Here is a 57,671-nt window from a genome sequence, read left to right on the forward strand (position 1 = left end):
GTAAAGAGCCGGTACTGCTGGTCGCACCGCAGCTACGTCCTCTGCTCGCGCGCTATGCGCGCCTGTTTGCACCAGGCTTACAGGTGTTGTCATATAACGAAGTTCCGGATGAGCTGGAATTAAAGATTATGGGGGCGTTGAGTTAACCCCTGACGAGGCGGTGCCATTCGCACCGCCTTTTTGATTACAGAATGGTATTTTCCGTCAGAATACGACGAGCGCCGAGATAATGATCCTGCCAGAAGTCATCGGATAAATTGCTCACCCGAATCGTTTCTCCCGTACGCGGCGATTCAATAAATTGTCCCTGCCCCAAATAGACGCCCATATGATCGGCAATATCCCGACTGTGAATATGAAAGAACAATAAATCACCACGACGAAGGTCGCGATTCGCGACGATGGTCGCCCGCCGATAGTGATACATTTCATTCGCCGTACGTGGCAATTTTGCTGCCAGAATTTTGTTGTAGGCATAAAAGATCAGCCCGCTACAGTCAAAGCCTTGTTCCGGGCTGGTCCCGCCCCACAAATAGGGTTTACCTAACTGCTGCTCAAGACGGTGGATTGCCACTTCGGTTATGTTGTGCAGATGATCGCTACTGAGAAAATGGTCATTCTCAGCCAGCTCCTGCCAGCGTTGATCGCTCGCTTTTAGTGGCCCCGGGAACCACTCCGGGTGCTGTTTAATCAGCGTCCTGTTTTGCTGGCGCAGCGCGCTTTTACTTTGCGCATTACCTTCTACCACATAACTTGCCTGCTTTTTTACCTGCGCGTGGTACTGCTTCAGCAGCCGGGCGCGGTTACGCATGCGTAATTGCGCCGCATAGCTTAAATGGGCGTCAGATAAGAGGGGCTGAACTTTGGCGACAGACGGCGAGGACAACACAACACACAAAGACAGCAGACCCGGCAAAAAGCGTCGGGGCGCAGAGACAAAAGACATGAAAACAACACTACCTAATCAAACACGTTCGCCGCAGTCTACCGCTATTGCCGGGCATTCCATTTTAATATTCGATTATTAAATTATTAATTTTTTAAATTCAATATATTAGGAATTCTGCACTCAGAAGACTTAATGACGTGCGCTAACCCACAAAATACGTCAGTGTCTGACTGCCTTTAAGCACAATTTTCCGTATAAAGAAAATCTAAAGTGTAAACGCCGCACGAGAGACTTGCGAAAAACTCTCTGGGTGATAATGTGAGCGCTCCAGATCCAGATTTATCCGATTTGGGAACTCTTTTTGCCGTCCTGGCGTGTGTAATCGTTTTATCAAGGAATAAGCAGTATGCGTAAAATCGCATTTTTTCTTGCGATGCTTTTATTGCCGTGCGTTTCATTTGCCGGTTTGCTGAGCAGCAGCAGCCCGACTACGCCTGTCAGCAAAGAATATAAGCAGCAATTAATGGGCTCCCCCGTCTATATCCAGATCTTCAAAGAAGAGCGAACGCTGGATCTGTACGTCAAGATGGGCGAACAGTATCAATTGCTCGACAGCTATAAGATCTGCAATTATTCCGGCGGCTTAGGTCCGAAACAGCGTCAGGGCGATTTCAAAAGCCCGGAAGGGTTTTACAGCGTACAGCGCGGACAGCTGAAACCGGATAGCCGCTTTTATAAAGCGATTAACATTGGTTTCCCTAACGCCTACGACCGCGCACACGGTTATGAAGGTAAATACCTGATGATCCACGGCGCCTGCGTTTCCGTCGGCTGCTACGCAATGACCGACAACGGCATTGATGAGATTTTCCAGTTTGTCACCGGCGCACTGGTATTTGGGCAGTCCAGCGTGCAGGTTAGCATTTATCCATTCCGCATGACCGATGCCAACATGCAGCGCCATAAGTTCTCGTATTACAAAGAATTCTGGGCGCAGCTAAAGCCTGGCTACGATTACTTTGAACAAACGCGTAAGCCACCGACAGTTTCCGTCGTCGATGGCCGTTACGTTATCAGCAAGCCGTTGAGTCACGAAGTGGTTCAGCCGCAACTGGCATCAAACTATACGCTCCCCGAGACAAAATAACGCCCACTCGCCTGGCATAATCTTTTGCCAGGTTTCATTGCCGGTTAGCGGCTGAGTGGCAATCACGGTGACCACATCATTGGGTGTGGTCTCTGAGCTAAAATCGATTTCCACATCCTGATCCAGCAGTGTCGCCACGCCAAACGGCGCACGACGGGTGATCCAAAACAGGTTGGTCGAGCAGAAAGCCATCACATAACGCCCGTCAGACAACAGCATGTTGAAGACACCCTTCTCACGCAATTCTCCTGCCAGCATCGCGATATATTTAAACACTGCCGTCATATTGCCAGGCGTACGGGGATACCGTTCAGTCAGCTTGTGGAGCAGCCAGCAGAAAGCTTTTTCGCTGTCGGTTTCCCCGACCGGGCGGAAATTACCGGTTTCCTGCGATTTATAGCCGCTGAGCTGTCCGTTATGAGCGTACGTCCAGTTACGTCCCCACAGTTCACGCGTAAATGGATGGGTATTTTCCAATGCCACTTCGCCACGATTCGCCTGACGAATATGGGCAATCACGGAACAGGATTTGATGGGATAGTCTTGAACCAGTTTGGCGATAGGCGAATTAAAGCTGGGTTGCGGATCTTTAAACGTACGGCAGCCCTTACCTTCATAAAACGTAATACCCCAGCCGTCTTTGTGCGGCCCGGTACCTCCGCCGCGCTGAACCAGCCCGGTGAAGCTAAAGCAGATATCGGTTGGCACATTGGCGCTCATCCCGAGCAGTTCGCACATACATCACCTCCACAAACGCCTTTAAGCGGGAAGGCGTAATTGTTGCAGCCAGTTTAGATTCGGACAGCGCGCAGAAACCGGAGCGTACACGTAGTACGTGAGGATTTCGGGCACTGCCCGGATTCAAAATGGCAAATAAAATAGCCTTCTTACTTCACCATCTCTTTTTCGATCAACTGGATCAGGATATGGATCACTTTGATATGAATTTCCTGAATGCGGTCAGCATAGCCAAAGTGCGGCACGCGAATTTCGATATCCGCACTACCCGCCATTTTGCCGCCATCTTTACCAGTCAGGGTGATGACTTTCATCCCTTTCTCACGCGCTGCGGCAATCGCTTTAATCACGTTACCGGAGTTACCCGAAGTAGAGATGCCTAACAGGACATCGCCTTCGCGACCCACGGCTTCAACGTAGCGGGAGAAGACATAATCGTAACCGAAATCGTTGCTGACGCAGGAGATATGGCTGACATCAGAGATAGCGATCGCCGGGTAGCCTGGGCGGTTTTCGCGATAACGTCCGGTCAGCTCTTCGGCGAAGTGCATCGCGTCGCAATGGGAACCGCCGTTACCGCAAGAAAGTACCTTACCGCCAGCTTTAAAGCTGTCTGCCAACAGGACCGCCGCGCGCTGAATGGCGTGAATATTGGCGTCATCTTTAAGAAAATTAGCCAGCGTTTCCGCCGCTTCGCTCAGTTCGTTACGAATAAGATCCTGGTACATGAGGATATCCTTCAGCATGAATGTAAATGACAAGATGCAGTGTACCGGATAGCGCTACCAGCGAGAAGTACAAGCCACAGGAATGGCTGCGGCTTTTGATTTTTTGTGCCGGTTAAAACAGCAACAATGTGAGCTTTGTTGTAATTATTTTGTAAACACATTGCTAAAAGAATTTACATCCACTACAACCATATCATCACAAGTGGTCAGACCTCCTACAAGCAAGGGAGCTTTTCGTTATGATGATTTTGAGTATTATCGCTACGGTTGTTCTGCTCAGCGTTCTGTTTTATCACCGCGTGAGCTTATTCCTCAGCAGCTTAATTTTGCTCGCCTGGACAGCTGCGCTTGGCGTGGTTGGCCTGTGGTCAATCTGGCTGCTGGTTCCTCTGGCCATTCTCCTCGTACCGTTTAACTTTACGCCAATGCGCAAATCCATGATCTCTGCGCCAGTGTTCCGCGGTTTCCGTAAAGTCATGCCGCCGATGTCGCGCACTGAGAAAGAGGCGATTGATGCCGGTACAACCTGGTGGGAAGGCGACCTGTTCCAGGGCAAGCCAGACTGGAAAAAACTGCATAACTATCCTCAGCCGCATCTGACAGCTGAAGAACAAGCGTTTATTGACGGCCCGGTGGAAGAAGCCTGCCGCATGGCGAACGACTTCCAGATCACCCATGAACTCGCGGATCTGCCGCCGGAACTGTGGGCGTATCTGAAAGAACACCGCTTCTTCGCGATGATCATTAAGAAAGAGTACGGCGGGCTGGAATTCTCCGCGTATGCTCAAGCTCGCGTTCTGCAGAAACTCTCCGGCGTTTCCGGGATCCTGGCGATCACCGTTGGCGTACCTAACTCCTTAGGCCCTGGTGAACTGCTGCAGCATTACGGCACCGAAGAGCAGAAGAATCATTACCTGCCGCGTCTGGCACGTGGTCAGGAGATCCCCTGCTTTGCTCTGACCAGCCCGGAAGCGGGTTCCGATGCAGGCGCGATCCCTGATACCGGCGTGGTTTGTATGGGCGACTGGCAGGGCCAGCAGGTGCTGGGTATGCGCCTGACCTGGAATAAGCGTTATATCACGCTGGCGCCTATCGCTACCGTACTGGGTCTGGCATTTAAACTCTCCGACCCGGAAAAACTGCTGGGTGGTGAAGAAGATCTCGGCATTACCTGTGCGCTGATCCCAACGTCAACGCCAGGCGTACAAATTGGGCGTCGACACTTCCCGCTGAACGTGCCGTTCCAGAACGGTCCGACGCTGGGCAAAGATGTCTTCGTGCCGATTGATTACATCATCGGTGGCCCAAAAATGGCCGGTCAGGGCTGGCGCATGCTGGTGGAATGTCTGTCCGTGGGACGCGGTATTACCCTGCCGTCTAACTCGACGGGCGGCGTGAAATCGGTCGCAATGGCAACCGGCGCGTATGCGCATATTCGTCGCCAGTTCAAAATCTCTATCGGTAAGATGGAAGGTATTGAAGAGCCGTTGGCACGTATTGCGGGTAACGCGTACGTGATGGATGCAGCGGCGTCGCTGATTACCTACGGTATTATGCTGGGTGAAAAACCGGCGGTGCTGTCGGCCATCGTGAAGTATCACTGTACCCACCGTGGACAGCAGTCAATCATCGATGCAATGGATATTACTGGCGGTAAAGGCATTATGCTTGGCGAAAGCAACTTCCTCGCCCGAGCTTATCAGGGCGCGCCTATCGCCATTACCGTTGAAGGTGCCAACATTCTGACCCGGAGCATGATGATCTTCGGTCAGGGGGCGATTCGCTGCCATCCGTACGTTCTGGAAGAGATGGCTGCGGCACAGAGTAACGATGTGAATGCGTTCGACAAGCTGCTGTTCAAACACATCGGCCACGTCGGCAGTAACAAAGTGCGCAGCTTCTGGTTGGGCCTGACGCGCGGCTTAACCAGCAGCACGCCAACCGGCGATGCGACCAAACGTTACTACCAACATCTGAACCGTCTGAGCGCTAACCTGGCACTGCTTTCGGATGTCTCCATGGCCGTACTGGGCGGTAGCCTGAAGCGCCGTGAACGTATCTCCGCGCGTCTGGGCGATGTGTTAAGTCAGCTGTATCTGGCCTCCGCGGTACTGAAGCGTTATGACGATGAAGGCCGTAATGAAGCAGACCTGCCGTTGGTTCACTGGGGCGTTCAGGATGCGTTGTACAAAGCGGAACAGGCGATGGACGACCTGCTGAAAAACTTCCCGAACCGACTGGTCGCGGGCCTGCTGAGTGTGGTTATCTTCCCTACCGGTCGCCACTACCATGCACCGTCTGACAAGCTGGATCATAAAGTCGCGAAGATTCTGCAGGTTCCGAGCGCCACCCGTTCTCGCCTTGGTCGTGGTCAATACCTGACGCCGAGCGAGCATAACCCGGTAGGTTTGCTGGAAGAGGCTTTGCTGGATGTGATTGCAGCCGACCCTATCCACCAGCGGATCTGCAAAGAGCTGGGTAAAAACCTGCCGTTTACCCGCCTGGATGAACTGGCGCACAATGCGCTGGCTAAAGGGCTGATTGATAAAGACGAAGCCGCAATTCTGGTGAAAGCCGAAGCGAGTCGTCTGCGTAGCATCAACGTGGATGACTTTGAACCCGAGGCGCTGGCGACTCAGCCGGTAAAGCTGCCAGAGAAGGTGCGTAAAGTCGAAGCCGCGTAACGACACACGCACAACGTTTAGCCCCGCTTAATGCGGGGCTTTTTATTGCCACATTTCCGTTAGAGCTCATGCTACAGTGTCAAAATGTTGTTCAATGAGGAGCCTCGATCGTGCCCGGTTTGAAAATTACTCTGCTGCAACAACCGCTGATCTGGATGGATGGCCCGGCTAACCTGCGCCATTTCGACCGCCAACTGGAAACCGTCACCGGACGTGATGTCATTGTGTTACCTGAAATGTTTACCAGCGGATTTGCCATGGAAGCGGCAAGCAAATCGCTGCCGCAGGAAGAGGTTGTCAGTTGGATGCGCACTAAGGCGCAACAGACGAACGCCCTTATAGCAGGCAGCGCCGCTCTCTTGTCTGAACGTGGCCCGGTAAACCGCTTTTTGCTGGTCGAACCCGAAGGTAATGTCCATTTCTATGACAAGCGCCACCTGTTCCGCATGGCGGATGAACATCAACATTATCAGGCGGGTGACGCGCGGGTTATTTTTGAATGGCGCGGCTGGCGCATTCTGCCGTTGGTCTGTTATGACCTGCGTTTTCCGGTATGGTCGCGCAACCGCAACGATTACGACCTGGCATTGTATGTCGCCAACTGGCCGGCGCCGCGTTCGCTACACTGGCAGGTTCTGCTCACCGCGCGGGCAATTGAGAACCAGGCTTATGTAGCAGGATGTAACCGCGTGGGTACTGACGGTAACGGCCATCATTATCGCGGTGACAGCCGGGTGATTAATCCACAGGGTGAGATTATTGCCACCGCCGAGCCACATCAGGCTACGCGCATGGACGCTGAACTGTCACTCTCGGCGCTGCGCGAGTACCGCGAGAAATTCCCCGCCTGGCAGGACGCTGACCCGTTCACGCTGTAGATATCGCCTTCTTCCCGCTGCACAACGTTTTGCGTAGCGGGATTGTTTCACTCCGTAACCAACCGCAAAACAAATTCGCGTGGCGACGTGCTTCGGGCATCGTATTCTGCAAAGGATAATCACTCGTCACCAGCGAGTGACAGACAATGTTAATAATTCCCTTATCAGGATCCCGAAATGAAGAACTTCGTACGCATGACTTTGCTGGCGGCAACCGTGGCTGGCGCTTCTTTTAGCACGCTTGCAGCAAACGTATCCACTGTACCCGCACCAGCTCAGGACCCGGTAGTTCAGCACCTTAAACTGAGCACTGACCAGGTTGCGCAGATTAAAAAACTGCACCAGCAGCTTGAAACCAACGTTAGCCAGATATCGGTGAAGGATGTTAAAGACGGCGCGTTGATTGACGTCATCAAGTCCGGGAAATGGGATGACGCCGCCGTCAAAAAACAGCTTTCCGCGTTCAGCAATATCGAACAGCAGGCGCGTTATTACCGCGTGAAATACTATTTCGACCTGAACAAAGTACTGACCCCAGAACAGCGCCAGCAGGTGCAAAAAGATATCGCACAGACGCTGAGCGAATAATGACCATGGCCTGAATCAGCAATGATTCAGGCTTTTCGGTAATACTTCCTGCTCGAACAAAAATCCCTGCACAGCATCTGCGCCGCTCATACGGCAAATGGCATAATCCTGCGGCGTTTCCACCCCCTCGATCACAACCCGTTCTCCCAACCCGCGAAATTGATTGACCAGTACCCTTAACTGCCACTCCGACGTCCTGAACTGATGAAACATTCCGCTTTCAATTTTGATGGCATCGAAACGGATGCCAGACAGTCGCCAGACAAAAAATAGCTCAGGCGAAACATCATCCAGCCACACGCGAAACCCGTGACGCACCAGGGTTTTAACGGCAATGCATACGGCCTGCTGTTCTGCCTTTTCCAGTCGCATCATGGTGCCAGGATCCTGTATTTCGATAACAATCCGCCCCTGATGCGCCTGCCGGGCGAGCTGCGCAATCCACGACAGACAGGTCAGCATCCTGACGGATAAATTCAGCGAATAACTTCCTGAGAGTGCCAGTACCTGCCGCATTTGCCACAGAAATAGCTGCTGTTTTGCGGTGATGGAAAGGTGCTTGAAAAAAAGATCGAGCGGTAGCGGCGTGCGTACCTGACTTAACACCTCACAGACATCCAGCGATGCATCATCAAAAAAATGGATGCGCTGCAAACGGATCCCGGTGATCCGCAGCAGCTCGGCGTTGCGGGGAAGCTCTGGCACATGGCGGGTCTGTTCGCTGAATCTGTTCATATCATTCCATTTTTTGATTGAAAGGACGTCGTGCATCCTGCAGCCACGGGATACGGCGATCGTTCGGGTATGTCAGGTAAAAGCGCGTCGCCAGACGATGCGCCTCAGGTAGGTCGCGCTGCTGTAACGCCAGCAAGATTTGCGTGAAGGAGACATTCGGGTCTGGGTGAACACGCACATAGTCAGGCGCCCAGCGGCGAACCGCTTCCAGCCAGCGAGCGTCCCGGGTACGCTGATACCGTTGCAGATACCCCATCTGAACATCAAACCGGTAGCGAGGGGCAAGGAGCCAGCCTCCTACCGGGAGCGACTCGGCCAGACGCCACTGCGCTGACTGTCGCTCCGCCAGCGTCAACTGCTGTTGCGTGTGCAGTGAGAGAAGCAACAATGGCGTGAAGGTTAAAAACGAGATCAATGCCAGCGCACGAATCAGCGACGTCGACGTAAGCGTCAGACGACCCCCTTTTAGCGGGCTATCTGCACAACGAAGCAACAGGACCAGCAGTAACCAGTGTGGTGTTGACTGCCTGACGGGGTATTCCGTCAACATATGAATAACCACCGGCAGCGCCGCCACCAGACAAGCGCGACGCCAGCGATTTCCGTGCATCCACAGCCAGAAGCCTCCCGTAATAAAGCACAGCGCCCCCGCCAACCCCACCAGGCCGCCCTCCACCAGCCACAGCACCAGTTCATTGTGCGGATGCGAGATGCTGCTCAGCCCTAACGGCCCCGCGCGTTCGAGAAACACGGCGGCAAAACTGCCCACGCCCCACCCCGTCCACGGGCGTTCGGCAAATAATGCCAGTGACGTTTTAAGCACCGTCCAGCGCACCTGGGAAGTGGTCAGGTGATCGACTGTAGCAACGGACAAAAAATGGCGAGCGAGCGTGCCCGCCACCATGCCTAACGCCAGCGGCAGCAGAAGTAGCAACAACATACGGCGTTGCGCCGGGAAAACCACCAGCAGCAAGACTTCACCTACCACCACAGACACATAGCCGGTTTGCGACTGGGATTCATGCAGCACAAAGCCCATCATCACCAGGGCAATCCCGATGACAATTCGATATCTGTCGCGTAGCCGTACAAAGAGCGGAGCTGACAGCAGCACACCAGATGCAGTGAAGCTGGCCATCAGATTGACCTGCTGAAAAATACCGTAGGGCCGCGTACCGCGTCGCCAGGCAAACTCCCAGTAATCAACACCCGGCAAATGCCAGTACTGATACAAAAACGCCAGACATTCGATGACGCACGCGCCCCATAGCAGGGTCAGCAGTACCGTCAGGGTGTTTGCCGCAAGCGGAATCTGTAATGTCACCAGATAGACGAGCACGCCTCCCAGCAGCGCCCCTGCGACCAGTTGCGCCTCGAACTGCCAGACGCCAGGCGTCAGCAGACAAAGCAGCGTCAGGATGAGCGCCCCCATCGAAAAAACCGTGGCAGGGACAGTGATGCGCCAGTCTTGACGAGGAACCAGCACTGATGCGCTTGCAGCTAGCACAACGGCATAAATCCAGCTCGTAATATTAAGCGGCAACGACAGACCGCTGCCGCCGTTATTCGGCCAGTAGAGATGCATTACCCCACACCAGAAAAACAGACTAATAACGAGCAATAATTTCTGCGCTGGCAGCGGGGCAATACGATTCAGTGCGTTCATCATGCTACTGGTAGTTCAGTGTCCAGGTTCCGCTGGCGCTGAACGGACCGTATTCGAGAGACTGATTTTTTATCGCCGACGGCTCTGCTGCGACCCACGCCCAAAAATTTAGCGTCATCGAGCCTGCAGTTATCTCTTTGACTGACGTGCTCTCATCAAGGCGAATTGCCGTGCCGTCCTCTTCGCTCATCCCAATACCGATCCCAGTCGCGCCGCCCTGTTCACTGCTATCCAGCGCCAGATGATCGTCCAGTTCAGCATCCTCACTACCACTGAAAGTGACCGAGATCCCGCGAAAAACCTCGGGGTTGCAGTCGCGTAGCTGAATGCTGAATTTTTCCGGCTTACTGCGCCCCGAAAGATAGAGATCCTGCGTTGCGATTTGCCCGAAATCGACCTCGATTTTGTCGCCTCCTGGTGCCAGGCTGCAGGCCAGCGCTCTGATAGTGCCGTGAAAATACATATCACCGCCGACCAGTTTGGTGTCGGCCTGCGCCATGCCGCCAAGCAGTAACACGCCGATCGCGAATAACGCCGAAAATCTCATGGCATCCCCCTACTGAAACTGCGCAACAACGGTGGCAGAGGCTTCAAACTCACCTTCCTTAACGCTTCCCACGCCCGGCTTTGCCACCGGTGCAGCGGTGAGATTCCAGTCGCCCTGATTCTGGTAAAAACCTTTCACGTTATAGAATTGATTGGGCACGACGGTGCCACCGCTCTCGTCTTTAAGCATAATGCCGAGATCGTCGCGCTTTTGTCCGCCGCTCAGCGTGCCGAGGAGATGATCGTTGAACCCCGCCGTGCCTGACGCCGTGGTAGTTTGTACGCCAAGATTAATGTTCAGCGCGCCCTGATCGAAGCTGCCGCCTTCACAAACAACATGAATGGGGATCGACTTGCTGTAGTTAGTGCCATTGAGCCGGGCAGCGGATCCTGGCAGATCGCCAAACTCAATACTGATTTTGTCTCCCCGGTTGAAGGTGCATTTGTCCGGTACGGTAATCAGCCCGGATTTAATCACCACACGGGAAATCGCCGTAGTGGGCGTAGGTCCCGCGCTCCCCATGCGCCCGGCTACCTCCACCAGTGATTGGGAAGTGATATTGATGCCGTTGATAATGGGTTTAGTGACAATAAACGTCACTTTCCCTTTTGAACCACTTTCAACGTTAGTGGCGCGCGTGTAGCCCTTGCGCTTTTTGCAAGTGTTATTGCTGTTGCGGTTTGAAACGTTGGTAAAAGGCGCCTGAACATACTGTTTATAGCCCCCGGCAACCCACACCTGCACTTCTACATCCAGATACTCATTTAGCCGAAAACGGTTCGCCCCCTGATTTGAAGGCGGCATCGTAGTCGTGGTGGTGTAGTAAATCGGCGACCGGGAGATGTCAGCCTGCTCGCAATAGAAATTCACCACATACCAACTGCCCAGGTTCCAGGTAAACGGATCCGTTCTGCCACCCACGTGGTTTTTACTGACATCCAGCGAGCTCAATTCGATATCGTACTGATGCGGCGACCCGCCCTCCGGCTCACCTTCCCCCTGTGTAAATGCCTGCCCGGCCAGTGGACAGCCAGCCAGGGCAACCCACAACAGCGCTTTGCGTAATACGCTCATAGATACTCCAGCTTAAGTCTCACCAGGCCGTTAAATTCTCCGGCAGTCACCTCTGGCCCAAAAGATTCCAGCGTGGCCAGAAAGTGAATGGCGTTATCGCCTGGTTTGAGGATCCACATACGTTGCGGTTGGTTCAGATGGATCAACTGATTACGCTCGGTCAGTAGCCGAATGCCCGCGCCGCGCACATCACCACGAATACGCCCCAGGTCACTGTTTTCCGGCGCGCCTTCGGCCATCAGCGTCATCGAAACGCCACGTTCCACCGTGCTGTGCGCCAGCTCAGGCATTTCGCTGGTCTGCCCGGGGAAATCCCTCAGGGTATGACCAGAGCCCTTTAAGCAGCCGTTCAGGTACAGCGTGACCAACACCGGTTCGCTGCGATCGCCGCCCTGGCGAAACCGACTGGCGGAAATATCACCAAGATTGATGGTCTGATCGCGTGAGGCCATATCCAGCACGCACGGCGACACGTAGACCCGGCCATGAAAGCGGACGTTGCCATACTCACCGGACACGTTGCTCATATCCTGGCGGCCGCTGGTGGCCTGAACCTGCCAGGCCATGCCCGCCATTAGCAGGGCGCAAAGCATCTTTTTCATTTACGATTCCTGTTACCGGGGCTGTTGCTCCATCGGCAATGCTTTACATACATTGCCTGTGCAGCTGAATTTCAGTTCGGGATGACCGCCAAAATCGTTCACGTACATCATGCTGAACTGGCTGACGCTGCCGTCCGTGACGCTAAAATCGAGAGAGGATTTTGGTGAGACCATAACGCCGGGGAAGTCGGTCAATCTGCCGCCTCCCTGCGCTTCTGGCTTGCGGCTTAAGCCGATTAAGGTGACGAAGTAAGGCGTTGGGTTATCCACACTCCAGCGCTGGCCCTGCTTGTGAAAGACCAGTTGGTTTTGCCACACGGCGCCCGGCGTTTCCGGCACAATGGCGGCCGGACGGTAGAACAATTTGATGCGCGACTGCATCGCCAGTTGCAGCACGTTCGGCTTATCCGGTTTAGGCGGAATTTCACGTACGTTCAGGTAGAACAAGCTCTCGCGATCCTGCGGCAGGGCGTTGATCCCGCTGGTTTTCGTCACGCGGGCAATTCCCTTTTGCCCGCCGTTAATTCGTTGCAGCGGCGGTAAGACCATTAGCGGCGAGGTAATTTTTGTTCCGTTGGCATCTTCCACCCACGACTGAGCCAGAAACGGAATGCTCGGGCTGGTATTGGTTAAGTTCGCACTGACTGAGCGCGCATCACCAGTGATGATCATGCGGGTACGGTCGAGCGCAATACCCGCCCATGAGGTGTTGATCTCTGCAATCAAAAGCAGGCCACAGGCCACGGGTTTAAGCCAACGCTGCACGGAGTAAAAAGCTTGATTATTCATGACAAAATTCATTCAGGTTATTGAAATTATTCACAAGGCAACAGCACGTTACCTTCCGGGTTGATTTGTTGTGGCACCTGTAAGTGGCACTGCGCACGGCCAGCCCAGGCAACGGAAAGACGCTCAGCCGGATTCACACCCGCAATCCAGGCCATACCGTTTTCCATTACCATGGCGACGCTAACGCCGTTAGCGTTAAACACTTCGGCGCCAAACGGCGGTACCGAACCATCCTTCAGGCGCAGCAGCGCCATCATTTTTTGCCCCTGCGCCACGGCAAAATGCTGGTAGCCAATCGCACCTTCCGTCAGGGTGTTGGTCACGATGGCTTTAGTCGCGGAAATGTCCTCGTCCATTGCGTCCACATCGATACGGGTATCAAAGCTGTGATAGCTAACGACGTCCGGTACGACGGCAATACCGAAGCGGTTTGAGTGCGCCTGTTCGCCGTTCAGCGGCACGTTCGCCACCCCGTCGGTATCAACCATCACCCTGGCGGTATTCATCGACGCCTGGCTGTTGTGCAGCGCCGCACCGTGACGCGTCGCGGTAAAGCCGCCGCGCATCGTGCCGCCAATGGAGAAATAACGTGATTGCTGCCAGCTGACGTTAGATTCCAGTTCCGCCATCATGCTGCGGTGCTTGTAATAGCCATCAAACGCCGTACGCCCTTCACCGGAAACCCCTGTGCGCAAACGCCACGGATTGTTACGGTCGCGGTTATCGGAATACGAAACCATCTGGCTGGTCTGGTTGCCGCTGTTCTGCAATTCGTAATCCATAGAGCGGCCATCGCTCCATGGCACCGAGATTGAAAGCGAAAGACTGTCGTCTCGTTTGCCCTGAGACTCAGAGCGGTAAGCCGCAACGTTGGCGCTGATCCCCTGGATGCCAGCAAATGAAAAGCTGTGCCCCATCGATAATCCGTAACGATCCTGGGAACCGCGATCCCAATAGTTCTGGTGGGTATAGGTCAGGTACAGCGTGGTCGCTAATAGTGGGTCGTCAGCAAAGAAGGTTTTGTTGCCGGTGATGGTGTACATCTCTTTTTCGTTGCCGGCACTGTTGTTATTTTCATACTGCTCGTCGAGAAACTGCGAGAAAGTGCGGAAGTTACGCTGTGAGAAGCGGTAACCGGCAAAGGTGATGGCGCTGTTGTACTCATCAAAAGTTTTGGCGTAGCTGAGCTTAAAAGACATGCCTTTTTGTTCAGCCTGATGCTTTACCCGACTCACGGATTGCGTCGCATCAGCCGACAGCGCCCCCAGCCAGCTCAAGTCCCGCCCAATCCCCATCGACCAGGCGTTATAGCGATCGCCAGTCAGCAGCGCGCCGCCGTACAGCGACCAGGCATTGCTGACCCCCCATGAAAAATCACCGCTATAAAACGCAGGCCCCTGAACGTCGTGGTTATAACGCGATGGCTTCCCGACCGCGGCGTTGTAGCGCACATAGCCTGGGCGCGTCAGATAAGGAATATCGGCCGTATTGACCTGAAAAGTGTGTACGCTGCCATCTTGCTCCTCGACGCGAACATCCAGCGTGCCGCGTACCGAACCGTGCAGATCCTGAATATTAAATGGCCCTGCGGGAACGGTAGTTTGATAGATAACACGGCCCTGCTGACTGACGGTAACCTTCGCATTGCTGCGGGCGATGCCGTGCACTTCAGGCGCGTAGCCCTGCAAATTCGGTGGCAACATACGCTCGTCGCTGGCGAGGTTAGCCCCGGTGAAACGTACCGAATCAAAAACCTGTGAATTCAGGTAGATTTCGCCGACCGTCAGTTTTGCAGCCTGCATCGGCAACGGTCGATAGGCATAGATCTGATCCCAGTCGATACGGCCGCGATTATCATCCGAAGCGTAATTGGCCTGATACTGGCCACGAAATCGCCACGCGCCGAGGTTAAAACCTGTCTGCCCATAGCCAGACAGAGAGCGATAACGATCGCCGCCCTGTTCATAATGTGTGGCCTGGCCCGAGACGCTGTAGTCAAAAATCAGCCCCGCGACGCCGTTATCCCAGCGTTCCGGTGGCGTCCAGTCTGGATCGGTATATTTCATCCACGCCTGAGGCACGATAACGTCCAGTACGCCTGCGCTATTATTCAACGCCACACCCGGCAGGCGGGAAATGTCATAGCAGGTCGCGCTAATCGGATGAATATAGGCCAGCGCTTCTTCTTTGAGCGCCAGTAATTCGAGTTGTTGCGGGGTCAGACATGCCATGGATTTATGCGGGTTGGCAGGATCGACGATATAACGGATCGACTGCTGTGGAATCTCCTGGCTGTTAATACGAACATCCAGCAGATATTCTCCGGGAGTCACAAAGTTGCCTTCGGAAAAACGCTGCAAATCGACATTGTGCCTGTCGCTGGCATCCAGTACGTCGGTATTAAATTCAATGGCCTCATCCGCTTCAGCCCATGAAGAGGCACAGACCAGAGCAATAAAAAGCGCCAGACGTTTTTTATCTGTTTTCAGCGTGATCATTTTCGTTCGCAAACCTTCAGATACCCGAATTGCAGTGCAGCTCAGAGATAATTCACAACAAAATGCGTGACCGCAGTAAATTCGCCAGATGTCATTCTTCCGTCGCGGGAGATCAAATAAGCCGTAAAATTGAGCGTGTTTTTCCCTGGATTAAGCACATAGTCCGGTGATGGCTCACCCAGATGAATTTGCTGTCCGTTGCTGTCATATATTTCTATCGCTAAATTTTCAGTTTCCGATTGCACGCTTAGATAATCAGGATTGTCACTATCCGGTGCGCCAGAAAAGGTAATATTGGCGCGTTGAAACAGATTCCCGGGGTGTTGAGAATCCCCTAATGAACATCCCAACAAATGAATGCTGAAATCATGCGCTGATACTTTCTCTGGTTTTCCGGAAATATCTCTGGCTGAGAGATCATCAAATTCAACCAGTAGCGACCGGTCGCGTGGATCGACATAACAGGCAGCCTCAATAATATTTCCGCGCATGCGCATTTTGCCGGGCGTACTGACAAGACGATTGGTGTCAGCCAAAACCCATGCAGGCGATATGAAGATAAAAAGCAGTAAAATTCGCCATCCAGGCATCACCGCATTTCCTTTCAGTTATTCGCAGGAAGGGTTAAGCAGGCGCGTTAATGCGCCTGCTGCAGATCGTTACTGGTAGTCGATCTGGAAATTAACGGTAGATTCGAAATCACCTGGGGTTACCGCGGCAGATGCGTTGTTTGCCTGCAGGTAAGCGACGAAATCAATGTCGGTTTCACCATCGGTAATGTTGACCTGAGAGGCGGCTTGACCCCATTCCACGTCCTGGTTGCCACTGTCAATCATACCGATGCCCGCGCCCTTTGCAGTACCAGAGGTGAATGCAGCCAGCGCGTTGTTGTCTGTATCAATCGTTGCCGGGGTATAGGTCACAGTGGCCGTTTTCGCGACGGTCGTATCACAGCCCTGCAGAACGATTTTGGCATGCTTAACGCCAGCACGTTGGTTGTCTTTTAACTGAGAAGTTGGGATCTCACCAAAATTAACCTGTACCGGGCTGGATTCTGGTGCCAGACCACATGCGGAATTAACCAGAGAACCGGTGAAGTGAATTTTACCGTTAGTCGGTTCGACATTTTTTGCAGCAAAAGCAGAAGAGGCAGTAAAAGTCATTCCCGCCATCAGCGCACAGGCCACAGCCACGTTTTTCATTTTCATATTACTACTTAACCTTATATCTGTTTTTTAGTTATTCCGAAGATCTATTTCCGCAGATAATTTATGTCCGGAAAATCCTGATCTGCAGGTGGCGGTAGCGCATATCCTTGCAAACAATCCATCTCAAGCCGCCCCGTATTTTGAACTTCATTGGTATTCCATCCGAAATACCATCCACAGTTGTTTACGCTGTTTCGGGGCTTATATTAAGTCGACGAGAAAATGACACAATGCAAAAATCCGGTATTAATCAAACTCAGGGAATCATGTTGTCACACTGTCTGCACAGCGATCGTTTACCTAAAAAACCGCCAAAAATCACGACTTAGCCAGTGTTAGTATCTATCATTTAGCATTTTTATAGAGTTTTTATCTATCAACTATTTTTTTATTTAGCCAGAACAACAGGCAAAATGTATTTATGAAATTTTTGTAAAAATGAAATTGGATATCAAAAACGAGTAATGACAATAAGATAGTGAAAGAGAGGAAGGAGAAAAGAGGATTCTATAAGAGATATTAAAATATTGTTATGTAAATATTAATAAAGCGATCTATGGTACAACCATTTTTTATAAATGAATTATGTTATGCTATTGCTTCACCCACTCGAATGCGAGATATCCTGCTTTAAAGGAGACATCAGTGATTTCTCATATACCAATAAACAAAATTAAATCCGTAATTATTGGTGATGGCTTAGTTTTCAGACCACATAAAAATACCCTAAAAGACCTGGCATCTGGTGAAATGGCCACATTGAATAATGTGGCAACACAATTACTGCTCTATTTGTTGCAAAATGGTAAAGAGATATCCTCGCGTGATGAAATTCTGCTGAATGTTTTTCAGCATAATGGTGCCAGAGCGACGGATGCGAATCTCAATCAGCACATTTCATTTCTGCGCAAAGCAATAACGTCTACGGGTCATCCTGCAGAACTCATCGTCACAATTCCGCGGATGGGATTTCGGATGGGCGACGCTAATATCAATATTCAGCAACTGGAAGAAGCGCAAGCTCCCGCCAGAATTGCCAATGTTGCATCGACGCTCAACAAAAAGAAACAAAGCCGTTGGCCTGTCGCGATAACCGCGTTAATTACCGGTATCGCCGTGCTGGCGACAGCGTGGTTAACATGGATTCCCAATGAAATCGCCATGACGGACGCGACTATCCTGCGGACTATCGACTATGAACAATGCCGTGTACATATATTAGGAAACGCCCTCACCGACACCATAACCGAAAAGAAAGCGCTGGATATTTTCAAGTCCGTGGGCATTAACCCCGACTGTTCGTACCCAAAAGATCTGTATCTCAATACCTGGGCGAGCAACCATAATCTGGTTGAGTGGTCGTTTGCCGCTGAATGCGGGCTGAACCTCGGCTATTACCATTGCATCAGCCAGTATCGCCATCATGAGGAATGATATGAAGCAAGAAAGCGATCACTCTCCTTTACTATGGTCAGTCGTGATTGCCATTTTTGGGCTGGCGGCTATCGCTTTTTTTATTATCGCCGGGAATGCGAAAAAACAAGAAATCAGTTTTTCCTGCTCCTCGGAATTCACGTCGATACTCGACATCCAGGATACAAAAAAGGTACTCCATGGAATAATGCTGATTACCAGCTACAACTCCGGACACCTTTCATTGTCAGTACAAGGGAAACTCAAAAGTGATGATGGCGAGTTTGCTGTGAACCGAAAACTGTTCTTTCGCTATGCCCGACCACTCGGCCATACCGCCGGTGTTTTCATGCTCACTCCCAACGGACGTGAAAAATCCCCCGATGATGAAGCAACGGATGCTGTCGATTATCTCTTCTTCGACGCTTACGAACGTGCCGACAAGCTGTATATGCTAAAGCACTTGAATGAAGAAACGGTGCTTATCGGCGATAACTTTTCACCCCGCTTCGCCTGCGTGATGAATCACTTCGCAGGTTGATCTGCCCCTGGATATGCGTCGGGTTAAGGATGACCTGATGTGTTGCCTGCCCGATAGCACGGACTTGGTCGATAAAGTGTGATGATGAGATTATTATTGTTGGCGGGCCAAAACGACGAAAGCCTGAATCATTTCTGATTCAGGCTTTCTGAATAGTGGCGGAATGGACGGGACTCGAACCCGCGACCCCCTGCGTGACAGGCAGGTATTCTAACCAACTGAACTACCACTCCGCGTTGTGTTCCGCTTGGGAACGAAGCGAATATTACGGATTGCCTCACGCCTCGTCAACGCTTTTTCTCACGTTTTTTAATCGTTTGCTGCAAAAATCACCCGAATGGTCATTTCCATACGGAAAACGTACAAACTATGCCCGCCAGAGGCAACTTCCGCCTTTCTTCTGCACCAGGTCAAGGCGCGACTCATGGGCCGCTAACTCTTCATCAGTGGCGAAAACAACGCGTAGTTTGCTGGACTGTCGCACAATACGCTGGATCCCCGTGTCATTCTGCTGCTGGCTGTCACCTTCCATTGAAAACGCCATCGTGGTCTGCCCACCGGTCATCATCAGATAAACGTCGGCCAGAATCTGGGCATCGAGCAATGCGCCGTGCAGGGTTCGCTTACTGTTGTCTATTTCATAGCGTGAGCATAACGCATCAAGGCTGTTGCGCTTGCCAGGAAACATTTTCCTCGCCAGCGCCAGGCTATCGGTAATTTTGCAGAATTCGTTTGTCTTCGGAATATCCCGCCTGAGCTTAGCGAATTCGTAATCCATAAAGCCGATATCAAACGATGCGTTATGGATGACCAGCTCCGCACCGCGGATGTAGTCGAGAAACTCATCGGCGACATCGGCAAACGTAGGTTTATCAAGCAGGAATTCGTCTGCGATTCCGTGTACACCAAACGCTTCCGGGTCCACCAGCCGATCCGGTTTCAGGTAAACGTGGAAGTTATTCCCGGTCAGGCGGCGGTTCACCACTTCAACCGCACCGATCTCAATGATCTTGTGGCCTTCGTAGTGGGCGCCAATCTGGTTCATACCGGTGGTTTCGGTATCGAGGACGATCTGTCGTGTAATTCCAGTGCTCATAACGGTCATTTATGTCAGACTTATCGTTTGATTTCGATTTGCTAAAACAGGAAGTCTACCAGAGATGCTTAAACAGGTAGAGATTTTCACCGATGGTTCTTGCCTGGGAAATCCAGGGCCAGGTGGTTATGGGGCGATTTTACGCTATCGCGGGCGCGAAAAAACCTTTAGCGAAGGCTACAACCTCACCACCAATAATCGCATGGAGCTGATGGCGGCAATCGTTGCGCTGGAAGCCCTGAAAGAACAGTGTGAAGTGATACTCAGCACGGACAGCCAGTATGTGCGCCAGGGCATTACGCAGTGGATCCACAACTGGAAGAAGCGCGGCTGGAAAACAGCAGATAAAAAACCAGTGAAGAACGTCGATCTGTGGAAACGTCTGGATACCGCGCTGGGGCCGCATCAAATCAAATGGGAATGGGTTAAAGGCCATGCGGGCCATCCGGAAAACGAACGCTGTGATGAGCTTGCGCGCGCCGCAGCAATGCGTCCCACTCAGGATGATATTGGGTATCAGGCGGAGGCTTAAGCGTCCGGTTTACGGTATTGCCGGGTTGCGCCAACGGCCTGGCGGATAGGCGTTTTGCTTTTATTTTGTTTCATCGGGTTGAGCGTAAGCGGAATGGTTCGCTTACGCGCAACCACCAGTTGCAAACAGCCCAGCGCAGGGATATGGGCGCTTAACATTTTCCCGCCCTTCTTGTTCCAGGGCAGGACATGAAAACGGCTACAGTGCAGCACTTCAAAATTCAGCAATGAGAGCCAGTCCAACTGCCGCATGAGGGTAAACATCCGGCTGTTGTAGGGCGATGTTTTACGCAATACGGGCACCAGTTTACGCAATCCCATCAAACTTACCGGGTTAAAGCCGCTCAGAATCAACCAACCGTCATCAATAAGCACGCGATCGGCTTCATGCAGTAAGCGATGTGGATCGGAACACCACGGCAGCGTATGAGCCAACAAACAAACATCCACGGACTTATCGGCAAAAGGCAGATGTAAAGGATCGGCAGTCACCTGCATGGGAGCGCCTTGCAAAGAAACATTTACCTGATGAGAAACCGCGCACGCTTCAGAATTGATTTCTGCGCTTAAATTGCCAATCTTAAGCAGATGAAATCCGTACATTTTTGCGAACCACGGGTTAAGCTGATGCTCCAGCGCCTGACGATAGTGTTCGCCCCAGGGCAAATCATCCCAACTAACGGGCGCTACGACAGTTTGAGGGATCCTTGCCGGTTTCATCACAACCTTCCGTTACGCATTGAGAGGTAATCTATGAATCTTAACAGTATTCCTGCATTTCAGGACAATTACATCTGGGTCCTGTCGAATAATGACAAACATTGTCTGATTGTGGACCCGGGTGAAGCAGAACCTGTTCTGAAAGCTATTGCAGAACATAACTGGGTTCCCGAGGCCATTCTGCTGACACATCATCATCAGGATCACGTGGGCGGCGTGAAAGAACTTCTGCAACATTTCCCACAAATAGCGGTATACGGACCGGCTGAAACGCAAGATAAGGGAACGACGCATATAGTCGAAGATGGCGATATTGCACTCGTTTTGGGGCATGAATTTACGGTAATTGCTACGCCGGGTCACACTTTAGGACATATCTGTTACTTTAGCCACCCTTACCTGTTTTGCGGCGACACGCTCTTCTCCGGTGGCTGCGGTCGGCTTTTTGAAGGCACAGCATCTCAAATGTATCAATCACTTAAAAAACTAAACGCACTTCCTGACGATACATTGATTTGTTGCGCACATGAGTACACATTAGCAAACATGAAGTTTGCCTTAAGCATTCTTCCGCACGATCCGTTCATAAATGAATATTATCGTAAAGTTAATGAGTTACGCGTAAAAAAACAAATGACACTCCCCGTAATTCTGAAAAATGAGCGACGAAATAATCTTTTTTTAAGAACAGAAGATATTGATTTAATTAATGAAATAAATAAAAAAACAATATTGCAACAACCTGAAGAGCGTTTTGCCTGGTTAAGGTCAAAGAAAGATACGTTCTGACAATTGCGGGTTGCCTTTTGAAAACTTCGCCGTTATGATCGGTCGTCTTTTAAGCAACTATTGACACACACATGAAGGCAAAAGCGATATTACTCGCCTCTGTCCTGCTTGTTGGGTGCCAGAATACTGGTAACGTCCAACAACACGCACAGAGCCTTTCTGCAGCTGGTCAAGGGGAAGCAGGAAAGTTTACAAGTCAGGCGCGATGGATGGACGACGGAACATCTATCGCTGCTGATCAAGATTTGTGGGCTTTCATTGGTGACGAGCTAAAGATGGGAATTCCGGAAAACAACCGGATTCGCGAACAGAAACAGAAGTATTTACGCAATAAGAGCTATCTCCACGATGTAACTTTACGGGCAGAGCCGTATATGTACTGGATAGCCGGGCAGGTTAAGAAACGTAACATGCCAATGGAACTGGTACTACTACCCATAGTGGAGAGCGCTTTTGATCCTCACGCAACGTCTGGCGCCAATGCCGCAGGTATTTGGCAGATCATTCCGAGCACGGGGCGCAATTATGGTTTAAAACAGACCCGCAATTATGATGCACGTCGCGACGTTGTGGCTTCCACCACCGCCGCACTGGACATGATGCAGCGTCTGAACAAAATGTTTGATGGCGACTGGCTGCTGACCGTTGCTGCTTATAATAGCGGTGAAGGTCGTGTCATGAAGGCAATTAAAACGAACAAAGCCCGTGGTAAACCCACTGACTTCTGGTCGTTGCCATTGCCTCAGGAAACGAAGCTATATGTGCCAAAAATGCTGGCATTGAGCGATATACTCAAAAACAGCAAACGCTATGGCGTGCGTCTGCCAACAACAGACGAAAGCCGCGCGTTGGCACGTGTTCGCCTGAGTAGCCCGGTTGAAATGGCTCAGGTTGCCAATATGGCAGGTATTTCCGTCAGCAAGCTGAAAACCTTCAATGCAGGCGTGAAAGGCTCCACGTTGGGTGCCAGTGGTCCGCAATATGTGATGGTGCCAAAGAAGCATGCAGAGAAGCTGCGTGAGTCTCTGGCCTCAGGCGAAATTGCAGCCGTGCAGTCAACGTTGGTTGCGGATAACACACCGCTGAACAGCCGTAGCTACAAAGTTCGCTCTGGCGATACGCTTTCTGGCGTCGCTTCACGTCTTGGCGTGAGCACCAATGACCTTAAGCAGTGGAATAATCTGCGCGGGTCATCGCTGAAAGTAGGCCAAAATCTGACGGTGGGCGCTGGTACTAGCGCACAGCGACTGGCGAACAACAGCGATAGCATCACCTATCGTGTGCGTAAAGGCGACTCGCTCTCGAGCATTGCCAAACGCCACGGGGTTAACATCAAGGATGTGATGCGCTGGAACAGCGATACGAACAATCTGCAGCCAGGCGATCAGCTAACGTTGTTTGTGAAAAACAGCGGTATGCCGGACTCCTGATAGCATTGTAGAAATGAAGGCACTGGTTTCCCCCCAGTGCCTTTTTTATTTATCCCGCTTTATGTGCTTCAACCATTATCGTGTCGCTGGTAAACGAGCCATCTTCCTGTAACGCAAAATAGGCTTTCACTTCCGCAGAAGCACTTTGTTGGTATACACGGATCGCGTCGCTCAATGCTGCAGGCGTGCGCATCCGCGCCACCCACGAACTGAACTCCAGCGGCAGACGATCGGTTAACAAGGTATCGGCAATCAGATTGGCGTCATTGATTAACGACAGCCATTCTCCGCTGGAATAGTTGCGTACGTGCGAGGTATCGCGTAACGCCTCCACAGTTTGCAACCAGATGTCACGTACAGGATGGCCTGGCGACATCACATCCATCACAATCAGCACGCCGCCGGGCTTCAGAACGCGGTTCACTTCTCGCAACGCACGCCCGACATCATGCCAGTGATGCGCGGAATAGCGGCTAATCACCACGTCAAATACGTTATCTTCAAACGGCAGGCTTTCAGCATAACCCTGCCGTGTGGCGATATTCTCCAGACCTCTGTCCTTTGCCGCTTCAGTGACCACGTCAAGCATCTGCGACGATAAATCATATGCCACTACCTGCTTTACGTATTGCGCGGCCACAAAGCTGGCGTGCCCCGCTCCGCATCCCATATCCAACACACGGGCCTGCGGAAATGCCAGCAACCTTTCCCCCAGACGTTGCAAGTCACGACCAGAGGCGTGCACCGCACTGGTTAAGTAGGCATTAGCCTGAGAGCCAAACTGTTTTTCGACGTTGTCATGATGAGAGCGTGTTGTCATTGTGTTGTCCTTCGGTTGTTGTGAAATATGAAGGGCAACCATCACAGGCCTGCCCTACGGCAGACCTGACACACCGTTATTGTTCAGGTTTGCCGGGACTGAATTCAACGAGTAGCGGGTTGTGGTCGGAGGCGCGGGTGACCAGCACAGAGGCCTCACTCACGTTCAGACCGCGATAGAACACAAAATCGAGAGGACGACCAAACGCGCGGCGGCGCTGATCGTCGGTAAAGCGCACCTGGCGCAGCGACATTTCACGCGCAAAGCGGTACAGCGCATTCATCCGTCGACGGCTCCAGGCATTAAAATCGCCGGCCATAATCACCGGACCGCTGTGATGAGCAATCTGATCGCCAATGGGAAGTAACTGCTTACTATAGACATCAACGCCAAGGCTAAAGTTAACCGCGTGGATATTCACCACCATTAACAACCGAGTGTCAGGCAACGGGTACACCGTCACCAGCGCCGATTTCGCCAGCCGTAAAATAGGCTCACGCTCGCGCAATGGGCAGCAGTAAACAGGATGGGCGGAGGAGAGTGTCATAACGCCAGAGGGGTGCTGAGGCAGCACAAAGGCGGGAACCTGGTCGGCAGCGAGATAGTTAGTGGTCGCAAACTGCACCAGTTCTGGTGTGGTTTGCGCTTCCTGCAATAACACCAGATGCGCGTCTTTACCAAAATTCTTCAGCACCGACTGCCATTCTGCTCGCTGCTGTTTAAAAATATTCCATACCAGCACGCGAATGCGATCTTCACTGCTCAACGGTACGCCTGCGGGTAATGCCTGGCCAATATGCGCAAACGAGCCCGGCGGTAAAATCCGCTCGGCGGGTTGTCCGGCAACATAACGCATGGCATAGGTGTTTTTTCGCACTTTAGACTTTCAAACCTCTGTAACGTCAACCAGTCCGCAGCCGGACTGGTTCTTCTGTTATAGGGATTTTAGCACTCACTTTCAACGAACAATTGCAGTTTGTTTTGTAAGTGGGCGCTTACATCAATGATTTACCCCAGAGCAACGTGCGTGGGCTTATCAAGACGGCCGCTCAGCCCCATCAGCAGGAAAGCCACCAGAACAATAAGTGCGCCAATCCATGGTGTCTGCGCCAACCCATAATGCTCGACCGTTTGTCCGCCAATCACGGAACCCAGTGCAATACCAATGTTAAACGCTGCAATGTTCAGCCCTGACGCCACATCAACAGCATTGGGCGTAAATTGTTCCGCTTTCTGTACCACGTAGACCTGCAACCCCGGTACGTTACCGAAGGCAAAGATCCCCATCACCAGAATGGTAGCCAGCGCGGCGTACTGCGTGGAAGCCGTCAGTTGGAAGACCATCAGCAGAACAAACAGCGCGGCAAAAATGAATTTCAATGCAGGAACCGCACCATGCTTATCCGCCAGCTTACCGCCCCAGATATTGCCGATAGCGACTGATATGCCGTAACCCAGTAAGATCCAGCTTACCGCTGCCGGGGAGAAGCCCGCCAGATCCTGCATCATCGGTGCCAGGAAGGTGAAAGCCGTGAACACACCACCGTAGCCCAATGCCGTAATGGCGTAAATCAGCAACAGACGAGGATGAGTCAGCACTTTCACCTGGTCGCGAATGCTGGCGGCCGCTCGACCAGGAATGTTAGCCGGGATCAGCAGTTGGCTACTAATCAGCGCAATCACGCCTAACATTGATACTGCCAGGAAAGTCTCACGCCAGCCAAAGTGCTGGCCGATAAACGTACCCAGCGGCACGCCCGTGACCAGCGCCACCGTTAAGCCACCGAACATAATAGCGATAGCGGAAGCTGCTTTTTCTTTTGGCACCAGACTTGTCGCGATAGTGGAACCAATCGAGAAGAATACGCCGTGAGCCAGCCCCGTCAGCAGACGGGCGACAATAAGTGTCATATACCCGGGTGCCTGCCATGCCAGTAAATTCCCCGCCGTAAACAGGACCATCAGCGCGACAAGCAACTTTTTACGTGGCAGGCTTCCGGTCAGAGCGGTCAGCACTGGTGCGCCAATCGCCACACCCAGCGCATAGATTGAAACCAGCATCCCGGCGGAAGGTAACGAGATCGCCAGTTGTTGAGCGATGGTCGGCACCAGGCCAACAATCACAAACTCAGTCGTGCCAATAGCGAAGGCACTTATTGTTAGTGCAAATAAAGCGAGAGGCATAAATAACTCCGTAACATCAGTAATCAGATGACACGCAGTATGCCGGGATGCTTTAATAACAAAAATATTCAAAATCTCAATATAATTTTGCGTCAGGTGCAAAAATGAAAGCAACCTCTGAAGAACTTGCGATTTTTGTGGCCGTTGTGGAAAGCGGCAGCTTCAGCCGGGCGGCAGAACAACTCGGTCAGGCTAATTCCGCAGTCAGTCGGGCAGTAAAAAAGCTGGAGATGAAATTGGGTGTGAGTCTGCTTAATCGAACGACCCGACAGCTAAGCCTGACTGAAGAAGGAGAACGCTACTTCAGGCGTGTGCAGCAGATACTGCAAGAGATGGCAGCAGCAGAAACGGAAATCATGGAGTCGCGCAATACCCCGCGCGGCCTGCTGCGTATCGACGCGGCAACGCCGGTGATGCTGCATTTCCTGATGCCGCTAATCAAACCGTTCCGTGAGCGATATCCTGAGATGACGTTGTCTCTTGTCTCCTCAGAAACGTTCATCAATCTTATTGAACGAAAAGTGGATGTCGCGATACGAGCAGGTACGCTGACTGACTCGAGCCTGCGTGCGCGTCCGTTGTTTACCAGCTATCGTAAGATTATTGCCTCACCGGACTATATTGCCCGTTTTGGCAAGCCGGAGACCGTCGAACAGTTAAAGCAGCACCTGTGTCTGGGGTTTTCCGAACCCGTTTCACTCAATACCTGGCCGATTGCCCGTAGCGACGGACAGCTCCATGAGGTCGAATGTGGGATTTCTTCCAACAGCGGGGAAACGTTAAAACAGCTTTGCCTGAGCGGCAATGGCATAGCATGTCTTTCAGATTATATGATTGATAAAGAGATCGCGCGGGGAGAACTGGTGGAGCTGCTGGCCGATAAACGTCTGCCGGTAGAAATGCCTTTCAGCGCCGTTTACTACAGCGATCGTGCGGTCAGTACACGCATTCGGGCATTTATAGACTTTTTAAGTGAATATATAAGAACAGCTCCCGAAGGAGCTGTGAAAGAGGGTTAAAGGTACAGAGGGTCGGGCAATTAATCCCAATCAGGGGCCAGGCCTTCCGGGCTGACCAGACGATCGTTGCAGTCCAGTGCCGCGATCGCTTTTTTATCTTCAGTATCCAGATGCAGGTCCAGCGCCAGCAAGTTGCTTGCAAGGTTTTCACGCTTGGTAGATGAAGGGATCACGGAGTAACCTTCATCCATTGCCCATGCCAGAATAACCTGCGCTGGGGTCGCGTTATGTTTAGCGGCAATGCGTGCAATCACTTCATCTTTTAGCGCCTTACCGTAAGCCAGCGTCATGTAAGAGGTGATGTGGATACCGTGCGCTTTAGCCCAGTCAACCACCTTACGACTCTGCAGATACGGAGACAGCTCAATCTGGTTGGTCGCGATATTGTCTGCACCGACTGTAGCAATGGCTTTTTCCATCAGCGGAATAGTGAAGTTTGAGATACCAATTTCGCGAGTCAGCCCCTGCTCTTTCGCTTCAAGCAGCGCCTGCATAAACTCTTCAACGGATACCACATCGCCCGGAGATGGCCAGTGGATCAGCGTCAAATCAACATAATCCGTACGCAGTTTCTTCAGACTTTCTTTCAGACTTGGGATCAGTTTGTCTTTGCTGAGATTTTCAATCCAGATCTTGGTGGTGATGTACAACTCGTTACGCGGTACGCCACTTTCGGCAATTGCCTGACCAACAGCCGCTTCATTTTCATAGATTTGCGCAGTGTCGACAGCACGGTAGCCCAGCTCAAGCGCCGTTTTGACAGAAGCGATAACCACGTCGTCTTTCAGGCGAAACGTACCTAAACCGAATGCAGGGATAGTCATAGAATTCCTCTTTTTAATCACTATGTTCGTTAACTGAGAGGATTATGACCATCAGTTCTTTGCCGAAAAAGAGTGAAAAATGCAGAGGATTTTTGCGGATTCAGCAATAATTAAATCGCTGGAAAAGAAAAAGCCCTGAGCGTTAGCTCAGGGCTCTTAATAAGTGGCGGAACGGACGGGACTCGAACCCGCGACCCCCTGCGTGACAGGCAGGTATTCTAACCAACTGAACTACCGCTCCACCGAATTTCTTTGTCACTACCCGGATTATTCATCCCGGTTTACTGCAATTTGATGCCTGGCAGTTCCCTACTCTCGCATGGGGAGACCCCACACTACCATCGGCGCTACGGCGTTTCACTTCTGAGTTCGGCATGGGGTCAGGTGGGACCACCGCGCTACAGCCGCCAGGCAAATTCTGTTTATCAACACACTTTTCGCATGTCGATGTAATCTGTAATCAAGCTGAATATCGTGTCTCTTCGCCAAAACACCTTCGGCGTTGTAAGGTTAAGCCTCACGGTTCATTAGTATCGGTTAGCTCAACGTATCGCTACGCTTACACACCCGACCTATCAACGTCGTCGTCTTCAACGTTCCTTCAGGACCCTTAAAGGGTCAGGGAGAACTCATCTCGGGGCAAGTTTCGTGCTTAGATGCTTTCAGCACTTATCTCTTCCGCATTTAGCTACCGGGCAATGCCATTGGCATGACAACCCGAACACCAGTGATGCGTCCACTCCGGTCCTCTCGTACTAGGAGCAGCCCCCCTCAATTCTCCAGCGCCCACGGCAGATAGGGACCGAACTGTCTCACGACGTTCTAAACCCAGCTCGCGTACCACTTTAAATGGCGAACAGCCATACCCTTGGGACCTACTTCAGCCCCAGGATGTGATGAGCCGACATCGAGGTGCCAAACACCGCCGTCGATATGAACTCTTGGGCGGTATCAGCCTGTTATCCCCGGAGTACCTTTTATCCGTTGAGCGATGGCCCTTCCATTCAGAACCACCGGATCACTAAGACCTGCTTTCGCACCTGCTCGAGCCGTCACTCTCGCAGTCAAGCTAGCTTATGCCTTTGCACTAACCTCCTGATGTCCGACCAGGATTAGCTAACCTTCGTGCTCCTCCGTTACTCTTTAGGAGGAGACCGCCCCAGTCAAACTACCCACCAGACACTGTCCGCAACCCGGATCACGGGTCTACGTTAGAACACCAGCCATTAAAGGGTGGTATTTCAAGGTTGGCTCCATGCAGACTGGCGTCCACACTTCAAAGCCTCCCACCTATCCTACACATCAAGGACCAGTGTTCAGTGTCAAGCTATAGTAAAGGTTCACGGGGTCTTTCCGTCTTGCCGCGGGTACACTGCATCTTCACAGCGAGTTCAATTTCACTGAGTCTCGGGTGGAGACAGCCTGGCCATCATTACGCCATTCGTGCAGGTCGGAACTTACCCGACAAGGAATTTCGCTACCTTAGGACCGTTATAGTTACGGCCGCCGTTTACCGGGGCTTCGATCAAGAGCTTCTCCTTACGGATAACCCCATCAATTAACCTTCCGGCACCGGGCAGGCGTCACACCGTATACGTCCACTTTCGTGTTTGCACAGTGCTGTGTTTTTAATAAACAGTTGCAGCCAGCTGGTATCTTCGACTGATTTCAGCTCCATGAGTAAATCACTTCACCTACATATCAGCGTGCCTTCTCCCGAAGTTACGGCACCATTTTGCCTAGTTCCTTCACCCGAGTTCTCTCAAGCGCCTTGGTATTCTCTACCTGACCACCTGTGTCGGTTTGGGGTACGATTTCGTGTTACCTGATGCTTAGAGGCTTTTCCTGGAAGCAGGGCATTTGTTACTTCAGCACCGTAGTGCCTCGTCATCACACCTCAGCGTTAACAAGACTCCGGATTTACCTGGAATCTCCGCCTACATGCTTAAACCGGGACAACCGTCGCCCGGCTAACATAGCCTTCTCCGTCCCCCCTTCGCAGTAACACCAAGTACAGGAATATTAACCTGTTTCCCATCGACTACGCCTTTCGGCCTCGCCTTAGGGGTCGACTCACCCTGCCCCGATTAACGTTGGACAGGAACCCTTGGTCTTCCGGCGTGCGGGTTTTTCACCCGCATTATCGTTACTTATGTCAGCATTCGCACTTCTGATACCTCCAGCATGCCTCACAGCACACCTTCAACGGCTTACAGAACGCTCCCCTACCCAACAACACATAGTGTCGCTGCCGCAGCTTCGGTGCATGGTTTAGCCCCGTTACATCTTCCGCGCAGGCCGACTCGACCAGTGAGCTATTACGCTTTCTTTAAATGATGGCTGCTTCTAAGCCAACATCCTGGCTGTCTGTGCCTTCCCACATCGTTTCCCACTTAACCATGACTTTGGGACCTTAGCTGGCGGTCTGGGTTGTTTCCCTCTTCACGACGGACGTTAGCACCCGCCGTGTGTCTCCCGTGATAACATTCTTCGGTATTCGCAGTTTGCATCGGGTTGGTAAGTCGGGATGACCCCCTAGCCGAAACAGTGCTCTACCCCCGAAGATGAATTCACGAGGCGCTACCTAAATAGCTTTCGGGGAGAACCAGCTATCTCCCGGTTTGATTGGCCTTTCACCCCCAGCCACAAGTCATCCGCTAATTTTTCAACATTAGTCGGTTCGGTCCTCCAGTTAGTGTTACCCAACCTTCAACCTGCCCATGGCTAGATCACCGGGTTTCGGGTCTATACCCTGCAACTTAACGCCCAGTTAAGACTCGGTTTCCCTTCGGCTCCCCTATTCGGTTAACCTTGCTACAGAATATAAGTCGCTGACCCATTATACAAAAGGTACGCAGTCACCCCATAAAGAGGCTCCCACTGCTTGTACGTACACGGTTTCAGGTTCTTTTTCACTCCCCTCGCCGGGGTTCTTTTCGCCTTTCCCTCACGGTACTGGTTCACTATCGGTCAGTCAGGAGTATTTAGCCTTGGAGGATGGTCCCCCCATATTCAGACAGGATACCACGTGTCCCGCCCTACTCTTCGAGTTCACAACACATGCACTTTTGTGTACGGGACTATCACCCTGTACCGTCGGACTTTCCAGACCGTTCCACTACCACACATGCTGATTCAGACTCTGGGCTGCTCCCCGTTCGCTCGCCGCTACTGGGGGAATCTCGGTTGATTTCTTTTCCTCGGGGTACTTAGATGTTTCAGTTCCCCCGGTTCGCTTCATTACGCTATGTATTCACGTAATGATAGTGTGACGAATCACACTGGGTTTCCCCATTCGGAAATCGCCGGTTATAACGGTTCATATCACCTTACCGACGCTTATCGCAGATTAGCACGTCCTTCATCGCCTCTGACTGCCAGGGCATCCACCGTGTACGCTTAGTCGCTTAACCTCACAACCCGAAGATGTTTCGTAAAACACTTCAGTGTTGCGAAAATTTGAGAGACTCGGACACACCGCTTTTCATTTCTTGTTTACGGAGAAATGAAACAGTGTGTCGTTTCAATTTTCAGCTTGATCCAGATTTTTAAAGAGCAAATATCTCAAACAAGACTCGAAAGTCTGTTTTGAGATACTTCGGTCGGCGACTTTCACTCACACATACCAGCAAGTGGCGTCCCCTAGGGGATTCGAACCCCTGTTACCGCCGTGAAAGGGCGGTGTCCTGGGCCTCTAGACGAAGGGGACACTGAAGTCTCAATCGCAAGACGCCTTGCTATTTACTTTTCATCAGACAATCTGTGTGAGCACTACAAAGGTCGGTTCTTTAAGGTAAGGAGGTGATCCAACCGCAGGTTCCCCTACGGTTACCTTGTTACGACTTCACCCCAGTCATGAATCACAAAGTGGTAAGCGCCCTCCCGAAGGTTAAGCTACCTACTTCTTTTGCAACCCACTCCCATGGTGTGACGGGCGGTGTGTACAAGGCCCGGGAACGTATTCACCGTGGCATTCTGATCCACGATTACTAGCGATTCCGACTTCATGGAGTCGAGTTGCAGACTCCAATCCGGACTACGACATACTTTATGAGGTCCGCTTGCTCTCGCGAGGTCGCTTCTCTTTGTATATGCCATTGTAGCACGTGTGTAGCCCTACTCGTAAGGGCCATGATGACTTGACGTCATCCCCACCTTCCTCCAGTTTATCACTGGCAGTCTCCTTTGAGTTCCCGGCCGAACCGCTGGCAACAAAGGATAAGGGTTGCGCTCGTTGCGGGACTTAACCCAACATTTCACAACACGAGCTGACGACAGCCATGCAGCACCTGTCTCAGAGTTCCCGAAGGCACCAAAGCATCTCTGCTAAGTTCTCTGGATGTCAAGAGTAGGTAAGGTTCTTCGCGTTGCATCGAATTAAACCACATGCTCCACCGCTTGTGCGGGCCCCCGTCAATTCATTTGAGTTTTAACCTTGCGGCCGTACTCCCCAGGCGGTCGACTTAACGCGTTAGCTCCGGAAGCCACGCCTCAAGGGCACAACCTCCAAGTCGACATCGTTTACGGCGTGGACTACCAGGGTATCTAATCCTGTTTGCTCCCCACGCTTTCGCACCTGAGCGTCAGTCTTTGTCCAGGGGGCCGCCTTCGCCACCGGTATTCCTCCAGATCTCTACGCATTTCACCGCTACACCTGGAATTCTACCCCCCTCTACAAGACTCTAGCCTGCCAGTTTCGGATGCAGTTCCCAGGTTGAGCCCGGGGATTTCACATCCGACTTGACAGACCGCCTGCGTGCGCTTTACGCCCAGTAATTCCGATTAACGCTTGCACCCTCCGTATTACCGCGGCTGCTGGCACGGAGTTAGCCGGTGCTTCTTCTGCGAGTAACGTCAATTGCTGCGGTTATTAACCACAACACCTTCCTCCTCGCTGAAAGTACTTTACAACCCGAAGGCCTTCTTCATACACGCGGCATGGCTGCATCAGGCTTGCGCCCATTGTGCAATATTCCCCACTGCTGCCTCCCGTAGGAGTCTGGACCGTGTCTCAGTTCCAGTGTGGCTGGTCATCCTCTCAGACCAGCTAGGGATCGTCGCCTAGGTGAGCCGTTACCCCACCTACTAGCTAATCCCATCTGGGCACATCCGATGGCAAGAGGCCCGAAGGTCCCCCTCTTTGGTCTTGCGACGTTATGCGGTATTAGCTACCGTTTCCAGTAGTTATCCCCCTCCATCGGGCAGTTTCCCAGACATTACTCACCCGTCCGCCACTCGTCACCCAAGGAGCAAGCTCCTCTGTGCTACCGTTCGACTTGCATGTGTTAGGCCTGCCGCCAGCGTTCAATCTGAGCCATGATCAAACTCTTCAATTTAAGTTTGATGCTCGTGAATTAAACTTCGTAATGAATTACGTGTTCACTCAGAGACTTGGTATTCATTTTTCGTCTTGCGACGTTAAGAATCCGTATCTTCGAGTGCCCACACAGATTGTCTGATAAATTGTTAAAGAGCAGTTGCGACGCGCTTTAGCGCTCTGTCGCGAGGTGGCGTATATTACGCTTTCCTCTTTCAGAGTCAACCCTCATTTTCAGGTTTTTCTCTTCAACCGAACCGGCTGTTTGTGTGAAGTGATTCACATCCGCCGTGTCGATGGAGGCGCATTATAGGGAGTCGACTCAGGAAGACAAGCGGAAAAATGCATTTTTGTTTCAACCGCTCACCTTTTATCCATTGCGCTTACTTTTGCTGCTTTTTTATCGCCATTGGCAGGTCTGCCAGACTGTTTATGACCAAATCTGCCGCATTTTCTGCTTCCGGCGTAACAGGTTTACCCGTGCGCACCAGAACCTTCGTTCCAACATTCGCCGCTGCTGCTGCCTGCATATCTTCTATCTTGTCGCCTACCATATAGGAAGCGGCCATATCGATATGCAGGAAGTCTCGGGCGGAGATCAACATTCCAGGATGCGGTTTACGACAGTCGCAGACCTGACGATACTCTTCTACTGTGCCCTGCGGATGATGCGGACAATAGTAGATACCATCCAAATCAACGTCGCGATCGGCCAGCGACCAGTCCATCCATTCGGTCAACGTTTCAAACTGTGCCTCAGTAAATTTGCCACGAGCGATACCAGACTGGTTTGTCACGATAATGAGCGCGTAACCCATATTTTTAAGTTCACGCATGGCATCAATAACGCCGTCGATAAACTCGAACTCGTCAATCTCATGTACGTAACCGTGGTCCACATTAATGGTGCCGTCGCGGTCGAGAAAAATTGCGGGTACAGATTTTGCCACCTTTTATAGCTCCTGAATAAGGCATGTGGCTCTAGTATCGCATGTTTCGGCGGGCAAGAAAGTGCTCATCGTGCAAAGCTAGATTGATTTAGACGTCTGGATGCCTTAACATCCATCTTGTTGACGGCTTCGACCGTCCCAGACAGACGAAAATGCCACGGCTAACTTAATTACGATAATAAATAACCAATGATTAAACTTTCGAATATCACCAAAGTGTTCCAGCAGGGGACTCGCACCATTCAGGCGCTAAATAAAGTCAGCCTGCACGTTCCTGCCGGGCAGATTTATGGCGTCATTGGCGCCTCCGGTGCCGGTAAAAGTACGCTCATTCGCTGCGTTAACTTACTTGAACGCCCAACCGAAGGCAGTGTTCAGGTTGGCGGTCAGGAGCTGACGACGCTTTCTGAATCCGAGCTGACTAAAGCTCGCCGTCAAATCGGCATGATTTTCCAACACTTTAACCTGCTCTCTTCCCGTACCGTGTTTGGCAACGTCGCGCTGCCGCTGGAACTGGATAACACGCCAAAGGAAGAGATCAAACGCCGTGTAACAGAACTGCTGGATTTAGTCGGCCTTGGCGACAAGCACGACAGCTACCCGGCCAACCTTTCCGGCGGACAAAAACAGCGAGTGGCGATTGCGCGTGCGCTGGCCAGTAATCCAAAAGTGTTGCTGTGTGATGAAGCCACCAGCGCACTTGATCCGGCAACAACCCGCTCGATTCTGGAATTATTGAAAGACATTAACCGTCGTTTGGGACTCACCATTCTGCTGATTACCCATGAGATGGACGTTGTAAAACGTATTTGTGACTGCGTGGCGGTCATCAGTAATGGTGAGCTGATTGAGCAGGACACCGTCAGCGAAGTGTTCTCCCACCCGAAAACGCCGCTGGCACAGAAATTTATCCAGTCCACGCTACACCTGGATATCCCGGAAGATTATCTGGAACGTTTAAAAGCAAAGCCAGAAGCCGACAGCGTGCCAATGCTGCGCATGGAATTCACCGGTCATTCGGTTGATGCGCCATTACTTTCTGAGACGGCCCGTCGCTTTAACGTGAATAACAACATTATTAGCGCGCAGATGGATTACGCCGGCGGCGTGAAGTTCGGCATCATGCTGACTGAAATGCACGGCACACAGGAAGATACGCAAGCAGCCATTAACTGGTTGCAGGAACACCATGTAAAAGTAGAGGTACTGGGTTATGTCTGAGCCGATGATGTGGCTACTGGTTCGCGGCGTATGGGAAACGCTGGCAATGACCTTTGTGTCCGGTTTTTTTGGTTTTGTGATTGGCCTGCCGGTTGGCGTGTTGCTGTACGTAACGCGGCCGGGGCAAATCATTGAGAACGCGAAGCTCTACCGCACGCTCTCTGCACTGGTGAATATTTTCCGTTCCATCCCGTTCATTATCTTGCTGGTGTGGATGATTCCGTTCACCCGCATGATCGTTGGCACCTCTATTGGGCTGCAGGCCGCTATCGTCCCGCTGACCGTCGGCGCCGCGCCGTTTATCGCCCGTATGGTGGAAAACGCGCTGCTCGAAATCCCGACCGGGCTGATTGAAGCCTCCCGTGCAATGGGCGCCACGCCGCTGCAAATTGTACGTAAGGTATTACTTCCAGAAGCACTGCCTGGACTGGTCAATGCGGCCACCATCACCCTTATCACGCTGGTGGGGTATTCCGCGATGGGCGGTGCCGTCGGTGCCGGTGGCCTTGGCCAGATTGGTTATCAGTACGGTTATATTGGCTACAACGCTACCGTCATGAATACAGTGCTGGTATTGCTCGTCATTCTGGTTTATTTAATTCAGTTATCCGGTGATCGCATCGTCCGGGCTGTCACGCACAAATAACGTTGCACACAACACTAAAAACTCATTAAGAAAAGGAAATAAGCATGGCGTTCAAATTCAAAACCTTTGCGGCAGTTGGAGCCCTGATCGGTTCTCTGGCACTTGTGGGTTGCGGTCAGGATGAAAAAGATCCTAACCACATCAAAGTGGGCGTTATTGTTGGCGCAGAGCAGCAGGTCGCAGAAGTCGCGCAGAAAGTGGCTAAAGAAAAATACGGTCTGGACGTTGAGCTGGTCACGTTTAACGATTACGTCCTGCCTAACGAAGCACTGAGCAAAGGCGATATCGATGCTAACGCCTTCCAGCACAAACCGTACCTGGATCAACAGATCAAAGATCGCGGCTACAAACTGGTTGCCGCAGGTAATACTTTTGTTTACCCGATTGCGGGCTACTCTAAAAAAATCAAATCACTGGATGAGTTGCAGGAAGGTTCTCAGGTCGCGATTCCAAACGATCCGACTAACCTTGGCCGCTCCCTGCTGCTGCTGCAAAAAGTGGGCTTAATCAAACTGAAAGACGGTGTTGGTCTGCTGCCGACCGCGCTGGACGTGATTGAAAACCCGAAAAACCTGAAGCTGGTTGAACTGGAAGCGCCGCAGCTGCCGCGTTCCCTGGACGATGCGCAAATCGCACTGGCGGTCATCAACACGACCTACGCCAGCCAGATCGGCCTGACCCCAGCTAAAGACGGTATCTTTGTTGAAGATAAAGATTCTCCGTACGTAAACCTGATCGTGACTCGTGAAGACAATAAAGATGCTGAGAATGTGAAGAAATTCGTTCAGGCATACCAGTCTGACGAAGTGTACGAAGCAGCAAACAAAGTCTTCAACGGCGGTGCTGTTAAGGGCTGGTAATTTTAGGCTGTTTCCAGAATCTGTAATATCATCAGGACGGGCGCTTGCCCGTCTTGTCATTTATGCAAGCACCTGATTCAATATCTGACGTTTAGATCATTCATTGAGGAAATATTATGCGTGCTTTACCGATCTGTTTAGTAGCACTCATGCTGAGCGGCTGTTCTATGTTAAGCAGATCCCCTGTTGAACCCGTTCAAAGCACCGCTACCCCGCCTAAAGCGGAGCCGGAAAAACCCAAAGCACCGCGCGCGGCGCCGGTAAGAATCATTACTAACGCTGAAGATTTAGTTGGCAAACCGTTCCGCGATCTCGGCGAAGTCAGCGGCGAATCCTGCCAGGCATCCAACCAGGATTCACCGCCGAGCATTCCAACCGCACGCAAACGCATGCAGATTAACGCATCTAAAATGAAAGCAAATGCGGTATTACTGCACAGTTGCGAAGTAACCAGCGGAACGCCGGGTTGCTATCGCCAGGCGGTTTGCATCGGTTCTGCACTGAACATTTCGGCGAAATGAGCCATTTTCAGTTCGAGCAAATAGGCGTTATCCGCTCACCTTATAAAGAAAAGTTCGCCGTTCCACGCCAGCCAGGTCTGGTGAAAAGTGCCAGCGGTGAACTGCATTTGCTCGCACCTTATAACCAGGCCGATGCCGTTCGCGGCCTGGAAGCCTTCAGCCATTTGTGGGTGATTTTTGTTTTTCACCAGACAATGGAAGGTGGATGGCGTCCAACCGTGCGCCCTCCCCGTCTTGGCGGCAATGCCAGGATGGGCGTCTTTGCCACGCGTTCAACGTTTCGTCCGAACCCTGTTGGCATGTCGTTGGTTGAGCTGCGGGGCATCCGTTGCCATAAAGAGCACGTAATCCTTGAGCTCGGCGGGCTGGATCTTGTTGATGGCACGCCGGTAGTGGATATAAAACCGTATCTGCCGTTTGCCGAATCGCTGCCTGATGCTCGCGCCAGCTATGCTCAGGACGCGCCGCAGGCCAGTGTAGACGTGACGTTCAGTGAAGAGCTCGCTGAGCAACTCCCAAAGCTCGAACAGCGTTACCCGCATCTTCGTCAGTTTATTGCCGAAGTGCTGGCGCAGGATCCGCGTCCTGCCTACCGTAAAAACGAGGAAGAAGGCAAAACCTATGCCGTCTGGTTGCTGGACTTTAACGTCCGCTGGCGCGTGACGCCGTCAGGATTTGAGGTCTTTGCTCTGGAAGCCCGCTAATTTGCATCGCGTACTCTTTTGACATCCCCTTCTCGCTGGTAAACTAAACCACTTTTGTTTTGTGCCAGGCTCATTTTGAGCCTGTTCGATCGTTCAACTGGAACCGTAACAACATGCGTACTAGCCAATATCTGCTCTCCACTCTGAAGGAGACACCTGCCGACGCCGAGGTCATCAGCCACCAGCTGATGCTGCGCGCCGGGATGATCCGCAAGCTGGCCTCCGGGTTATATACCTGGCTGCCGACCGGCGTGCGCGTCCTGAAAAAAGTCGAAAACATCGTGCGTGAAGAGATGAACAACGCCGGTGCGATCGAGGTGTTGATGCCGGTCGTTCAGCCTTCTGAACTGTGGGAAGAGAGCGGCCGTTGGGAACAATACGGCCCGGAACTGCTGCGTATTGCTGACCGTGGCGATCGTTCGTTCGTACTCGGCCCAACGCATGAAGAAGTGATCACCGACCTGATCCGTAATGAGCTGAGCTCCTACAAACAGCTGCCGCTGAACTTCTATCAGATCCAGACCAAATTCCGTGACGAAGTGCGTCCGCGCTTCGGCGTGATGCGTTCCCGCGAATTCCTGATGAAAGATGCCTACTCTTTCCACACTTCTCAGGAATCTCTGCAGGAAACCTACGACGCGATGTACGCTGCGTACAGCAAAATCTTCAGCCGTATGGGGCTGGATTTCCGTGCGGTACAAGCGGATACCGGTTCTATCGGCGGCAGCGCCTCTCACGAATTCCAGGTGCTGGCGCAGAGCGGTGAAGACGATGTGATCTTCTCTGACTCTTCCGACTATGCGGCAAACATCGAATTTGCCGAAGCTGTTGCACCGAAAGAACCGCGCGCCGCTGCAACGCAGGAAATGACGCTGGTTGATACGCCGAACGCTAAAACCATCGCCGAGCTGGTTGAACAATTCAACCTGCCTATCGAGAAAACCGTGAAAACCCTGCTGGTGAAAGCGGTTGAAGGCAGCAGCTACCCGCTGGTTGCGCTGCTGGTTCGTGGCGATCACGAGCTGAACGAAGTCAAGGCGGAAAAACTGCCGCAGGTTGCCAGCCCGCTGACCTTCGCCACCGAAGAAGAAATTCGTGCGCTGGTTAAAGCAGGTCCTGGATCTCTGGGTCCGGTGAACATGCCGATTCCGGTGGTTATCGACCGTACCGTTGCGGTAATGAGCGATTTTGCTGCCGGTGCCAACATCGACGGTAAACACTATTTCGGTATCAACTGGGATCGCGACGTTGCCACCCCGGAAGTGGCTGACATTCGTAACGTGGTCGCCGGCGACCCAAGCCCGGATGGCAAAGGTACGCTGATGATCAAACGCGGTATCGAAGTGGGCCATATCTTCCAGTTGGGTACCAAGTACTCTGAAGCGATGAAAGCCGCCGTTCAGGGAGAAGATGGTCGTAACCAGACGCTGACCATGGGCTGCTACGGTATCGGGGTCACTCGCGTTGTGGCTGCTGCGATTGAACAGAACTACGACGATCGCGGCATTGTATGGCCAGACGCCATTGCCCCGTTCCAGGTTGCTATTCTGCCGATGAACATGCACAAATCCTACCGTGTGCAGGAGCTGGCTGAAAAGCTGTACGCGGAGCTGCGCGCGCAGGGTATTGAAGTGCTGATGGACGATCGTAAAGAGCGTCCAGGCGTGATGTTTGCTGATATGGAGCTCATCGGTATTCCGCATACCATCGTGCTGGGCGACCGTAACCTCGACAACGACGATATCGAATACAAATACCGTCGTAACGGCGAGAAAGAGCTGATTAAAACCGGCGACATCGTCGACTACCTGGTCAAAGCTATTAAAGGCTAATACCAGCACAAGGCCCTGAGGATCAGGGCCTTTTTTACATGGATTGTATAAAATGCCTAAACCAACGGCGTATTACCGCCTGCTCCTCCCCTTCGTTCTTCTGCTTTCAGCCTGCACGATTGACGTCAGTCAGCAAAATTCATCAGCAACCGCTGTTGATGCCCAGGCAAAGAAATGGGAGATAAAACTCCAGCATCAAAGCTCATTTACCGATCAAGCGCTGCATGAAATTACGGATACCGACCTCAGGCCGGGCGACCTGCTGTTTTCCTCCAGTCTTGGGGTGACCTCATTTGGTATTCGCGCGTTCAGCACCTCTTCTGTCAGCCATGTCGCCGTTTACCTTGGCGATAATGAAGTTGCCGAAGCGACCGGGGCGGGAGTACAAATCATTTCGCTCAAAAAGGCTGAAAATCACAGCGATAAGCTTTTTGCTCTGCGGGTCCCCAACCTCACACCGCAGCAGGCCGAAGAAATCAAAACATTCGCTTATAAAATCAAAGATAGCGGCTATAACTACCGCGGCATCGTCGAATTTATTCCGTTTATGGTGACCCGGCAAATATGTTCATTGAATCCTTTCTCAGAGGATTTTCGCCAGCAATGCGTCAGCGGGCTGGCAAAAGCACAGTTGAACAATACCAGTGAAGGAGAAAAGAAGGCGTGGTTTTGCTCCGAATTTGTAACCGATGCGTTTGCCACAGCCGGGCATCCGCTAACAATGGCGCAGCCGGGTTGGATTAGCCCTTCCGACCTGATGCATATGCGCGAAGGTGACATTTCAGCGTTTAAGTCTGAAACGCAGCTACAGTATATCGGCCACCTGAAGTTAGGGATTTATATCAAAACCAGCCGTTTTGTTGGATTGATCCGATAAGGAAAAACTGTCCGGCGATCGCCCGGACAGTTTTTATAAGCTGCAGATTAATCATCGCAACTCTGGCCAGGGATAAACTTAATTTCTTTATCCGCTCTTAAGGTTTTCACTGGTGTGCCCGTATCAGGATTTTCTTCCATCGTGAAGTGCCCTTCCACAGTAAGCAGAACTGCCTTATCCGTTGCACCACGCGCAGTCAGATAATCTCGCTCCAGTTGTGCATTGTTCGCGACAGAGACTCTTTTACCCGTCGCACAATCAGTGAAGGTTGCCGCGTCAGCCATATAGAAGTACATGCCCCGCATCGGCATTGGCGTCACCGGTAAGCTTGCAGAAACTGGCTCAAGCGTGTAGTTGAACTGTGACTCAATCGGGTTACCTTCACGATCCAGCATCTCCAGCGCTTCACCTTTTGCCCGGTAGTACGACTTTTCACCTTTGCTGTCAGTCAGCACCAGCTTATCGGCAGTGCGCGCCCATGTACCATAAGAGGCAAAGGAGGACGGTTCATCCCGCACGCCCTGATAGCGTTCGTTCATCACCCATGTGCCGTCTTTTTCCAGGAACAGAGAGGTTTCAATTCCTTCGCAGTCCGCGCAAGGCAAAATGCCACGCCAGCTTTGCTGCATCGGTTTTAATTCTGCCGCCCGCGTCGGCTGTAGTACATCGACTTCAGTACGGTTGTTACAGCCGATCAAGGAAAAAAGCGTGCATGCAGCGACCACGGACAATATTGCTGTTTTCACTATGAATTCCTTATAATTTTTTATTCCCGCTCGTCAGTCTTGCGTTCGACGAACTCTCCCACGCAGTGCTTTCACTGTGGATTTTTGCGCCTTCGATGACAACCTGCGCTCTTTCGAGGCGCGCGTAGGACGTGTTGCCTGTCGGCTTTTTTGCACCGCGGTTAATTCTTTTATCACCGCCACCAGTCGGGAGATTGCCGCTTCCCGATTTAGCTCCTGGCTACGGTATTCCTGCGCCTTAATGATAATAACGCCATCGCTGCTAATCAGATGATGGCTGGCGGCCAGCAGACGTTCCTTGTAATACTCTGGCAGGCCTGAGGCCCGAATGTCAAAGCGCAAATGGATAGCCGTGGAGGTCTTGTTAACGTGCTGACCGCCCGCGCCCTGTGCCCGAATCGCCGTGATTTCCAGCTCACTGTCAGGGATAGAGACGTTTCGGGAGATAACAATCATGAACGCGGCTGCCACGCGGTCAGATGAATTTCCAGATTGTTCTGAGAATCAGACAGCCAGATAGCGCCATCCTGGATAGTTGCCTGCAGCGCCATTGTACGACCAGCAAAATCACTCAGTTGCGCCAACTGTTCATCATCCAGATACCACACGGTGAGATTTTTAAACTGCGCACACTTGTTCTGGTTTTGCTGCCACCAGATCTGGGCCGCACGGCTGTTGTAAGTAAACAGGGCAACTTCACCAGACTGGGTACAGGCTTTTTTAATACGACGCTCATCCGGCAGACCCAGTTCAATCCAGAGATCGATGCCCAGATGGTCGTTACGCAGCCATGCTTCAGGCTCGTCTTCAGCACTCAGGCCACGCGTGAACTGCAGCCGTTCATCGGCATATTTAATCCAGGCCAGCAGGCGCAGCATCATGCGCTCCTGGGTTTCAGAGGGATGACGCGCCAGCGTCAAGGCCGCGTCAAGGAACTGGTTGCGGTCGAGATCCGCTACGTTGACGACGGCTTTATAAATTGTCGCTTTAAGCGCCATGAGAGAACTCCTTTCGAATCAGGCGCTCATTGTAGCGAAAACTGCGGCAAAAGGCTGCTAACAGCTCCTCAATCAAGGCGCTGATATTGCTTGAATGAGTATGGTATAGTCACCTTGCTAAACAGAGTTTATCTTCGTAGGCTTAGACTTGCATCCACGGTTAAGTCAGAGTGCTGACAGGAGGGCATGTGGAAAAATATTGTGAGTTAATACGCAAGCGGTACGCGGAAATCGCCAGCGGAGACTTAGGGTATATCCCGGATGCGCTGGGTTGCGTATTGAAGGTGCTTAATGAAGTGGCGGCAGACAGCGCCCTTCCAGAGTCGGTCAGGGAAAAAGCGGCCTATGCTGCCGCCAACTTACTGGTGAGCGATTATGTCAATGAATGAAACGTATCAACCCATCAATTGTGATGATTACGACAATCTTGAACTCGCCTGCCAGAACCATTTGTTACTGACGCTGGCGCTAAAAGATGGCGAAGTTTTGCAGGCGAAAGCGAATGACCTGGTTTCACGCAAAAACGTGGAGTATCTGGTCGCAGATGTCGCAGGTGAAATCCGGGAGCTTCGTCTCGATAAAATTGCCAGCTTCAGCCACCCGCAAATCGGTACCGTGGTCGTCAGCGAATCTTAGCTTTTCTTGCGCCTTATCAGGCCTAAATGACCAGGCCTGATAATCGCACCGCCATCAGGCATGCCAAATCAGACTCATACCTTCTTCATCTACCGCCGCACCCTCACGCGTCACAAAAACACCCGCAGCCGCTATCAACGTTTCACCGTAAAACAACAACGGCGTGGTATCTCGTCGCCAGGGCGGGATCCCCTGCTCCTGCCAGATTTTCTTTAATTTACGTCCACCGTTACGCCCGACAATATGCAATACGCCTGGCGCTTTAAAACGAATACTGATCGCTTCACCTGCTTGCGGCATGCGCAATTCGCCAGCAGAGATTAGCTGCACCGAGCCTAACCCGGCAGGCAGCGTCAACGGCGTTTCCCGACATGACCACGGGATGACTGTTTCGCTTTGCCCGTCGACCGATTTAACCCACCATAGCTGTGACTGATAGCGACGGACCTCATATTCTCCTAGACGAAAACAGGGGGAAGCATCTTCTCGCGCCAACGCCACTTCCTGCCAGATACGTTCCAGCCCGTCCCGGGAAGGCATCGGTGCATTTACCCCCGCCAACCAGCGACGAAGCAGAGCGGCACGCCGCACGCCACTCATCATCATTAACGGTGCCAGTAACAGTGTGCCCTGAACAGTCACGCAGTCGGCTAAATCGTTGGCCAGCAGTTCATCCAGTAAACTCTCCTGCTCGGCGCACAGCGCGGCGCTACGGGCTGCGGCTTGCGCGAAGTGCGGCCATCGCTGTTGGAGCAAAGGGGTAACGCGCAATCTGAGAAAATTGCGATCGTAGGCATCATCCTGATTACTTTCATCTTCGATCCAGCATAATTCATGCTGTCGCGCCCATGCTTCAAGCGCCTCTCGCGTTTGCGCCAGCAGCGGTCGAATCAGTTGGGTTCCGGCAAATGGTGAGCTTTCGCCCATGGCGGAAAGCCCGGCAGGACCACTGCCGCGCTTAAGCGCCAGTAGAAAGGTTTCACACTGGTCGTCGAGATGCTGGGCGGTCATCAGCACTTCACCCGGTAGTAAGGTCTGCGCAAATGCCTGATAGCGCGCGCGTCGCGCCTGAGCTTCGACACCCAGACCATCATCCTCAAGATGGACCCGTTCAACCACCAGCGGCACTTGCCACTGTGCGCATACCGACTCACAGTGTTGCACCCAACTGTCTGCCTGCGGGCTTAATCCGTGATGAATATGGATTGCGCGCAAGGCAACCTCAGGATTTTGCGCTCGCCACAGTACCAGCTGATGCAGCAGCACGGTGGAGTCCAGCCCGCCGCTAAAGGCGACCAGAATCGATTGAGAATTTAGCAGTGAAGTGTTCAGCGTGAGTGTCGTCATGATGGTTACTTACAATGGCATTGCCCTGCACATTGCCGGACTAATGCCACAATGATAAGACTTACAGCTCGTACAGTTCGAGCGGTAATCCGTCCGGATCGTTAAAAAACGTAAAGCGTTTGCCGGTAAACGGATCGATACGCACGGATTCGCACTTCACGTGGTGAGCTTCCAGATGCGCGATCGCTTTTTCCACGTCATCTACGCTGAACGCCAGATGGCGTAAACCGCAGGCTTCCGGTCGACTCGGACGGCAAGGCGGAAATGGAAAAGAAAAAAGCTCAATCACATACTGACCGTTCAATGCCAGATCACCCTTCCACGAGTCACGTTCTTCCCTGTAGGCTTCGCTGATTAGCGTAAAGCCCAGCACATCACAGTAAAATGCCTTACTCGCCGCGTAGTCCGTCGCAATAATGGCAATATGGTGAACCTGTTTTAATCCCAGCATAGCGTCATCGCCTCTTTCGTTTTTCTGCCAGCACGTTACTCGTGCGTAATGGGTTCACGCAAGTCGTCATGCCATTTTTAGGACTCGCACGCGATACACGCCATCTTCACCCAGTTTAGCGCCATGGATATCGGTTTCAAATCCAGGATAGTGATGGCCCACTGAACACAACATCAGCAGAAAATCGAGTACAGCCCGACTTTTAGCCGTAATCATTTCCCCGGGCATCAAGAGCGGCACACCGGGAGGATAAGGCAGAATCATATTGGCAGAAATGCGCCCCACCAGTTGATCGAGCGCCACCGTTTCGACCTCACCTTTGATCTGCCGCTGCCAGGCCTGGTGCGGGGTCATTTTCATTTCCGGTAAGGTATCAAATGCCCGCAGCATCAGCCCGGAGAGATCGTGCTGGCGGATCAGCTTATGGATCCCCTGCGCCAGATCCTGAATACGCATATTACGATAGAAATCGGGATCCTCGGCATACAGATCCGGCAGCATATTTTTCACGCGTAAATTCAGATCGTACGAGCGTTTAAATTCCGTCAGGCCGCGCAGTAGCCCCATCGCCCGGGTTTTATCAATGCCAATACTGAACAGGAACAACAGATTATACGGTCCCGTTTTCTCGACAACGACGCCGCGCTCATCAAGGAATTTCGCCACCAGCGCCGCAGGGATCCCCTCTTCACTCATATTTCCCTGTTCATCCATTCCCGGCGTAAGAATGGTGACCTTCACCGGGTCGAGGAACATATGGTCGGCGTCAGCATCAACAAATCCGTGCCAGTCTTCACCAGGCGCTACCGGCCAGCACTCCGCCTCATCTACCCTTTCCGGCTGCCAGATATCAAAGAACCAGCCATCCGACTCTTCGCGTAGCCGCTGCACTTCTTTACGGAAATGCAGCGCCCGCTCCACCGAACGATTGATTAACCTCTTGCCTGAATTGCCACGCAGCATTGCCGCCGCCGTTTCTATCGACGCGACAATCGGGTAGCTCGGGGAAGTGGAAGTGTGCATCATAAAGGCTTCGTTGAACGTCTCTTCGTCGTAGTCGCCCTTAATGTGGATCAGAGAAGCCTGTGATAGTGCCGCCAGCATCTTGTGGGTTGACTGGGTTTCAAAAATCACTTTCCCCGGCACCCGTTCGCCGCTCATCCCGCTTTTCCCCTGATAGATCGGGTGAAAATGGGTATACGGCACCCAGGCAGAATCAAAATGAATGGAGGGCACATCCAGGGTTTGCTTGATCCAGTTGGTGTTATACAACAGGCCGTCATAGGTGGAATTGGTGATCACCGCGTGTACCGGCCATAGTGCCTGAGGGGTCTCTTCTACCTTGCGTTCAATGCTTGCGCGGGTGAATTCCCGACGAGGTATACCGCCGAGGATCCCCAGCGCATTGCGCGTAGGCTTCAGCCAGATTGGCACCACATCGCTCATCATTAGCAAATGCGCCAGCGACTTATGACAGTTGCGATCAATCAGTAGCGTACTGCCTGAAGGCGCGGCATACATGCCGACAATCTTGTTCGACGTCGAGGTGCCGTTGGTCACCATATAGCTCTGCTCGGCGCCAAAGGTGCGCGCGATATACTCCTCCGCTTCCAGATGCGGGCCTGTATGATCCAGCAGCGATCCGAGTTCAGTCACGGAAATAGACACGTCGGCCTTCAGCGTATTGCCGCCAAAGAAATCATAGAACAGGCAGCCTACCGGGCTTTTCTGATACGCCGTTCCCGCCATATGTCCGGGCGTGCAGAAGGTGTACTTTCCTTCCTTCACATAGGTAGACAGCGCCTTGGTGAAAGGAGGCGTGATGTTATCGAGGTATTCGCTGGTGTACTGACGGATGCGGGTTGCAATATCTTCAGACTGGCCCAGCGCATACTCAAAAAACCACAGCGCCATGCGCAGGTCGTGCGCGCTGACATCCATCGTCGAATGGGTATTAATAAAGGCGTAGAGCGGGAGATACTCGTTGAGCTGGTTGATGTCACTGCACAGATCCAGGCTGTATTCATCCCAGTCAAAAATGACACCGCAAATTCGTGGGTTATGTTCGATAAACTTAAGCAGGTCGACGCTATTCTGCGGCCAGATAATCTGAAACCCCTGTTGTTGCAGCGCACGCTCAAGTTCCTTGATGGGCTCATCTTTATAAAAGACGCCATGCGGTCCCATGATGGCAATGATATTCATGCGTTCCTCCTGGAAAAACCTTAGTTAATCATAGCCTGGTGAAACCACAGGTAAAAAAAAGGGCCACAGCGTTGTGGCCCTTTTCAGAATTAATGCAGTTTACGCGTAACCGTAGCTCATCAGACGCTGGTAACGACGGTTTTTCAAATCATCTTTGCTTAACACGTCGAGGTCGGCGAGATCGGCCAGCAACTGTGCTTTCAGGGACGCAGCCATCACTTCCGGGTTGCGGTGCGCGCCGCCCAGCGGTTCCGGGATGATAGAGTCGATAAGCTTCAGCTCTTTCAGACGCGGCGCGATAATCCCCATCGCTTCTGCGGCCAGCGGCGCTTTGTCGGCGCTTTTCCACAGAATGGAGGCACAACCTTCCGGGGAGATAACGGAATAGGTGCTGTATTGCAGCATATTCACTTTATCGCCTACGCCGATCGCCAGCGCGCCGCCGGAACCACCTTCACCAATAACGGTGCAGATTACCGGTACGCTCAGACGCGACATTTCACGCAGGTTGCGCGCAATCGCTTCAGACTGACCACGTTCTTCCGCGCCCACGCCCGGATAAGCCCCTGGGGTGTCGATGAAAGTAATGATCGGCATATTGAAACGCTCGGCCATTTCCATCAGACGCAGCGCTTTGCGATAGCCTTCCGGTGCCGGCATGCCGAAATTACGACGAATTTTTTCTTTGGTCTCACGGCCTTTCTGATGACCAATGATCATCACCGGACGGCCATCCAGACGCGCGATGCCGCCGACAATAGCTTTATCATCCGCATAGGCACGATCGCCCGCCAGCTCATCAAATTCATCAAATGCCAGGCGGACATAATCCAGGGTGTACGGACGCTGTGGATGGCGCGCCAGTTGGGCTACCTGCCATGCGCCAAGATCGGCGAAGATTTTACGCGTCAGCTCTACGCTTTTTTCACGCAGACGATGCACTTCTTCATCGATGTTAATATCCAGTTTCTCATCCTGACGGCTAACCGCAGTCAGAGAATCGATTTTTGCTTCCAGCTCTGCAATCGGCTGTTCAAAATCAAGGAAATTCAGACTCATAGTATTCCTGTATTAGTCAAACTCCAGTTCCACCTGCTCCGAACCAATAAGGCCACGGAGATCGTTTAGCAAACGATCGCTCGGAGAGACACGCCACGTTGCGCCAAAACGCAATCGCGCACGTGCATCCGCCCTCTGATAGTAGAGATGTACTGGAATTGTCCCCGAGCGGTGGGGTTCCAGAGACTGACGGAGTCGGTTTAAAAGCTGGTCATCAATTTGCCTGTCCGTCAGCGAGATAGCAAGCCCGCGAGCATATTTTTCCCGGGCTTCGTCAATATCCATGACTTCACGGGCCATCATTTTAAGCCCGCCGCTGAAGTCATCAAAGCTGACCTGTCCGCTGACGATAAGTATGCGGTCTTTTTCCAGCAATTGCTGGTATTTATCCAGAGCATCGGTAAACAACATAACTTCCAGACGCCCGGAACGGTCATCCAGGGTACAGATGCCGATACGATTGCCGCGCTTGGTGACCATTACCCGCGCAGCAATGACGAGCCCCGCAGCCGTGGTGACTTTACCACGTTCTGTCGGATGCATGTCTTTCAGCCTGTGGCCTCCAACATAGCGCTCAATTTCTTTTAAATACTGGTTGATGGGGTGTCCCGTCAGGTAAAGCCCTAACGTTTCACGTTCCCCTTCTAATACCACCTGCTCCGGCCACGGTGTACAGTTAGCATAAGACTGTTCAATTTGTTCCGGCTCTTCAGCCAGCACGCCAAACATGTCCGCCTGACCCGTTGCCTCGGCTTTCGCATGCTGATCGGCGGCTTTTAGCGCATCGTTGAGCGAATTCATCAGCGCCGCACGATGCGGGCCAAGGCGGTCAAACGCCCCGGACATGATTAACTTTTCCAGCACCCGGCGGTTGAGTTTTTTGATGTCCGTGCGCGCACAGAGATCAAACAGCTCGCGGAAGTAACCGCCTTCGTTGCGCGCCTCAATAATAGCTTCAATTGGCCCTTCACCCACGCCTTTTATCGCGCCGATGCCATAGACAATTTCGCCATCATCATTCACGTGAAAATGATAAAGCCCGGAGTTGATATCCGGCGGCAGGATTTTGAGCCCCATACGCCAGCATTCATCCACCAGCCCGACCACTTTCTCGGTGTTATCCATATCGGCGGTCATTACCGCCGCCATAAACTCGGCGGGGTAATGCGCCTTCAGCCATAGCGTCTGGTAAGAGACCAGCGCATAGGCAGCGGAGTGCGATTTGTTAAATCCGTAACCGGCGAATTTCTCCACCAGGTCAAAGATTTTCATCGCCAGTTCGCCGTCGACGCCGCGCTTTTTCGCCCCTTCTTCAAAGGTGCCGCGCTGCTTAGCCATCTCTTCCGGCTTTTTCTTACCCATCGCACGACGCAACATGTCCGCACCGCCAAGGGTATATCCGGACAGCTCCTGAGCAATCTGCATAACCTGTTCCTGATACAGGATAATGCCGTAGGTCGGCTCCAGTACCGGTTTCAGACACTCATGCTGCCATTGTACGTCCGGGTAGGAAATCTCTTCGCGACCATGCTTACGGTCGATAAAGTTATCTACCATCCCCGACTGTAGCGGACCAGGACGGAACAGGGCCACCAGGGCAATCATATCTTCGAAGCAGTCAGGCTGCAGACGTTTGATAAGATCTTTCATGCCGCGGGATTCAAGCTGGAAGACCGCCGTGGTCTCCGAGCGTTGCAGCATGTCGAAGCTTTTCTTGTCATCCAGCGGGATAGCGGCGATATCCAGCGGCGGCTCGCCGTTCTTTTCACGGCGCGCGTTAATCATTTCCAGCGCCCAGTTGATGATGGTGAGCGTACGCAGGCCGAGGAAGTCGAACTTCACAAGGCCGGCATATTCCACGTCGTTCTTATCAAACTGAGTAACCGGGTGCAGCCCCTGTTCATCGCAGTACAGCGGCGCAAAATCGGTAATTTTGGTCGGCGCGATAACTACACCACCGGCGTGTTTACCGGCGTTACGCGTGACGCCTTCCAGCTTACGCGCCATATCGATCAGCGCTTTAACCTCTTCATCTGCCTCATAGATTTCCGGCAGTTGGGGTTCGGCTTCAAAGGCTTTTGCCAGCGTCATGCCCGGATCGGGCGGCACCAGTTTCGAAATACGGTCCACGAAGCCGTACGGGTGTCCCAGCACGCGCCCCACGTCGCGGATAACCGCTTTGGCCGCCATCGTACCGAAGGTAATAATCTGCGAAACCGCATCACGACCGTACATTTCCGCCACGTGTTCAATTACCCGGTCGCGTTTCTCCATACAGAAGTCAACGTCGAAGTCGGGCATTGAGACACGTTCCGGGTTCAGGAAACGTTCGAACAGCAGGTCAAATTCCAGCGGATCCAGGTCGGTAATTTTCAGCGCATAGGCGACAAGCGAGCCCGCACCGGAACCGCGTCCTGGACCTACCGGTACGCCGTTATCTTTCGACCACTGGATAAATTCCATAACGATCAGGAAGTAGCCAGGAAATCCCATCTGGTTGATAACTTTCAGTTCAACTTCCAGACGTTCGTCATAAGGCGGGCGCTTCTGGGCGCGAACTTCAGGGTCCGGGAACAAAAACGCCAGACGCTCTTCCAGACCTTCGCGCGATTTCGCCACGAGGAAATCCTCGGTGGTCATATCACCGGTCGGGAACTGTGGCAGGAAATACTCACCCAGACGTACCGTCACGTTACAGCGCTTAGCTATCTCAACGGTGTTTTGCAGCGCTTCCGGAATATCGGAAAACAGCTCGCACATCTCATCTTCGCTACGCATGTACTGCTGCGGCGAATAATTTCGCGGGCGTTTCGGGTCGTCAAGGGTGAACCCGTCATGGATTGCCACGCGGATTTCATGCGCGTCAAAATCACCGGTTTCAAGGAAACGAACATCGTTGGTCGCCACCACCGGAAGACCACGCCTTTCCGCCAGTTCTACCGCTGCATGCAGATAATTTTCTTCATCTTGCCTGCCGGTGCGGATAAGCTCGAGGAAATAACAATTTGGAAAATGTTCTTCGTAAAACGCTACGCACTCATCAACCAGTGCGCTATTACCGCGCAGCAGGCTGCGCCCGACGTCGCCCATGCGGCCGCCGGAGAGCAAAATCAAACCTTCTTTTAACTCGGCCAACCAATCCCGGTCGATGACCGGCCCTTCTGCGCCATAACCACGCTGATAGGCTTTCGATATCAACAACGTCAGGTTCTGATAGCCGGTATTGTTTGCGGCCAGCACGGTGAGCTGCGTGAGTTCATCGCCCAGCAGTTCGCTACGGACATGAAAATCTGCGCCAACTATCGGCTTGATACCCGCACCGTGACCCGCTCCGTAAAACTTCACCAGACCACACAGGTTGGTAAAATCGGTGATCGCCAGCGCAGGCATGCCTAACGCGGCCGCCTTTTTCACCAGCGGCCCGGTTTTCGCCAGCCCATCGATCATGGAGTAGTCGCTGTGCACCCGCAGGTGGACGAAACGAGGTTCAGACATCTTCAGATTCCTTCGACACAAGAATCAGGACGTGAGTCCCAGTGCGCGTTTGACGGGGCCAAAACTACGGCGATGGTGCTCTGTTGCGCCATGCATTGCCAACTTTTCCAGATGAAAAGCGGTTGGATAGCCTTTGTGCTGTGCAAAGCCATACTGCGGGAACACCGTATCCAGGGCCGCCATTTCAGCATCACGAGTGACTTTTGCCAGTATCGACGCCGCGCTAATCTCCGCCACACGGCTATCACCTTTTACCACCGCCAGCGATGGCACCGGTAATGCCGGGCAACGATTGCCGTCGATCAGTACGTATTCCGGCGCGATATGCAGACCCGCAACCGCACGCTGCATGGCCAGCATAGTGGCATGTAAAATATTCAACTCGTCGATTTCATGTGGTTCCGCACGCCCCAGGCTCCAGCTTAACGCTTTTTCTTTAATCTCATCGAATAGCGCCAGGCGACGTTTTTCCGACAGTTTTTTTGAGTCGTTAAGACCGATAATAGGGCGAGCCGGATCCAGAATGACGGCGGCAGTGACGACCGCGCCGACTAAAGGACCACGTCCAACTTCATCTACACCCGCCACTAAATGCGTATGCGGATATACAAATTCAATCATTGCGCTAACTCCAGGACCGCATCCGCCGCCTGCTCATCAGCGTTGCAACGGATCTGCTGATGCAGTTCACGGAATGTGTCGTGCATTGCATGGCTGGTTTTGCCATTCGCCAGCAACGGCAACAGCGCTTGCGACAGCGCCTGCGGTTCGCACTCTTCCTGCAACAGCTCTTTAACCAGTTCTCTTCCCGCCAGCAGGTTAGGTAGCGAAACGTAATCGGTCTTCACCAGACGCTTTGCCAGCCAAAAGGTGAAAGGTTTCATACGATAGCCAACCACCATCGGGCATTTTGCCAGCATACATTCCAGCGCAGCGGTGCCGGAAGCCAGCAGTGCGGCATCGCTGGCAACCATCGCTTCACGGCCCATCCCATTAAGCAGATGTACGGAAAGCTCCGGTGCAACTTCAGCTTTAATGCGCTCAAACTGCTCGCGACGTTTGGCATTCACCAACGGCACTACCACTTCGAGATCTGGATAATGCTGGCGTAACAACTGCGCCGTTTTCAGAAAATCGGCGCTAAGCATCTCCACTTCTGCGCCACGGCTTCCTGGCAATAGCGCCAGGCAGTGAGCGTCATGGGGAATACCCAGAACATCGCGAGCCGCGTTTTTATCCGGGTCCAACGGCATGGCATCTGCCATGGTATGACCGATAAAGCGGCACGGGACGTTAAATTTGTCATAAAACGCTTTTTCGAAAGGCAGAAAGGCCAGCACCATATTGGTGGATCTGCCTATTTTGAAAACGCGTTTCTGTCGCCAGGCCCACACAGAGGGGCTGACGTAATGAATGGTTTTAATGCCCTGCTTTTTCAAATTCCCTTCGAGGGTAATATTGAAATCAGGCGCATCAATACCGACGAAAACATCCGGCTTTAAGTCGGTAAATCGGCGAGTGAGATCGGCGCGTATTTGCAGTAAACGGCGCAGGCGTCCGAGCACTTCAACAATGCCCATTACCGCCAGCTCTTCCATTTCGTACCAGGCTTCACAGCCTTCGGCCTGCATCAGCGGACCCGCCACGCCAACAAAACGCGCATTGGGAACGCGAGCCTTGAGTGCACGGATTAACCCTGCACCAAGAATATCGCCGGAGGTTTCTCCGGCGACGAGGGCAATCGTTAAAGGACGCTGCTCAGTCATTAACGAATCAGACCACGCGTTGAGCGCTCAAAGAAGTCGCTGAAAGCCTGAACTTCAGGGTATTGTTTCGCCAGTTCCGCGATTTCCGGTTTCACTTCTTCCAGCGTTTTACCACTACGGTACAACGCTTTGTAGGCATTACGAATCGCGGTAATCGCTTCGCGGGTGAACCCACGACGCTTCAGACCTTCGATATTGACGCCAAATGGCGTTGCGTGGTTGCCCTGGGCGATAACGTATGGAGGCACGTCCTGAGCAACACCAGAACAGCCGCCAACCATCACATGCGCGCCGATGATGCAGAACTGATGCACCGCAGTCATGCCGCCGATGATAACAAAATCATCCAGCGATACATGCCCGGCAAGCGTGGCGTTATTCGCCAGAATACAGCGGTTGCCTACCGTACAATCATGCGCGACGTGCGCATTAATCATCAGTAAGTTATCGCTGCCCACCTTCGTCACTCCACCGCCCTGCACTGTGCCACGATGAATGGTGACGCTTTCGCGGATGCGGTTGCGATCGCCAATTTCCACGCGGGTCGGTTCGCCAGCATATTTCAGATCCTGGTTAACTTCACCGATGGAGGCAAACTGATAGATCTCGTTATCGCGACCAATTTTTGTATGGCCATTCACGACAACGTGAGACTTCAGTACGGTACCCTCACCAATTTCAACATGGGGTCCAACAATACAAAATGGGCCAATGTGAGCGTTAGCGCCAATGCTGGCGCCTTCTTCCACAATGGCAGTTGGGTGAATAAAGGCGGATTTATCAATCACGTATCAGGCCTCCCGGCTACGGGCACACATCATCGTTGCTTCGCACACAACTTTACCGTCGACCAGCGCAACCCCTTTAAAACGGGTCAGGCCGCGGCGCGTTTTCTCGAAAGTCACTTCCATGATCATCTGATCGCCTGGCACGACAGGACGCTTAAAGCGCGCTTCGTCAATACCCGCAAAATAGTACAGTTCACCTGGTTCCAGTTTCCCTACGCTTTTAAACGCGAGGATACCGGTGGCCTGCGCCATTGCTTCCAGAATCAGTACGCCAGGGAAAATAGGTTTACCCGGGAAGTGGCCCTGGAAGAAAGGCTCGTTAACAGATACATTTTTCACTGCGCGCAGAAAGCGACCTTCTTCAAAATCCAGCACGCGGTCAACCAGCAGAAACGGAAAACGGTGCGGCAGAAGTTCTAAAATCTCTTCAATATGCAGAGTATGAGTGTTAGTAGTCAAAATACTCTTCCTGTCAAAATATACTAAAAGGCAATAATAACACGGCCTGTCGCAATCGTATGAATGGGACAGGCCGAAAAGTCAGACATGCAAAAACGGTGCTTTAGTCTTGTTGATTAACCTTGCGCTCAATCGCTTTGAGACGCTTGCTCATATCATCAATATTCATCACCAGTGCAGCTGTTTTACGCCATACCTTATTGGGCTGTAGCGGAATGCCTGAGGAATAGACGCCAGGTTCGGTGATAGGACGCATCACCATACCCATGCCAGTAACCGTGACTTTATCGCATATTTCCATATGCCCATTGATCACGCTGGCGCCGCCAATCATGCAGTAACGGCCAATCTTCAGGCTACCCGCCATAATGACGCCACCGGCTACCGCCGTATTGTCGCCAATCACAACGTTATGCGCAATCTGGCACTGGTTATCAATGATAACACCATTACCGATCACAGTATCGTCCAGCGCACCACGGTCAATGGTGGTACAAGCGCCGATCTCGACGCGATCGCCGATAATCACGCGACCAAGCTGCGGGATCTTCACCCAGTTACCGCGATCGTTCGCGTAACCAAATCCATCAGATCCGACGACAGTGCTGGACTGGATCAGGCAATTCTCACCGATTTGAATGTCGTGGTAAATCGTCACATTCGCCCACAAGCGTGAACCTGCGCCGATTTTAGTATTTTTTCCGACGAAGCAGCCTGCGCCGATAACGACGTTATCGCCCAGTTCTACGTCAGACTCAATGACCGCATTTGCGCCCACAGAAACATTATTACCCAGCTTCGCCGTCGCATCGATCACTGCACTCGGTGCAATGTTTTGTGCGGGCTGCGGCGTGGTATCTAAGATTTGCGCCATACGTGCATAGGTCAGGTAGGGATTCTTCACTACCAGCGCCGCACTCTTAGCAAAAGGAAGATCGTCCTGCGTCATCACAACGGCAGAGGCCTGGCATACGCCTAAGTGTTCACGGTACTTAGGATTCACCATGAACGTGATATTGCCAGTTTGCGCAGATTGCATGGACGCTACGCCGGTGATGACGATATCGCCATCACCGTGTAATTCTGCATCCAACTGCTCTGCTAAATCAGCCAGTCGAATTGAAGGCATTACTTATTTAACCTGTTTCAGTACGTCAGCGGTGATGTCTTTTACATCGCTGCTGTTGTATGCAACGGTGTTTGCGTCAACAACCAGATCGATGCTCTGACTGTTAGCAACAGATTTCACAGCTGTCTGGATACGAGTAACCAGTTTGCCACGTTCTTCGTTGGAACGACGCGCACGATCCTGCTCAAAAGCCTGAGCTTTCTGAGAGAAAGTCTGACGCTGAGCCATGACGTCTTTTTCCAGCTTAGTACGATCGCTACCCGCTTTCATGGATTGCAGACGCTGCATTTTAGATTGCAGATCAGATTCCATACGCTGCAGTTCGCTGGCACGGCCTTTGAACTCGTTTTCCAGCGTAGCAGAAACGCCCGTCTTCTGTGCAACCTGTTGGAACAAGCTACCCATGTTGACGATTGCAATTTTGTCAGCAGCCTGTGCGGACGTTGCCATCGCTAAACCGAGACCTGCAGCTAATAACCACTTTTTCACAATTAACTCCTTACCATCCCATTTGCACCCGAAGGTACAGTTCTTTGCGTGGCCAGGCGATCCCATGCAAGATCGCCTAAAGTCATCGCTACACTACCACTACATTCCTTTGCGAAGAACAATTACCAGGTTTTACCAATGTTAAACTGGAACTGTTCCGCTTTGTCTCCATCGTACTTCTTGAACGGCTGGGCGTAGGAGAAAACCAACGGCCCCAATGGGGACATCCATTGTAAAGCGATACCCGCTGACATACGGATATTGTTCGGATCGCTGTAGTCCGGATAACCAGAGTACTTAGCTGAATCCCAGTTCGTATCCCAAACGGTACCCATATCCCAGAAGAATGAGGTACGGACCGAGTTGGCATACTTGTCGCTGATAAACGGCGTCGGGGTAATAAATTCCAGGCTGGCGACAGCCATGGCGTTACCGCCCACCGCATCATCCGATTTACACGGTGAAGTATTGGTGGCGTCACATTCGTTATCGTAATCGCTATCGTTGTTATAACGATTAGCCGGTAAATAGACAGCCTTTGGACCGATGGTGTTGGACTGGAAACCACGCACGGTGCTGGAACCACCGGCATAGAAGTTCTCGTAAAACGGCATCTCTTTGCTGCCGATGCCGTCACCATAGCCCCACTTCGTGCGACCCAGAACAACCCATTTGTGATCGTCATCGATCGGCACATAGGTCGCGGTATCCAACGTCGCTTTGTAGTATTCGTTGTCAGAACCCGGAATGGTTACTTTACCGTTCAGGTTGACACGCGTACCTTCCGTTGGGAAGTACCCACGGTCCAGCTTGTTATATGTCCACCCATAGTTGAAGGTGAAATCGTCTGATTTAAAGCTATCAGCGTCAGGATCCTTACCCATTGAAACCAGATAACGTTGCATTGCAACCTGTGGATCCATGTTAGACAAGGAGTTATGCACATAACCCACACCCGCACGCAAGGTGTTGTATTCGTTGATCGGGAAGCCGAGCGTTGCGTCAGTACCATAACTTTTGTTGGTATAGTCGGACAG

The 57,671-nt window shown here is 52.2% G+C and carries 53 protein-coding genes, 3 tRNA genes, 3 rRNA genes and 1 pseudogene (2 of these 60 running past the window's edge); 20 read left to right on the forward strand and 40 right to left on the reverse strand.

Annotated elements, in window-relative coordinates:
- Positions 1–146, forward strand: a pseudogene (locus HV352_RS18805) (flagellar biosynthesis protein FlhA) (its annotated part extends 1,558 nt beyond the left edge of the window); the annotation flags it as partial.
- A 38-nt stretch (positions 147–184) separates the two neighbouring features.
- Here HV352_RS18805 and HV352_RS18810 read toward each other — a convergent pair.
- Positions 185–946, reverse strand: a complete 762-nt coding sequence (locus HV352_RS18810; RefSeq protein ID WP_016155761.1) for a C40 family peptidase — start codon at positions 944–946, stop codon at positions 185–187.
- 349 nt (positions 947–1,295) lie between these two features.
- On the opposite strand from HV352_RS18810, the gene dpaA reads away from it, so the two are divergent.
- Positions 1,296–2,036, forward strand: a complete 741-nt coding sequence (gene dpaA / locus HV352_RS18815) for a peptidoglycan meso-diaminopimelic acid protein amidase (RefSeq protein WP_016151817.1) — start codon at positions 1,296–1,298, stop codon at positions 2,034–2,036.
- Here the strand turns inward: dpaA and HV352_RS18820 are convergent.
- Positions 2,007–2,774 carry a class II glutamine amidotransferase gene (locus HV352_RS18820; RefSeq protein WP_181634983.1) on the reverse strand — a complete coding sequence of 256 codons (768 nt, stop codon included), beginning with the start codon at positions 2,772–2,774 and terminating at the stop codon, positions 2,007–2,009. The genes dpaA and HV352_RS18820 overlap by 30 nt on opposite strands.
- Positions 2,775–2,923: 149 nt before the next feature.
- Positions 2,924–3,502 carry a D-sedoheptulose 7-phosphate isomerase gene (lpcA, locus tag HV352_RS18825; RefSeq protein WP_016151815.1) on the reverse strand — a complete coding sequence of 193 codons (579 nt, stop codon included), beginning with the start codon at positions 3,500–3,502 and terminating at the stop codon, positions 2,924–2,926.
- A gap of 239 nt (positions 3,503–3,741) precedes the next feature.
- On the opposite strand from lpcA, the gene fadE reads away from it, so the two are divergent.
- From fadE to HV352_RS18840, 3 genes are all read left to right on the forward strand, one after another.
- Positions 3,742–6,186 carry an acyl-CoA dehydrogenase FadE gene (fadE, locus tag HV352_RS18830; RefSeq protein ID WP_016155759.1) on the forward strand — a complete coding sequence of 815 codons (2,445 nt, stop codon included), beginning with the start codon at positions 3,742–3,744 and terminating at the stop codon, positions 6,184–6,186.
- Between the two features lie 110 nt (positions 6,187–6,296).
- A complete protein-coding gene (locus tag HV352_RS18835) occupies positions 6,297–7,064 on the forward strand; it encodes an amidohydrolase (protein ID WP_049270868.1) in 768 nt (255 codons plus the stop codon).
- A gap of 177 nt (positions 7,065–7,241) precedes the next feature.
- Positions 7,242–7,652 (forward strand): Spy/CpxP family protein refolding chaperone, encoded by a 411-nt coding sequence (locus HV352_RS18840; RefSeq protein WP_046275741.1) that lies wholly within the window; start codon positions 7,242–7,244, stop codon positions 7,650–7,652.
- Between the two features lie 15 nt (positions 7,653–7,667).
- Here HV352_RS18840 and HV352_RS18845 read toward each other — a convergent pair whose 3' ends face one another.
- The 9 genes from HV352_RS18845 to HV352_RS18885 all read right to left on the reverse strand — a co-directional run bounded on the left by HV352_RS18845 (position 7,668) and on the right by HV352_RS18885 (position 16,771).
- A complete protein-coding gene (locus tag HV352_RS18845) occupies positions 7,668–8,387 on the reverse strand; it encodes an EAL domain-containing protein (RefSeq protein WP_181634984.1) in 720 nt (239 codons plus the stop codon).
- Between the two features lies 1 nt (position 8,388).
- Positions 8,389–10,056, reverse strand: coding sequence for an O-antigen ligase family protein (locus HV352_RS18850; RefSeq protein WP_181634985.1), 1,668 nt, complete (start codon positions 10,054–10,056; stop codon positions 8,389–8,391).
- 1 nt (position 10,057) lies between these two features.
- The gene (locus tag HV352_RS18855) at positions 10,058–10,600 is read right to left on the reverse strand and encodes a fimbrial protein (RefSeq protein WP_016155755.1); all 543 of its coding nucleotides are present in this window, start codon (positions 10,598–10,600) and stop codon (positions 10,058–10,060) included.
- A 9-nt stretch (positions 10,601–10,609) separates the two neighbouring features.
- Complete coding sequence (locus HV352_RS18860) at positions 10,610–11,674, reverse strand: fimbrial protein (protein WP_016155754.1); 1,065 nt, start codon at positions 11,672–11,674, stop codon at positions 10,610–10,612.
- A complete protein-coding gene (locus HV352_RS18865; protein ID WP_019076065.1) occupies positions 11,671–12,276 on the reverse strand; it encodes a fimbrial protein in 606 nt (201 codons plus the stop codon). The genes HV352_RS18860 and HV352_RS18865 overlap by 4 nt, the downstream gene beginning before the upstream one ends.
- 12 nt (positions 12,277–12,288) lie before the next feature.
- On the reverse strand, positions 12,289–13,065 hold the full coding sequence (locus HV352_RS18870; protein WP_046275745.1) for a fimbria/pilus periplasmic chaperone: 777 nt from the start codon (positions 13,063–13,065) through the stop codon (positions 12,289–12,291).
- Positions 13,066–13,091: 26 nt separating this feature from the next.
- A complete protein-coding gene (locus HV352_RS18875; protein ID WP_181634986.1) occupies positions 13,092–15,563 on the reverse strand; it encodes a fimbria/pilus outer membrane usher protein in 2,472 nt (823 codons plus the stop codon).
- Between the two features lie 41 nt (positions 15,564–15,604).
- A complete protein-coding gene (locus tag HV352_RS18880) occupies positions 15,605–16,153 on the reverse strand; it encodes a fimbrial protein (protein WP_019076063.1) in 549 nt (182 codons plus the stop codon).
- 69 nt (positions 16,154–16,222) lie between these two features.
- A complete protein-coding gene (locus HV352_RS18885; protein WP_016155749.1) occupies positions 16,223–16,771 on the reverse strand; it encodes a fimbrial protein in 549 nt (182 codons plus the stop codon).
- 750 nt (positions 16,772–17,521) lie between these two features.
- Between HV352_RS18885 and HV352_RS18890 the strand changes: the two genes are divergently transcribed.
- The gene (locus tag HV352_RS18890) at positions 17,522–18,205 is read left to right on the forward strand and encodes a winged helix-turn-helix domain-containing protein (protein WP_223307926.1); all 684 of its coding nucleotides are present in this window, start codon (positions 17,522–17,524) and stop codon (positions 18,203–18,205) included.
- A gap of 1 nt (position 18,206) precedes the next feature.
- Positions 18,207–18,725 carry a hypothetical protein gene (locus HV352_RS18895; protein WP_016155747.1) on the forward strand — a complete coding sequence of 173 codons (519 nt, stop codon included), beginning with the start codon at positions 18,207–18,209 and terminating at the stop codon, positions 18,723–18,725.
- A 156-nt stretch (positions 18,726–18,881) separates the two neighbouring features.
- Here HV352_RS18895 and HV352_RS18900 read toward each other — a convergent pair.
- A tRNA-Asp gene (locus tag HV352_RS18900) sits at positions 18,882–18,958 on the reverse strand.
- 134 nt (positions 18,959–19,092) lie between these two features.
- A complete protein-coding gene (dnaQ, locus tag HV352_RS18905) occupies positions 19,093–19,821 on the reverse strand; it encodes a DNA polymerase III subunit epsilon (protein WP_029139417.1) in 729 nt (242 codons plus the stop codon).
- A 64-nt stretch (positions 19,822–19,885) separates the two neighbouring features.
- Here dnaQ and rnhA point away from each other — a divergent pair, with 64 nt between their 5' ends.
- Positions 19,886–20,353 carry a ribonuclease HI gene (gene rnhA / locus HV352_RS18910; RefSeq protein WP_016151805.1) on the forward strand — a complete coding sequence of 156 codons (468 nt, stop codon included), beginning with the start codon at positions 19,886–19,888 and terminating at the stop codon, positions 20,351–20,353.
- Here rnhA and HV352_RS18915 read toward each other — a convergent pair.
- Positions 20,350–21,072 carry a class I SAM-dependent methyltransferase gene (locus HV352_RS18915; RefSeq protein WP_181634987.1) on the reverse strand — a complete coding sequence of 241 codons (723 nt, stop codon included), beginning with the start codon at positions 21,070–21,072 and terminating at the stop codon, positions 20,350–20,352. The two genes, rnhA and HV352_RS18915, sit on opposite strands and share 4 nt — an antisense overlap.
- Before the next feature lie 33 nt (positions 21,073–21,105).
- Here HV352_RS18915 and gloB point away from each other — a divergent pair, with 33 nt between their 5' ends.
- Together gloB and mltD are read left to right on the forward strand one after the other, a co-directional pair.
- A complete protein-coding gene (gene gloB, locus HV352_RS18920) occupies positions 21,106–21,861 on the forward strand; it encodes a hydroxyacylglutathione hydrolase (RefSeq protein ID WP_046274999.1) in 756 nt (251 codons plus the stop codon).
- 71 nt (positions 21,862–21,932) lie between these two features.
- The gene (mltD, locus tag HV352_RS18925; protein ID WP_101700999.1) at positions 21,933–23,291 is read left to right on the forward strand and encodes a murein transglycosylase D; all 1,359 of its coding nucleotides are present in this window, start codon (positions 21,933–21,935) and stop codon (positions 23,289–23,291) included.
- 49 nt (positions 23,292–23,340) lie between these two features.
- Here mltD and HV352_RS18930 read toward each other — a convergent pair whose 3' ends face one another.
- The 3 genes from HV352_RS18930 to HV352_RS18940 form a co-directional block, all read right to left on the reverse strand.
- On the reverse strand, positions 23,341–24,111 hold the full coding sequence (locus HV352_RS18930; RefSeq protein WP_049271174.1) for a class I SAM-dependent methyltransferase: 771 nt from the start codon (positions 24,109–24,111) through the stop codon (positions 23,341–23,343).
- A gap of 76 nt (positions 24,112–24,187) precedes the next feature.
- The gene (locus HV352_RS18935; RefSeq protein WP_029139415.1) at positions 24,188–24,988 is read right to left on the reverse strand and encodes an endonuclease/exonuclease/phosphatase family protein; all 801 of its coding nucleotides are present in this window, start codon (positions 24,986–24,988) and stop codon (positions 24,188–24,190) included.
- 131 nt (positions 24,989–25,119) lie between these two features.
- Positions 25,120–26,295: an MFS transporter gene (locus tag HV352_RS18940; protein ID WP_049271177.1), complete on the reverse strand. Its 1,176-nt coding sequence runs from the start codon at positions 26,293–26,295 to the stop codon at positions 25,120–25,122.
- 104 nt (positions 26,296–26,399) lie between these two features.
- Between HV352_RS18940 and yafC the strand changes: the two genes are divergently transcribed.
- Positions 26,400–27,314, forward strand: a complete 915-nt coding sequence (gene yafC, locus HV352_RS18945) for a DNA-binding transcriptional regulator YafC (protein WP_016155740.1) — start codon at positions 26,400–26,402, stop codon at positions 27,312–27,314.
- 20 nt (positions 27,315–27,334) lie between these two features.
- On the opposite strand, the gene dkgB is transcribed toward yafC, so the two are convergent.
- The 7 genes from dkgB to gmhB form a co-directional block, all read right to left on the reverse strand.
- The gene (gene dkgB, locus HV352_RS18950; RefSeq protein WP_049271171.1) at positions 27,335–28,138 is read right to left on the reverse strand and encodes a 2,5-didehydrogluconate reductase DkgB; all 804 of its coding nucleotides are present in this window, start codon (positions 28,136–28,138) and stop codon (positions 27,335–27,337) included.
- Between the two features lie 164 nt (positions 28,139–28,302).
- Positions 28,303–28,379, reverse strand: a tRNA-Asp gene (locus HV352_RS18955).
- Positions 28,380–28,434: 55 nt separating this feature from the next.
- Positions 28,435–28,550: ribosomal RNA gene (rrf, locus tag HV352_RS18960) — 5S ribosomal RNA — on the reverse strand.
- A 94-nt stretch (positions 28,551–28,644) separates the two neighbouring features.
- Positions 28,645–31,551, reverse strand: a 23S ribosomal RNA gene (locus HV352_RS18965).
- 220 nt (positions 31,552–31,771) lie between these two features.
- Positions 31,772–31,847, reverse strand: a tRNA-Glu gene (locus tag HV352_RS18970).
- Between the two features lie 85 nt (positions 31,848–31,932).
- Positions 31,933–33,474, reverse strand: a 16S ribosomal RNA gene (locus tag HV352_RS18975).
- Together the 16S, 23S and 5S rRNA genes with 2 tRNA genes alongside form the textbook arrangement of a ribosomal RNA operon.
- A 364-nt stretch (positions 33,475–33,838) precedes the next feature.
- Positions 33,839–34,405 carry a D-glycero-beta-D-manno-heptose 1,7-bisphosphate 7-phosphatase gene (gmhB, locus tag HV352_RS18980; protein ID WP_016151783.1) on the reverse strand — a complete coding sequence of 189 codons (567 nt, stop codon included), beginning with the start codon at positions 34,403–34,405 and terminating at the stop codon, positions 33,839–33,841.
- A gap of 189 nt (positions 34,406–34,594) precedes the next feature.
- Here gmhB and metN point away from each other — a divergent pair, with 189 nt between their 5' ends.
- From metN to HV352_RS19015, 7 genes are all read left to right on the forward strand, one after another.
- Entirely contained in the window at positions 34,595–35,626 is a 1,032-nt protein-coding gene (gene metN, locus HV352_RS18985) for a methionine ABC transporter ATP-binding protein MetN (RefSeq protein WP_016151782.1), read from the forward strand.
- Positions 35,619–36,272 (forward strand): methionine ABC transporter permease MetI, encoded by a 654-nt coding sequence (locus HV352_RS18990; protein WP_016151781.1) that lies wholly within the window; start codon positions 35,619–35,621, stop codon positions 36,270–36,272. Before metN ends, HV352_RS18990 begins: the two co-directional genes overlap by 8 nt.
- A 44-nt stretch (positions 36,273–36,316) precedes the next feature.
- Positions 36,317–37,132: a methionine ABC transporter substrate-binding lipoprotein MetQ gene (metQ, locus tag HV352_RS18995; RefSeq protein WP_006686809.1), complete on the forward strand. Its 816-nt coding sequence runs from the start codon at positions 36,317–36,319 to the stop codon at positions 37,130–37,132.
- A 116-nt stretch (positions 37,133–37,248) separates the two neighbouring features.
- Positions 37,249–37,653, forward strand: a complete 405-nt coding sequence (rcsF, locus tag HV352_RS19000; protein ID WP_016151780.1) for an Rcs stress response system protein RcsF — start codon at positions 37,249–37,251, stop codon at positions 37,651–37,653.
- The gene (tsaA, locus tag HV352_RS19005) at positions 37,650–38,357 is read left to right on the forward strand and encodes a tRNA (N6-threonylcarbamoyladenosine(37)-N6)-methyltransferase TrmO (RefSeq protein WP_047417110.1); all 708 of its coding nucleotides are present in this window, start codon (positions 37,650–37,652) and stop codon (positions 38,355–38,357) included. Before rcsF ends, tsaA begins: the two co-directional genes overlap by 4 nt.
- Positions 38,358–38,470: 113 nt before the next feature.
- Positions 38,471–40,189 carry a proline--tRNA ligase gene (gene proS, locus HV352_RS19010; RefSeq protein WP_016151778.1) on the forward strand — a complete coding sequence of 573 codons (1,719 nt, stop codon included), beginning with the start codon at positions 38,471–38,473 and terminating at the stop codon, positions 40,187–40,189.
- Between the two features lie 52 nt (positions 40,190–40,241).
- Entirely contained in the window at positions 40,242–41,066 is an 825-nt protein-coding gene (locus HV352_RS19015) for a YaeF family permuted papain-like enzyme (RefSeq protein WP_103283486.1), read from the forward strand.
- Positions 41,067–41,113: 47 nt separating this feature from the next.
- Here the strand turns inward: HV352_RS19015 and nlpE are convergent, their stop codons facing one another.
- From nlpE to HV352_RS19030, 3 genes are read right to left on the reverse strand one after another with little or no spacing between them, the layout of a single operon-like run.
- Positions 41,114–41,815 (reverse strand): envelope stress response activation lipoprotein NlpE, encoded by a 702-nt coding sequence (gene nlpE / locus HV352_RS19020; RefSeq protein WP_087121852.1) that lies wholly within the window; start codon positions 41,813–41,815, stop codon positions 41,114–41,116.
- 30 nt (positions 41,816–41,845) lie between these two features.
- The gene (gene arfB, locus HV352_RS19025; protein WP_016151775.1) at positions 41,846–42,268 is read right to left on the reverse strand and encodes an alternative ribosome rescue aminoacyl-tRNA hydrolase ArfB; all 423 of its coding nucleotides are present in this window, start codon (positions 42,266–42,268) and stop codon (positions 41,846–41,848) included.
- Positions 42,265–42,810 (reverse strand): YaeQ family protein, encoded by a 546-nt coding sequence (locus HV352_RS19030; protein ID WP_046275338.1) that lies wholly within the window; start codon positions 42,808–42,810, stop codon positions 42,265–42,267. Before HV352_RS19030 ends, arfB begins: the two co-directional genes overlap by 4 nt.
- Before the next feature lie 188 nt (positions 42,811–42,998).
- Between HV352_RS19030 and HV352_RS19035 the strand changes: the two genes are divergently transcribed.
- Positions 42,999–43,199, forward strand: coding sequence for a YaeP family protein (locus HV352_RS19035; RefSeq protein ID WP_003018499.1), 201 nt, complete (start codon positions 42,999–43,001; stop codon positions 43,197–43,199).
- Positions 43,186–43,446 (forward strand): Rho-binding antiterminator, encoded by a 261-nt coding sequence (gene rof, locus HV352_RS19040; protein WP_016151773.1) that lies wholly within the window; start codon positions 43,186–43,188, stop codon positions 43,444–43,446. The genes HV352_RS19035 and rof overlap by 14 nt, the downstream gene beginning before the upstream one ends.
- Positions 43,447–43,500: 54 nt before the next feature.
- Here rof and tilS read toward each other — a convergent pair whose 3' ends face one another.
- From tilS to bamA, 12 genes are all read right to left on the reverse strand, one after another.
- On the reverse strand, positions 43,501–44,793 hold the full coding sequence (gene tilS / locus HV352_RS19045; RefSeq protein WP_181634988.1) for a tRNA lysidine(34) synthetase TilS: 1,293 nt from the start codon (positions 44,791–44,793) through the stop codon (positions 43,501–43,503).
- 61 nt (positions 44,794–44,854) lie between these two features.
- Complete coding sequence (locus HV352_RS19050; RefSeq protein ID WP_016151771.1) at positions 44,855–45,244, reverse strand: VOC family protein; 390 nt, start codon at positions 45,242–45,244, stop codon at positions 44,855–44,857.
- A gap of 66 nt (positions 45,245–45,310) precedes the next feature.
- Positions 45,311–47,449 (reverse strand): lysine decarboxylase LdcC, encoded by a 2,139-nt coding sequence (gene ldcC / locus HV352_RS19055; protein ID WP_181634989.1) that lies wholly within the window; start codon positions 47,447–47,449, stop codon positions 45,311–45,313.
- 99 nt (positions 47,450–47,548) lie between these two features.
- A complete protein-coding gene (accA, locus tag HV352_RS19060) occupies positions 47,549–48,508 on the reverse strand; it encodes an acetyl-CoA carboxylase carboxyl transferase subunit alpha (protein ID WP_003018513.1) in 960 nt (319 codons plus the stop codon).
- Between the two features lie 12 nt (positions 48,509–48,520).
- Positions 48,521–52,003: a DNA polymerase III subunit alpha gene (gene dnaE / locus HV352_RS19065; RefSeq protein ID WP_016151769.1), complete on the reverse strand. Its 3,483-nt coding sequence runs from the start codon at positions 52,001–52,003 to the stop codon at positions 48,521–48,523.
- A 24-nt stretch (positions 52,004–52,027) separates the two neighbouring features.
- Positions 52,028–52,624 (reverse strand): ribonuclease HII, encoded by a 597-nt coding sequence (gene rnhB / locus HV352_RS19070; RefSeq protein WP_019078405.1) that lies wholly within the window; start codon positions 52,622–52,624, stop codon positions 52,028–52,030.
- Positions 52,621–53,769 (reverse strand): lipid-A-disaccharide synthase, encoded by a 1,149-nt coding sequence (gene lpxB, locus HV352_RS19075; RefSeq protein ID WP_080859352.1) that lies wholly within the window; start codon positions 53,767–53,769, stop codon positions 52,621–52,623. The genes rnhB and lpxB overlap by 4 nt, the downstream gene beginning before the upstream one ends.
- Positions 53,769–54,557 (reverse strand): acyl-ACP--UDP-N-acetylglucosamine O-acyltransferase, encoded by a 789-nt coding sequence (lpxA, locus tag HV352_RS19080; protein ID WP_003018525.1) that lies wholly within the window; start codon positions 54,555–54,557, stop codon positions 53,769–53,771. Before lpxA ends, lpxB begins: the two co-directional genes overlap by 1 nt.
- A gap of 3 nt (positions 54,558–54,560) precedes the next feature.
- The gene (gene fabZ / locus HV352_RS19085; RefSeq protein WP_003018528.1) at positions 54,561–55,016 is read right to left on the reverse strand and encodes a 3-hydroxyacyl-ACP dehydratase FabZ; all 456 of its coding nucleotides are present in this window, start codon (positions 55,014–55,016) and stop codon (positions 54,561–54,563) included.
- Between the two features lie 103 nt (positions 55,017–55,119).
- Positions 55,120–56,145 (reverse strand): UDP-3-O-(3-hydroxymyristoyl)glucosamine N-acyltransferase, encoded by a 1,026-nt coding sequence (gene lpxD, locus HV352_RS19090; RefSeq protein WP_103928921.1) that lies wholly within the window; start codon positions 56,143–56,145, stop codon positions 55,120–55,122.
- A 3-nt stretch (positions 56,146–56,148) separates the two neighbouring features.
- Positions 56,149–56,634, reverse strand: coding sequence for a molecular chaperone Skp (skp, locus tag HV352_RS19095; RefSeq protein ID WP_016151765.1), 486 nt, complete (start codon positions 56,632–56,634; stop codon positions 56,149–56,151).
- Positions 56,635–56,756: 122 nt separating this feature from the next.
- On the reverse strand, positions 56,757–57,671 hold the 3' end of the coding sequence (gene bamA / locus HV352_RS19100; RefSeq protein ID WP_016151764.1) for an outer membrane protein assembly factor BamA. Its footprint extends 1,500 nt past the window's final position; only the last 915 of its 2,415 coding nucleotides appear in the window; its start codon lies beyond the right edge, outside the window; the stop codon is at positions 56,757–56,759.

Source organism: Citrobacter sp. RHBSTW-01044 (assembly GCF_013781945.1).
Taxonomy (GTDB): domain Bacteria; phylum Pseudomonadota; class Gammaproteobacteria; order Enterobacterales; family Enterobacteriaceae; genus Citrobacter; species Citrobacter braakii.

What these genes read in the sequence shown, in the direction of transcription:
- HV352_RS18810 (WP_016155761.1), bottom strand. Translation starts at nt 946, where the DNA reads ATGTCTTTTGTCTCTGCGCCCCGACGCTTTTTGCCGGGTCTGCTGTCT.
- dpaA (WP_016151817.1), top strand. Translation starts at nt 1,296, where the DNA reads ATGCGTAAAATCGCATTTTTTCTTGCGATGCTTTTATTGCCGTGCGTT.
- HV352_RS18820 (WP_181634983.1), bottom strand. Translation starts at nt 2,774, where the DNA reads ATGTGCGAACTGCTCGGGATGAGCGCCAATGTGCCAACCGATATCTGC.
- lpcA (WP_016151815.1), bottom strand. Translation starts at nt 3,502, where the DNA reads ATGTACCAGGATCTTATTCGTAACGAACTGAGCGAAGCGGCGGAAACG.
- fadE (WP_016155759.1), top strand. Translation starts at nt 3,742, where the DNA reads ATGATGATTTTGAGTATTATCGCTACGGTTGTTCTGCTCAGCGTTCTG.
- HV352_RS18840 (WP_046275741.1), top strand. Translation starts at nt 7,242, where the DNA reads ATGAAGAACTTCGTACGCATGACTTTGCTGGCGGCAACCGTGGCTGGC.
- HV352_RS18845 (WP_181634984.1), bottom strand. Translation starts at nt 8,387, where the DNA reads ATGAACAGATTCAGCGAACAGACCCGCCATGTGCCAGAGCTTCCCCGC.
- HV352_RS18850 (WP_181634985.1), bottom strand. Translation starts at nt 10,056, where the DNA reads ATGATGAACGCACTGAATCGTATTGCCCCGCTGCCAGCGCAGAAATTA.
- HV352_RS18855 (WP_016155755.1), bottom strand. Translation starts at nt 10,600, where the DNA reads ATGAGATTTTCGGCGTTATTCGCGATCGGCGTGTTACTGCTTGGCGGC.
- HV352_RS18860 (WP_016155754.1), bottom strand. Translation starts at nt 11,674, where the DNA reads ATGAGCGTATTACGCAAAGCGCTGTTGTGGGTTGCCCTGGCTGGCTGT.
- HV352_RS18865 (WP_019076065.1), bottom strand. Translation starts at nt 12,276, where the DNA reads ATGAAAAAGATGCTTTGCGCCCTGCTAATGGCGGGCATGGCCTGGCAG.
- HV352_RS18870 (WP_046275745.1), bottom strand. Translation starts at nt 13,065, where the DNA reads ATGAATAATCAAGCTTTTTACTCCGTGCAGCGTTGGCTTAAACCCGTG.
- HV352_RS18875 (WP_181634986.1), bottom strand. Translation starts at nt 15,563, where the DNA reads ATGATCACGCTGAAAACAGATAAAAAACGTCTGGCGCTTTTTATTGCT.
- HV352_RS18880 (WP_019076063.1), bottom strand. Translation starts at nt 16,153, where the DNA reads ATGCCTGGATGGCGAATTTTACTGCTTTTTATCTTCATATCGCCTGCA.
- HV352_RS18885 (WP_016155749.1), bottom strand. Translation starts at nt 16,771, where the DNA reads ATGAAAATGAAAAACGTGGCTGTGGCCTGTGCGCTGATGGCGGGAATG.
- HV352_RS18890 (WP_223307926.1), top strand. Translation starts at nt 17,522, where the DNA reads ATGGCCACATTGAATAATGTGGCAACACAATTACTGCTCTATTTGTTG.
- HV352_RS18895 (WP_016155747.1), top strand. Translation starts at nt 18,207, where the DNA reads ATGAAGCAAGAAAGCGATCACTCTCCTTTACTATGGTCAGTCGTGATT.
- dnaQ (WP_029139417.1), bottom strand. Translation starts at nt 19,821, where the DNA reads ATGAGCACTGGAATTACACGACAGATCGTCCTCGATACCGAAACCACC.
- rnhA (WP_016151805.1), top strand. Translation starts at nt 19,886, where the DNA reads ATGCTTAAACAGGTAGAGATTTTCACCGATGGTTCTTGCCTGGGAAAT.
- HV352_RS18915 (WP_181634987.1), bottom strand. Translation starts at nt 21,072, where the DNA reads ATGAAACCGGCAAGGATCCCTCAAACTGTCGTAGCGCCCGTTAGTTGG.
- gloB (WP_046274999.1), top strand. Translation starts at nt 21,106, where the DNA reads ATGAATCTTAACAGTATTCCTGCATTTCAGGACAATTACATCTGGGTC.
- mltD (WP_101700999.1), top strand. Translation starts at nt 21,933, where the DNA reads ATGAAGGCAAAAGCGATATTACTCGCCTCTGTCCTGCTTGTTGGGTGC.
- HV352_RS18930 (WP_049271174.1), bottom strand. Translation starts at nt 24,111, where the DNA reads ATGACAACACGCTCTCATCATGACAACGTCGAAAAACAGTTTGGCTCT.
- HV352_RS18940 (WP_049271177.1), bottom strand. Translation starts at nt 26,295, where the DNA reads ATGCCTCTCGCTTTATTTGCACTAACAATAAGTGCCTTCGCTATTGGC.
- yafC (WP_016155740.1), top strand. Translation starts at nt 26,400, where the DNA reads ATGAAAGCAACCTCTGAAGAACTTGCGATTTTTGTGGCCGTTGTGGAA.
- dkgB (WP_049271171.1), bottom strand. Translation starts at nt 28,138, where the DNA reads ATGACTATCCCTGCATTCGGTTTAGGTACGTTTCGCCTGAAAGACGAC.
- metN (WP_016151782.1), top strand. Translation starts at nt 34,595, where the DNA reads ATGATTAAACTTTCGAATATCACCAAAGTGTTCCAGCAGGGGACTCGC.
- HV352_RS18990 (WP_016151781.1), top strand. Translation starts at nt 35,619, where the DNA reads ATGTCTGAGCCGATGATGTGGCTACTGGTTCGCGGCGTATGGGAAACG.
- metQ (WP_006686809.1), top strand. Translation starts at nt 36,317, where the DNA reads ATGGCGTTCAAATTCAAAACCTTTGCGGCAGTTGGAGCCCTGATCGGT.
- rcsF (WP_016151780.1), top strand. Translation starts at nt 37,249, where the DNA reads ATGCGTGCTTTACCGATCTGTTTAGTAGCACTCATGCTGAGCGGCTGT.
- tsaA (WP_047417110.1), top strand. Translation starts at nt 37,650, where the DNA reads ATGAGCCATTTTCAGTTCGAGCAAATAGGCGTTATCCGCTCACCTTAT.
- proS (WP_016151778.1), top strand. Translation starts at nt 38,471, where the DNA reads ATGCGTACTAGCCAATATCTGCTCTCCACTCTGAAGGAGACACCTGCC.
- HV352_RS19015 (WP_103283486.1), top strand. Translation starts at nt 40,242, where the DNA reads ATGCCTAAACCAACGGCGTATTACCGCCTGCTCCTCCCCTTCGTTCTT.
- arfB (WP_016151775.1), bottom strand. Translation starts at nt 42,268, where the DNA reads ATGATTGTTATCTCCCGAAACGTCTCTATCCCTGACAGTGAGCTGGAA.
- HV352_RS19030 (WP_046275338.1), bottom strand. Translation starts at nt 42,810, where the DNA reads ATGGCGCTTAAAGCGACAATTTATAAAGCCGTCGTCAACGTAGCGGAT.
- rof (WP_016151773.1), top strand. Translation starts at nt 43,186, where the DNA reads ATGTCAATGAATGAAACGTATCAACCCATCAATTGTGATGATTACGAC.
- tilS (WP_181634988.1), bottom strand. Translation starts at nt 44,793, where the DNA reads ATGACGACACTCACGCTGAACACTTCACTGCTAAATTCTCAATCGATT.
- HV352_RS19050 (WP_016151771.1), bottom strand. Translation starts at nt 45,244, where the DNA reads ATGCTGGGATTAAAACAGGTTCACCATATTGCCATTATTGCGACGGAC.
- ldcC (WP_181634989.1), bottom strand. Translation starts at nt 47,449, where the DNA reads ATGAATATCATTGCCATCATGGGACCGCATGGCGTCTTTTATAAAGAT.
- accA (WP_003018513.1), bottom strand. Translation starts at nt 48,508, where the DNA reads ATGAGTCTGAATTTCCTTGATTTTGAACAGCCGATTGCAGAGCTGGAA.
- dnaE (WP_016151769.1), bottom strand. Translation starts at nt 52,003, where the DNA reads ATGTCTGAACCTCGTTTCGTCCACCTGCGGGTGCACAGCGACTACTCC.
- rnhB (WP_019078405.1), bottom strand. Translation starts at nt 52,624, where the DNA reads ATGATTGAATTTGTATATCCGCATACGCATTTAGTGGCGGGTGTAGAT.
- lpxB (WP_080859352.1), bottom strand. Translation starts at nt 53,769, where the DNA reads ATGACTGAGCAGCGTCCTTTAACGATTGCCCTCGTCGCCGGAGAAACC.
- lpxD (WP_103928921.1), bottom strand. Translation starts at nt 56,145, where the DNA reads ATGCCTTCAATTCGACTGGCTGATTTAGCAGAGCAGTTGGATGCAGAA.